Source organism: Planctomycetota bacterium (assembly GCA_039182125.1).
Lineage (GTDB): Bacteria > Planctomycetota > Phycisphaerae > Tepidisphaerales > Tepidisphaeraceae > JBCDCH01.
Map to the genome: position 1 here is coordinate 1 of JBCDCH010000015.1, position 57,202 is coordinate 57,202.

54 protein-coding genes (1 of these 54 cut by a window edge) are annotated in these 57,202 nt (G+C 65.1%); 25 read left to right on the forward strand and 29 right to left on the reverse strand.

Features of this window, described 5'->3' with window-relative positions:
* Nucleotides 1–150: 150 nt before the first annotated feature.
* Entirely contained in the window at nt 151–504 is a 354-nt protein-coding gene (locus tag AAGD32_05645; protein ID MEM8873726.1) for a M67 family metallopeptidase, read from the reverse strand.
* A gap of 23 nt (nt 505–527) precedes the next feature.
* Between AAGD32_05645 and AAGD32_05650 the strand changes: the two genes are divergently transcribed.
* Complete coding sequence (locus AAGD32_05650; GenBank protein ID MEM8873727.1) at nt 528–908, forward strand: hypothetical protein; 381 nt, start codon at nt 528–530, stop codon at nt 906–908.
* 64 nt (nt 909–972) lie between these two features.
* Nucleotides 973–2,469, forward strand: a complete 1,497-nt coding sequence (locus AAGD32_05655) for a sulfatase (protein MEM8873728.1) — start codon at nt 973–975, stop codon at nt 2,467–2,469.
* An 84-nt stretch (nt 2,470–2,553) separates the two neighbouring features.
* Here AAGD32_05655 and AAGD32_05660 read toward each other — a convergent pair whose 3' ends face one another.
* On the reverse strand, nt 2,554–3,552 hold the full coding sequence (locus AAGD32_05660) for a ThiF family adenylyltransferase (GenBank protein ID MEM8873729.1): 999 nt from the start codon (nt 3,550–3,552) through the stop codon (nt 2,554–2,556).
* Nucleotides 3,553–3,572: 20 nt separating this feature from the next.
* Between AAGD32_05660 and AAGD32_05665 the strand changes: the two genes are divergently transcribed.
* The 5 genes from AAGD32_05665 to AAGD32_05685 are packed head-to-tail and all read left to right on the forward strand — an operon-like array spanning nt 3,573 to nt 5,613.
* Nucleotides 3,573–3,998 (forward strand): YlbF family regulator, encoded by a 426-nt coding sequence (locus AAGD32_05665; GenBank protein ID MEM8873730.1) that lies wholly within the window; start codon nt 3,573–3,575, stop codon nt 3,996–3,998.
* Between the two features lie 3 nt (nt 3,999–4,001).
* On the forward strand, nt 4,002–4,424 hold the full coding sequence (locus tag AAGD32_05670) for an EVE domain-containing protein (GenBank protein MEM8873731.1): 423 nt from the start codon (nt 4,002–4,004) through the stop codon (nt 4,422–4,424).
* A 13-nt stretch (nt 4,425–4,437) separates the two neighbouring features.
* On the forward strand, nt 4,438–5,058 hold the full coding sequence (locus tag AAGD32_05675; GenBank protein MEM8873732.1) for a PH domain-containing protein: 621 nt from the start codon (nt 4,438–4,440) through the stop codon (nt 5,056–5,058).
* 44 nt (nt 5,059–5,102) lie between these two features.
* Nucleotides 5,103–5,435: a hypothetical protein gene (locus AAGD32_05680; protein ID MEM8873733.1), complete on the forward strand. Its 333-nt coding sequence runs from the start codon at nt 5,103–5,105 to the stop codon at nt 5,433–5,435.
* Nucleotides 5,428–5,613 (forward strand): hypothetical protein, encoded by a 186-nt coding sequence (locus AAGD32_05685; protein ID MEM8873734.1) that lies wholly within the window; start codon nt 5,428–5,430, stop codon nt 5,611–5,613. The genes AAGD32_05680 and AAGD32_05685 overlap by 8 nt, the downstream gene beginning before the upstream one ends.
* 54 nt (nt 5,614–5,667) lie before the next feature.
* Here AAGD32_05685 and AAGD32_05690 read toward each other — a convergent pair whose 3' ends face one another.
* Nucleotides 5,668–6,465 carry a fumarylacetoacetate hydrolase family protein gene (locus AAGD32_05690; protein ID MEM8873735.1) on the reverse strand — a complete coding sequence of 266 codons (798 nt, stop codon included), beginning with the start codon at nt 6,463–6,465 and terminating at the stop codon, nt 5,668–5,670.
* Between the two features lie 67 nt (nt 6,466–6,532).
* Between AAGD32_05690 and dacB the strand changes: the two genes are divergently transcribed.
* Nucleotides 6,533–7,972: a D-alanyl-D-alanine carboxypeptidase/D-alanyl-D-alanine-endopeptidase gene (gene dacB, locus AAGD32_05695; GenBank protein ID MEM8873736.1), complete on the forward strand. Its 1,440-nt coding sequence runs from the start codon at nt 6,533–6,535 to the stop codon at nt 7,970–7,972.
* Nucleotides 7,973–8,095: 123 nt separating this feature from the next.
* On the opposite strand, the gene AAGD32_05700 is transcribed toward dacB, so the two are convergent.
* The 4 genes from AAGD32_05700 to AAGD32_05715 form a co-directional block, all read right to left on the reverse strand.
* Nucleotides 8,096–8,611 carry a hypothetical protein gene (locus tag AAGD32_05700; protein MEM8873737.1) on the reverse strand — a complete coding sequence of 172 codons (516 nt, stop codon included), beginning with the start codon at nt 8,609–8,611 and terminating at the stop codon, nt 8,096–8,098.
* Between the two features lie 113 nt (nt 8,612–8,724).
* Nucleotides 8,725–10,332 carry an SPFH domain-containing protein gene (locus tag AAGD32_05705; protein ID MEM8873738.1) on the reverse strand — a complete coding sequence of 536 codons (1,608 nt, stop codon included), beginning with the start codon at nt 10,330–10,332 and terminating at the stop codon, nt 8,725–8,727.
* Complete coding sequence (locus AAGD32_05710) at nt 10,329–10,916, reverse strand: NfeD family protein (GenBank protein ID MEM8873739.1); 588 nt, start codon at nt 10,914–10,916, stop codon at nt 10,329–10,331. Before AAGD32_05710 ends, AAGD32_05705 begins: the two co-directional genes overlap by 4 nt.
* 136 nt (nt 10,917–11,052) lie before the next feature.
* Nucleotides 11,053–11,514 (reverse strand): OsmC family protein, encoded by a 462-nt coding sequence (locus tag AAGD32_05715; protein ID MEM8873740.1) that lies wholly within the window; start codon nt 11,512–11,514, stop codon nt 11,053–11,055.
* Between the two features lie 1,174 nt (nt 11,515–12,688).
* Between AAGD32_05715 and AAGD32_05720 the strand changes: the two genes are divergently transcribed.
* The 3 genes from AAGD32_05720 (at nt 12,689) to thiS (ending at nt 19,565) form a co-directional block, all read left to right on the forward strand.
* On the forward strand, nt 12,689–15,667 hold the full coding sequence (locus AAGD32_05720) for a PKD domain-containing protein (GenBank protein MEM8873741.1): 2,979 nt from the start codon (nt 12,689–12,691) through the stop codon (nt 15,665–15,667).
* Between the two features lie 257 nt (nt 15,668–15,924).
* On the forward strand, nt 15,925–19,350 hold the full coding sequence (locus AAGD32_05725) for a PKD domain-containing protein (protein MEM8873742.1): 3,426 nt from the start codon (nt 15,925–15,927) through the stop codon (nt 19,348–19,350).
* A gap of 8 nt (nt 19,351–19,358) precedes the next feature.
* Nucleotides 19,359–19,565 carry a sulfur carrier protein ThiS gene (thiS, locus tag AAGD32_05730; GenBank protein MEM8873743.1) on the forward strand — a complete coding sequence of 69 codons (207 nt, stop codon included), beginning with the start codon at nt 19,359–19,361 and terminating at the stop codon, nt 19,563–19,565.
* On the opposite strand, the gene AAGD32_05735 is transcribed toward thiS, so the two are convergent.
* Nucleotides 19,562–20,389, reverse strand: a complete 828-nt coding sequence (locus tag AAGD32_05735; GenBank protein ID MEM8873744.1) for a phytanoyl-CoA dioxygenase family protein — start codon at nt 20,387–20,389, stop codon at nt 19,562–19,564. The genes thiS and AAGD32_05735 overlap by 4 nt on opposite strands.
* 49 nt (nt 20,390–20,438) lie before the next feature.
* Between AAGD32_05735 and AAGD32_05740 the strand changes: the two genes are divergently transcribed.
* The 3 genes from AAGD32_05740 (at nt 20,439) to AAGD32_05750 (ending at nt 23,755) form a co-directional block, all read left to right on the forward strand.
* Entirely contained in the window at nt 20,439–21,350 is a 912-nt protein-coding gene (locus tag AAGD32_05740) for a helix-turn-helix domain-containing protein (GenBank protein ID MEM8873745.1), read from the forward strand.
* Complete coding sequence (locus AAGD32_05745; GenBank protein MEM8873746.1) at nt 21,347–22,348, forward strand: Gfo/Idh/MocA family oxidoreductase; 1,002 nt, start codon at nt 21,347–21,349, stop codon at nt 22,346–22,348. Before AAGD32_05740 ends, AAGD32_05745 begins: the two co-directional genes overlap by 4 nt.
* 213 nt (nt 22,349–22,561) lie before the next feature.
* Nucleotides 22,562–23,755, forward strand: coding sequence for a helix-turn-helix domain-containing protein (locus AAGD32_05750; protein MEM8873747.1), 1,194 nt, complete (start codon nt 22,562–22,564; stop codon nt 23,753–23,755).
* Here the strand turns inward: AAGD32_05750 and AAGD32_05755 are convergent.
* The 4 genes from AAGD32_05755 to AAGD32_05770 are packed head-to-tail and all read right to left on the reverse strand — an operon-like array spanning nt 23,742 to nt 28,196.
* Nucleotides 23,742–24,305, reverse strand: a complete 564-nt coding sequence (locus tag AAGD32_05755; protein ID MEM8873748.1) for a phospholipase D family protein — start codon at nt 24,303–24,305, stop codon at nt 23,742–23,744. The two genes, AAGD32_05750 and AAGD32_05755, sit on opposite strands and share 14 nt — an antisense overlap.
* Nucleotides 24,306–24,352: 47 nt before the next feature.
* Nucleotides 24,353–27,130, reverse strand: a complete 2,778-nt coding sequence (locus AAGD32_05760; protein MEM8873749.1) for a serine/threonine-protein kinase — start codon at nt 27,128–27,130, stop codon at nt 24,353–24,355.
* Entirely contained in the window at nt 27,105–27,740 is a 636-nt protein-coding gene (locus tag AAGD32_05765; GenBank protein ID MEM8873750.1) for an ECF-type sigma factor, read from the reverse strand. Before AAGD32_05765 ends, AAGD32_05760 begins: the two co-directional genes overlap by 26 nt.
* Nucleotides 27,741–27,797: 57 nt before the next feature.
* A complete protein-coding gene (locus tag AAGD32_05770) occupies nt 27,798–28,196 on the reverse strand; it encodes an RNHCP domain-containing protein (protein MEM8873751.1) in 399 nt (132 codons plus the stop codon).
* A gap of 187 nt (nt 28,197–28,383) precedes the next feature.
* Between AAGD32_05770 and AAGD32_05775 the strand changes: the two genes are divergently transcribed.
* The 3 genes from AAGD32_05775 (at nt 28,384) to rsmG (ending at nt 30,798) form a co-directional block, all read left to right on the forward strand.
* Nucleotides 28,384–29,214 (forward strand): thiazole synthase, encoded by an 831-nt coding sequence (locus AAGD32_05775; GenBank protein ID MEM8873752.1) that lies wholly within the window; start codon nt 28,384–28,386, stop codon nt 29,212–29,214.
* Between the two features lie 138 nt (nt 29,215–29,352).
* The gene (locus AAGD32_05780) at nt 29,353–30,210 is read left to right on the forward strand and encodes a zinc-ribbon domain-containing protein (GenBank protein MEM8873753.1); all 858 of its coding nucleotides are present in this window, start codon (nt 29,353–29,355) and stop codon (nt 30,208–30,210) included.
* Between the two features lie 9 nt (nt 30,211–30,219).
* Nucleotides 30,220–30,798 carry a 16S rRNA (guanine(527)-N(7))-methyltransferase RsmG gene (rsmG, locus tag AAGD32_05785; protein ID MEM8873754.1) on the forward strand — a complete coding sequence of 193 codons (579 nt, stop codon included), beginning with the start codon at nt 30,220–30,222 and terminating at the stop codon, nt 30,796–30,798.
* Here rsmG and AAGD32_05790 read toward each other — a convergent pair.
* From AAGD32_05790 to AAGD32_05800, 3 genes are all read right to left on the reverse strand, one after another.
* The gene (locus tag AAGD32_05790) at nt 30,792–31,424 is read right to left on the reverse strand and encodes a LysE family translocator (protein ID MEM8873755.1); all 633 of its coding nucleotides are present in this window, start codon (nt 31,422–31,424) and stop codon (nt 30,792–30,794) included. The genes rsmG and AAGD32_05790 overlap by 7 nt on opposite strands.
* A 9-nt stretch (nt 31,425–31,433) precedes the next feature.
* The gene (locus AAGD32_05795; protein MEM8873756.1) at nt 31,434–31,871 is read right to left on the reverse strand and encodes a hypothetical protein; all 438 of its coding nucleotides are present in this window, start codon (nt 31,869–31,871) and stop codon (nt 31,434–31,436) included.
* 70 nt (nt 31,872–31,941) lie between these two features.
* Nucleotides 31,942–32,628 (reverse strand): ParA family protein, encoded by a 687-nt coding sequence (locus AAGD32_05800; GenBank protein MEM8873757.1) that lies wholly within the window; start codon nt 32,626–32,628, stop codon nt 31,942–31,944.
* Between the two features lie 235 nt (nt 32,629–32,863).
* Here AAGD32_05800 and AAGD32_05805 point away from each other — a divergent pair, with 235 nt between their 5' ends.
* On the forward strand, nt 32,864–33,511 hold the full coding sequence (locus AAGD32_05805) for an alpha/beta fold hydrolase (GenBank protein ID MEM8873758.1): 648 nt from the start codon (nt 32,864–32,866) through the stop codon (nt 33,509–33,511).
* On the opposite strand, the gene AAGD32_05810 is transcribed toward AAGD32_05805, so the two are convergent.
* The 5 genes from AAGD32_05810 to AAGD32_05830 all read right to left on the reverse strand — a co-directional run bounded on the left by AAGD32_05810 (nt 33,500) and on the right by AAGD32_05830 (nt 40,228).
* Complete coding sequence (locus AAGD32_05810; GenBank protein MEM8873759.1) at nt 33,500–35,659, reverse strand: alpha-L-rhamnosidase; 2,160 nt, start codon at nt 35,657–35,659, stop codon at nt 33,500–33,502. The two genes, AAGD32_05805 and AAGD32_05810, sit on opposite strands and share 12 nt — an antisense overlap.
* A gap of 29 nt (nt 35,660–35,688) precedes the next feature.
* Nucleotides 35,689–37,014, reverse strand: coding sequence for a metal ABC transporter permease (locus tag AAGD32_05815; GenBank protein ID MEM8873760.1), 1,326 nt, complete (start codon nt 37,012–37,014; stop codon nt 35,689–35,691).
* Entirely contained in the window at nt 37,011–38,345 is a 1,335-nt protein-coding gene (locus AAGD32_05820; protein ID MEM8873761.1) for an iron chelate uptake ABC transporter family permease subunit, read from the reverse strand. The genes AAGD32_05815 and AAGD32_05820 overlap by 4 nt, the downstream gene beginning before the upstream one ends.
* Nucleotides 38,346–38,475: 130 nt before the next feature.
* Nucleotides 38,476–39,279 (reverse strand): ABC transporter ATP-binding protein, encoded by an 804-nt coding sequence (locus tag AAGD32_05825; protein MEM8873762.1) that lies wholly within the window; start codon nt 39,277–39,279, stop codon nt 38,476–38,478.
* On the reverse strand, nt 39,269–40,228 hold the full coding sequence (locus AAGD32_05830; GenBank protein ID MEM8873763.1) for a zinc ABC transporter substrate-binding protein: 960 nt from the start codon (nt 40,226–40,228) through the stop codon (nt 39,269–39,271). Before AAGD32_05830 ends, AAGD32_05825 begins: the two co-directional genes overlap by 11 nt.
* A 68-nt stretch (nt 40,229–40,296) precedes the next feature.
* On the opposite strand from AAGD32_05830, the gene AAGD32_05835 reads away from it, so the two are divergent.
* On the forward strand, nt 40,297–40,968 hold the full coding sequence (locus AAGD32_05835; protein ID MEM8873764.1) for a metal-dependent transcriptional regulator: 672 nt from the start codon (nt 40,297–40,299) through the stop codon (nt 40,966–40,968).
* Between the two features lie 7 nt (nt 40,969–40,975).
* Here the strand turns inward: AAGD32_05835 and AAGD32_05840 are convergent, their stop codons facing one another.
* Genes AAGD32_05840 through AAGD32_05850 form a run of 3 tightly spaced genes read right to left on the reverse strand, consistent with a single transcriptional unit; the run spans nt 40,976 to nt 43,761 of the window.
* Nucleotides 40,976–41,785 carry a VOC family protein gene (locus AAGD32_05840; protein MEM8873765.1) on the reverse strand — a complete coding sequence of 270 codons (810 nt, stop codon included), beginning with the start codon at nt 41,783–41,785 and terminating at the stop codon, nt 40,976–40,978.
* A 4-nt stretch (nt 41,786–41,789) separates the two neighbouring features.
* Nucleotides 41,790–42,695, reverse strand: coding sequence for a heme o synthase (cyoE, locus tag AAGD32_05845; protein MEM8873766.1), 906 nt, complete (start codon nt 42,693–42,695; stop codon nt 41,790–41,792).
* Nucleotides 42,696–42,705: 10 nt separating this feature from the next.
* On the reverse strand, nt 42,706–43,761 hold the full coding sequence (locus AAGD32_05850) for a COX15/CtaA family protein (GenBank protein ID MEM8873767.1): 1,056 nt from the start codon (nt 43,759–43,761) through the stop codon (nt 42,706–42,708).
* Between the two features lie 177 nt (nt 43,762–43,938).
* Here AAGD32_05850 and AAGD32_05855 point away from each other — a divergent pair, with 177 nt between their 5' ends.
* The 5 genes from AAGD32_05855 to AAGD32_05875 all read left to right on the forward strand — a co-directional run bounded on the left by AAGD32_05855 (nt 43,939) and on the right by AAGD32_05875 (nt 51,466).
* Nucleotides 43,939–44,862, forward strand: coding sequence for an AraC family transcriptional regulator (locus AAGD32_05855; GenBank protein ID MEM8873768.1), 924 nt, complete (start codon nt 43,939–43,941; stop codon nt 44,860–44,862).
* A gap of 128 nt (nt 44,863–44,990) precedes the next feature.
* Nucleotides 44,991–48,305, forward strand: coding sequence for a transcription-repair coupling factor (gene mfd, locus AAGD32_05860; protein MEM8873769.1), 3,315 nt, complete (start codon nt 44,991–44,993; stop codon nt 48,303–48,305).
* 41 nt (nt 48,306–48,346) lie between these two features.
* Nucleotides 48,347–50,233 carry a pyruvate kinase gene (locus AAGD32_05865; GenBank protein ID MEM8873770.1) on the forward strand — a complete coding sequence of 629 codons (1,887 nt, stop codon included), beginning with the start codon at nt 48,347–48,349 and terminating at the stop codon, nt 50,231–50,233.
* 166 nt (nt 50,234–50,399) lie between these two features.
* Nucleotides 50,400–50,996: an MBL fold metallo-hydrolase gene (locus AAGD32_05870; protein ID MEM8873771.1), complete on the forward strand. Its 597-nt coding sequence runs from the start codon at nt 50,400–50,402 to the stop codon at nt 50,994–50,996.
* On the forward strand, nt 50,993–51,466 hold the full coding sequence (locus AAGD32_05875; GenBank protein MEM8873772.1) for a GNAT family N-acetyltransferase: 474 nt from the start codon (nt 50,993–50,995) through the stop codon (nt 51,464–51,466). The genes AAGD32_05870 and AAGD32_05875 overlap by 4 nt, the downstream gene beginning before the upstream one ends.
* 3 nt (nt 51,467–51,469) lie before the next feature.
* On the opposite strand, the gene AAGD32_05880 is transcribed toward AAGD32_05875, so the two are convergent.
* The 6 genes from AAGD32_05880 to def form a co-directional block, all read right to left on the reverse strand.
* Nucleotides 51,470–52,471 carry an NAD(P)/FAD-dependent oxidoreductase gene (locus AAGD32_05880; protein MEM8873773.1) on the reverse strand — a complete coding sequence of 334 codons (1,002 nt, stop codon included), beginning with the start codon at nt 52,469–52,471 and terminating at the stop codon, nt 51,470–51,472.
* Entirely contained in the window at nt 52,468–53,409 is a 942-nt protein-coding gene (locus AAGD32_05885; protein MEM8873774.1) for a hypothetical protein, read from the reverse strand. Before AAGD32_05885 ends, AAGD32_05880 begins: the two co-directional genes overlap by 4 nt.
* 144 nt (nt 53,410–53,553) lie before the next feature.
* Nucleotides 53,554–53,724, reverse strand: a complete 171-nt coding sequence (locus AAGD32_05890; GenBank protein ID MEM8873775.1) for a hypothetical protein — start codon at nt 53,722–53,724, stop codon at nt 53,554–53,556.
* Between the two features lie 63 nt (nt 53,725–53,787).
* Nucleotides 53,788–55,047, reverse strand: a complete 1,260-nt coding sequence (locus AAGD32_05895) for a transcription antitermination factor NusB (GenBank protein ID MEM8873776.1) — start codon at nt 55,045–55,047, stop codon at nt 53,788–53,790.
* 74 nt (nt 55,048–55,121) lie between these two features.
* Entirely contained in the window at nt 55,122–56,006 is an 885-nt protein-coding gene (gene fmt, locus AAGD32_05900) for a methionyl-tRNA formyltransferase (protein ID MEM8873777.1), read from the reverse strand.
* The gene (gene def / locus AAGD32_05905) at nt 56,003–56,581 is read right to left on the reverse strand and encodes a peptide deformylase (GenBank protein ID MEM8873778.1); all 579 of its coding nucleotides are present in this window, start codon (nt 56,579–56,581) and stop codon (nt 56,003–56,005) included. The genes fmt and def overlap by 4 nt, the downstream gene beginning before the upstream one ends.
* A 105-nt stretch (nt 56,582–56,686) precedes the next feature.
* On the opposite strand from def, the gene AAGD32_05910 reads away from it, so the two are divergent.
* Nucleotides 56,687–57,202 carry the beginning of a hypothetical protein gene (locus tag AAGD32_05910; protein ID MEM8873779.1) on the forward strand. 918 nt of this gene lie beyond the right edge of the window, so 516 of the gene's 1,434 nt are visible here — the first part of the coding sequence; its start codon is at nt 56,687–56,689; its stop codon lies off the right edge, out of view.

A 57,202-nucleotide genomic window follows, 5' to 3' on the forward strand; every position in this document is an offset into this window, starting at 1 on the left:
AATCGTTGGGGCTTGGGTTATCCGCTGTTGGGCTGTGCGCGTTGGCGAGTTCGTGTAAATCACCTGAGCCGGGTTGCTCCGCAACGCTGGTGCCTCGCTGTTCGATGACGTGTCTCACCCCGCTACCCCAGCTTTGCGGAGCAACGCGGCTCAGGTGATTTCCACGAACTCGCCATCGCGCAGTGCCCAACTGCGGATAACCCATGCCCCATCGATTCGACCGATTATCGAGTACACATACCCCGGCCACGCCGCGGCGAGGTCCGTCGCACTGGGCACTGGCTCGGCGTCGGGGTGGCTGTGGTAGATGCCGACGATGCGATGTGCGCGATCAAGCCGCAGCATCATCAAGGGATCAATCGCAAAGCGATGGTGCTTCTCTTCCGCAACGTTTTCACATGCGATCGCCGTGCCTTCGGCGAGCAGGACGCCGCAGCATTCGTGCGGATCGGCCGCCTCGGCTTCGGCGACGAGTCGGGCGCGGGTTTCGTGGGGCAGTTGCACGGAGTGGACGTTATCATGCCTGGATGCCGCCGGTGATCGAGCCGCAATCCCGACCGACTTTGCGGAAGCTGCGTGAACGGCGTGAGGCGTTGGTGCGACAGCAGTTGGCCGAACATGATCCGAGCGGGCGACATCCGTACGCATTCTGCAGCCGATGTGGTCGTGTGTTGCTGGCACCACAAACGACCAAGTTATGTGATCAGTGCGGGGCGGACGTGCCGGAACCAAGCCGGGAGACCATCGCCGACTCGATGCTCGACGAGCCACCGATGTTCAGTTGGGGCTGGTACCAACCCGAGCCGCCGACCGGGCTCGAACGCCTTGGTCGAATGCTGTGGACGGCCGCGCTTGTGGCCGCTGTGCTAGCCACCATTGCTTACTCGCTCAGCAGGCAGATCACCTAATCCAAGATTCACGGCTTCAGCGGTGAGCTTTACCTCGCACGTCACTTCCGCTGCAATGCGTCGCATGCGCATCCTGCACCTCGACATCGACGCACTGCGTCCGGATCATCTCGGCTGCTACGGATACCACCGCGACACGTCGCCGACGATCGACACGATTGCGAAAGATGCCGTGCGGTTCGAGGAGGTTTATTGCAGTGACGCGCCGTGCCTGCCGAGCAGGACGGCGCTTTACAGCGGACGCTTCGGCTTCGATACCGGGGTGACCGACCACGGTCACACGCACGGCCAACCTCGCCTCGAGCCCCGACGCAACGCCCGCGATCTGTTCACCATCGACGGCCTGCCCGGCCGACTCGCTCGCGCCGGCTACCGCACCGTGCTGATCTCAGGTTTCCACGCCCGGCACTCGGCCCACTGGTTCGCGGCCGGCTTTACGGAAACCATCGACACGCGCAAGGGCGGCATGGAGATCGTGTCCGACGTCCAACCCCATGCTGAGTCATGGCTCCGCGAACACGCCGACGAGGAGGATTGGTACCTGCATGTGAACTACTGGGATGTCCACACGCCCTACCGCACGCCGATGGACTACGGGCACCCGTTCGAGAACGAACCGTTACCGGGCTACGTCGATGATGCGCTGATCGAGCGTTGGAAAAACAAGGTCGGGCCGCACAGCCCTAAGGACGTGGGCCGGATGTTCGACGATGTCACCGGCGACCACCCGCGTGACGTCGGTCGGTGTGACACCATGGACGGGGCCCGCAAGGCCATCGATGGCTACGACACCGCCATCCGCTACGTCGACGACGCGATCGCCAAGCTCATGGCCATCCTCGACGACCTGGGCGTCGCCGACGACACCGCGATCGTCATCACCGCCGACCACGGCGAAAACATGGGCGAGCTCGGCATCTGGGGCGAGCACGCGACCGCTGATGCCGCGACGTGTCACATCCCGCTGATCGTGAAGTGGCCGGGCAAGAAGCCCGGAGTTCACGCGGGTTTACAGTATCACCTGGACTGGTCGGCGACGGTGCTGGATCTGCTCGGCATGGAGCCGAGCGGGTCGGCCGATGGCAAATCCTTCGCCGGCGTGTTCGACGGCGAGGACCCCCCCGGTCGCGAGGCACTTGTCTTCTCCCAAGGCTCGCACACTTGCCAGCGCAGCGTCCGTTGGAACGACGGCAACCGAAAGTGGCTGCACATTCAGTCGTACCACGACGGCTACCACCTGTTCCCCGACGACATGCTCTTCGACTTGGCCGACGATCCGTATGAACAGTCGGACATCGCCGTCCATCACGCGGATGTCGTGGACCGTGCGAAAGCCGTCGCGTCCGAATGGGTCGAAGCGCGACAGAAGAAGCTCATGGCCCGTGGCGTCGAGCCGACCGACCCGCTGGTCACCACCGTTGCCGAGGGCGGACCGTTCTATTGCCGCAACTGGTGGATCACCAAGGGTGACGCGTTGCCGTACTACCTGGATCGGTTGGAAAAGACCGGACGTGCCGAAGGCGCGGCGAAGCTACGGGAGAAGTACACCAGTCGTGCATGAAAGCCCACGCCTTCAGGCGTGGGTCGGTATGCGGTACCTCGCGCCGACCCACGGCTAAAGCCGTGGGCTTTCTCAAACTTCTTCCTATCCGCCGACGAGTCGCGCATATACCGACCGCGCTTCGCTTTCGTCGCGCGCCGGGGTGACCAACATCCGTCCGTCGGGAAACAGCGCGACCTGCTTGCCGTCGAACTCCAGCCGCAGGAGCCGCGGCGTACCTTTGACCTTGCCCAGCTTGGCGAATCGTTCGATGAACGCATCAAGATCGAGGTCGGCATTACCCCGCACCTGCATCGTGTCGCGGCCGCAGAGGCTGACCGTGTCGGACGGATGGGCATCGAGGAACTCGAACGACCGCGCGCCGCAACACGGACAGCCGTCGCGCTTGAGAGCCGACGCGTCGGAGCAACGCGTGTTCCCTTGCCATAGATCGAATCGGAACAGGGTCGGCTTCGCCTGGCCGAGAAGTAGCTGAAGCACCATGCCCGCCTGCCACGCGGCCGTCACGGTCGCCGCCGGTCCGAGCACGCCGGCCGTGTCGCAGGTCGGCAGCTCCCCCGCCGCCGGTGGCTGTGGGAACACGCACCGCAAGCAGGGCCCGCCCACCGGCATGGCCAGCGCTCGCCCTTCGGTCCCGACACAGCCGCCGTACACCATCGGCCGACCGTTCTTCACCGCGACGTCGTTGAGCAGGTACCGCGTCGCCGCGTTGTCGGTGCCGTCGCAGATGACGTCGGCGTCCTTGAGCAGGCGCTCGACATTGCCCGGGTGCAGGTCATTGGGCCGGACGTGAAGGGTAACGTCCGGATCGATCGCCGTGAGCCGCGTCGCCGCCGCCTCGGCTTTCGCACTGCCGACGTCGGCCGTGGCGAACAACACCTGTCGCTGAAGATTCGTTTCCTCGACCAGGTCCCGGTCGATCAGCGTGAGCGTCCCGACCCCCGCCCGACAAAGCTGCTCGGCGATCGTCCCGCCCAACGCCCCAAGCCCAACGATCGCAACGTGCACCCGGCGGAGCTTGTGCTGGCCGTCTTCGCCGATCTGCGGCAAGAGTGTCTGGCGATGGTGTCGATCGTGGCCCACGGGTAGGTCTAGGATGGCCCATGCCCGCAGACGAGCAAGAGATCATGGACCTGGCGAAAAAACTCGGCGACCTCGTCGCGGAGCACCCCGCCATCAAGAAGATGGCCGATGCCCAGAAATCGGTCGCCGAGGACGCCGAGGCGGGCAAGATGCTCGGGGAGTTCGAGCAGAAGATCGCCGTGGTCAGCCGCAATGAGCAGATGGGTCAGCCGGTCACGCCCCAAGAGCGGGCCGAGCTCGAGTCGCTGCAGCAAAAGATCGCGAGCAACCTGAAGGTGCAAAACCTCGACGCCGCCCAGGTCGATTTCACCGCCCTGCTCCGCAAGGTCAGCCAAGCCTGGCAGCAGCCCATCGCCGCCAAGCAGCAAGAGGGCATGCCACAGCAAGGCCAAGGCGGCGCGGGCGGACCTGATCTCGGTGCGTTCGCCGGCGGGATCGGCGGGTAAGCCATGGCCTACTTCCTCTGCAAATCCGAGCCTGACGACTACAGCTACGGCGACCTTGAGTCCGACGGTTCGACCGTCTGGGACGGCGTCGGCAACAACCTCGCGCTCAAGCACATGCGGACCGTCAAGAAAGGCGACACCGCGCTGATTTATCACACCGGCAAGGACAAGCACATTGCCGGCCTTGCGAAGATCACCACCGACGCTTACGAAGACCCCAACAACGAGAAACGCGTTGTCTTCGACGTGGCCAAGAAGCAGAAGCTCAAACACCCGGTCACCCTCGCGGAGATCAAGGAGGAGGCCAGCGATACCAGGAGCGTCTTCGCCGACTACGGCCTCGTGAAGAACTCGCGGCTTTCCGTCATCCCGACCTCGAAGGCCCAGTTCGATCGGATCATGGAGCTTTCCAAGCAAGCGCGGTAAAACAGAACCCAGCATGCCTGACGAACGCCCAGACCAGCGGACCGAATTCGACGAGGGATACGACGCGCCGAAGAAAGCGCCGATCAAGGATCGCAACCCGCTCACCGAGCATCTGCCCCACGAGACCCCCGACGACGCCGAAGAGGTGTACTACGAAGGCTCGCCCAAACTCCGGGGTGAGTGGACCCTCATGCTCGGCTGGATCGCCACCGGCCTTGTGCTCGTCGCGATCGGTGTCGGCGTGGTGTACTGGACCGAGTACGCGCTTACCGGTTGGCTCATCGGCATCGTGATGCTCGGGCTCGCGGTCGGCTGCGTGTTCTTCCCAGGCCTGTGGGTCCGTCGCCACTACTACCGCATCACCAACTACCGCATCGACTTCGAGCACGGCCTGCTGTCCAAGAACATCGAGACGCTCGAACTCTGGCACGTCAACGACATACGCTACCACCAGTCGCTGCTCGACCGCATCTTCGGCGTTGGCACCATCGCCATCAGTTCCGACGACCGCTCCACTCCCGAGCTCATGCTCCGCAGCCTCAAGGACCCGCGGCCGCTCTTCGACCTGCTTAAGCAACGCGTCATCTCCATCAAACGCCAGCGCGGCGTGATCAAGATGGACATGGGCGGATAAAAGTGAAAGCGTGACGCCGGCACGGGTTTCGCTTCCGTCGCTGCATGCCTTCCGAAAAGGAAAACCGACAGCAGGCGCCCGACACGGCCCGGTCGTATGAACGTGCCGACCCGGCCGAGGAAAAAGGCCAGGGCGAGATGGGTGAAGTCCGCAACACGCCGATTGCCAACCCGGCTGACGTGCAAGGGTCGGTCCAAAACGGCCGTATTCGCATGCCGATGACGGCGGACGACATCGTCGATGCGTCCGCCACCGCCGACCCAGCTGCTCCGTCCGGCAAGACCGACGCACAGCCGCGCAACGCGATCCCCGCCGCCGGCACCCAGCCGGGCAAGAACGCGAAGTACATCGAGCCGGAGGTCGAGAACCATGCCTGAAGAACGACCAAAAACGCCCGAGGAACACGACCCGTCCAAGCCGATCGCGGAGCAACCGGATCACTCGATGAAAGACGAGGAGCCGCTTGGGTGGGATCAAGCGCCGCTGAGCAAACCCGAGTGGCAACGCCACCCGCGCCCGAACATGCCCGGCGGCGTGCCGAAGCAAGGCGAGTGAGCCACCGAGCCAACGTTCAGCGGCGCAACGAAGTCGCACCGCTTCACAGTGGGCTTACCTCACCGTGTTGACCAAGCGTCCTATGCCCTCGACTTCCACCGCCACCTCATCGCCGGCTTTGAGCCACACCTGCGGGTCACGGGCCATGCCCACCCCCGGCGGCGTGCCGGTCAGCAGCACGCTTCCCTGTCGCAACGTCATCGTGCCGCTCAAGCTCTCGATCAACGCGGGCACGTCGAAAATCATGTCCGATGTGTTGCCGTCTTGCATGACTTCGCCGTTGAGCGTGCAGCGGATGCCCAAGGCGTTGGGATTCTCGATCTCGTCCTTGGTGCAAATCTGCGGGCCCAACGGGCAGAAGCCGTCGAAGGACTTGCCCCGCGCGAACTGCCCGCCACCCAGTTTCTTGTCCTTCTGCCAGTCCCGCGCCGAGACGTCGTTGGCGGCGGTGTAACCGAAGACGTAGTCCAGCGCGTCGTCCGCGGACACGTCCTTGCAATCCTTGCCGATCACGACCGCGAGCTCGGCCTCGTAGTCGACCATGTGCGTCCGCCGCGGCATCGGGATCACGCCGCCGGGGTTGTTCAGCGTGTTGCTCGACTTGATGAACAGCATCGGATTCTCCGGCGGCGTGCTGCCAGTCTCGGCCGCGTGGGCCTGGTAGTTCAAACCGATGCACAGGATGTCGGTCGGCACGATCGGCGCGAGCAGTTGCTCGACCGGGAGGATGTCGTCAGTGATCGAGTAGTCGCCGAAGATGTCCCCGACAACGACACGTGCGGCGGTGAGCTGCGGGTCGTGGGCGATGCCATGACAGATGTCCTTGCCGCAGCGAAAACGTACGAGATGCATGGGGTGATGTTACACGTCGGGCGGGGAAAAACTTGTCGGCGGATTGTCGTCGCCGCATGATGTCGCCATGCGTCACGCCACCGCGATCTTGGTGCTGCTGCTGGGCCTGTCGGGCTGTTCGTACTTCTGGGGCGGTCCGTCGTCGCTGGCCGAGCCGAGCGTCCGGTCGCTGGCACTGGCCGAGGAGCTCGACGAGATCCTTACCCGTCATGACACGAACGCGATCGTCGCCGCCCGGGTGGTGCGCGTCGGTGACGGAGCGGAGCTGTACGCCCGCAATGCCGACGTCCCGATGATCCCCGCGAGCAACATGAAGCTCCTGGTCAGCGCGGCCGCACTCGATCACTTCGGCGCGGATCACACCTTCGACACGCATCTCTACCGCAGCGGCGACGACCTGATTCTCGTCGGCACCGGCGACCCAGCCTTGGGCGATCCGACCATCGCGCGGTGGAACGGCGTGGATCATCTCCATGCCGTGCACGACTTCGTCGACTCGGTCAAAGAAGCGGGCATGACCGAGGTCGCGACCCTGTTCTACGACGACACCGCGCTGCCGGAGCCGCGCGTCGCCGCTTCGTGGGACACCGAGGATTTGGTGTACTGGTACGCCGCCCCGGTGAGCGGATTGAACTTCAACGACAACTGCATCGACGTCACCGCCCGCCCGGCCGACACCAACGACACGCCCGCGGTGCTCGACGTCGTTCCGCCCACCACCGACGCCGTCCACATCGTCAACCTGACCACGACCACCAACACCAGCGGTGTTGGCGTGAGCATCGAAAAGACGCAAAACGCCAGTGTTTATGCGGTCGTCGGCGACGTGCATGAAGCACGCGACTTCAAGAGTCGGCCGGTCTCCGATCCCGGTTACTTCACCGCCGATGTCCTGCGAACGATGTTCGAAGACGCCGGCGTTACCGTCGGCGAAGTTCGCTCACTCGATCGCGAAGGCAGCGGCGTCATCCTCGCGACCGCATCCTCCGCCATGCCCGACGTGTTGCGACGCGTGAACAACAACAGCCAAAACCTCTTCGCCGAGGCGTTGAGCAAACTGCTGGGCGATGCGACCGGGCACGGACCGACCTGGGAAGGTAGCCATGCCGCGATCGTGGCGTTTCTGGAGGACGCCGGTATCGACTCGACCGGCTTTGCGGCGATCGATGGCTCGGGGCTTTCCCGCAACAACCGTGTCACCGTGCGCCAACTCTCCGAGCTCATGCGTCACATGGTCGACCACCCGGACGCCGACACGTTTTCCGATTCGCTGTCGATCGGCGGCGGCCGTGGCACCCTCGCCCGACGGTTTTCTGAAACCGACGACACCATCCGCGGCAAGACCGGTTTCATCGGCGGGGTCCGCGCGCTCACCGTTTATGCCGATGCCGACAACGGCGAGTCGTACATCGTCAGCATCCTCTACAACCAAATCTCCGGCAGCGTTCGACCTTTCGAGAAGCTACAGGACGAAGCCGTGCTGACGGTGCTCGAGAAAATGCCGTAAGGCGATTCATTTTGGCATGTGAGCTACGCATCACACTAACCCGCGAAGACCGGATGCACCTGACGCGGATCGTGCAAAATTCGTTGGCCAACGCCGTCAACCGACAACCGAGCGCCGCGTCAGTCAGTCCTCGTCGTCGACTTCCCAGGGCGCTGCGCCAAAGCCGCGTATTTTGCACTGGGCGCTGAGCTGGCCGACGTGATGCTGCAAGTGCCGCAGCGCGTACACCATCCAGGCGACACGGCTCTGGCCCTCGCCCGCGGTCTCGGCCTTGCCGCCACGGAGCCCATCGTCACCGTTCTCGACCAGATAGGTGTCAACCAACGTGGCGACGCGCTCGATTTCAGCCAACGTCGCCGCCCGGTCTGGCAGTGCATCGATCGGGCTGTCCCAGTAGCGCAAACCGCCGGGCTCCCAATCGGTGGCGTCGCGGTCCTTCGACACGTAGAACTCCGCGGTAAGCAGGATGTGCATCGAGATACGGGCGGGCACCTCAGTCCACGTCGGCTCACCCTCGCCCCATGCCGTGTCGTCTAGCCGAGCGACCGCGTCGGCGAACATGCGGAACGCCTCTTTAAACTCGGTCCGTAGTGCCTGTGTCACCGCATCGTGCGGCGGTTCGGTGAAAGTGCTTTCCATGGTTGAACTCCCATGGTGAAAGGTGAGCACAACTCTGGATGATGAGAACAGATGACTGCTTTAACTTAACCGAAAAGGGCTGGCACAATCCGCGACAAAGCGCGCAAGCGGACTCAGGACTGCGGGGCCGCCGACTCGGGCTTGGCGTCTGCGTGGGCCCTTGGAGACGACGCGTCCGGCTTCACCTTGCCAAGCACCTCCGGCAGGTCGATGCCGGCCTGCTCGGCGAGTTCGTGCATCGGCGGGAGGCTGCCGATGAGGCCCTTCATGAAGTTGGCCGTCGAACCATCGCCGCCGGCGTTGGCGCCGCCGTCCCAGACGGTGATCTTGTCGATCTTGAGGTTCTGGATCGCCTTGACCTGCTCGGCGACGAGCTCGGGGAGTTTTTCGATGATGAGCAGGGCCGGGGCGACATCCTTGCGATCGCCGCAGGACTCGAGCAGCGATTGGTAGCCGGCCGCCTTGGCGTCGAGGACCTTTCGCAGACCCTCGGCCTCGGCGTCGTACTTGGCCAACGTCGCGTCGGCCTGACCCTTGGCGACGCGGCGGATCTTCTCCGCTTCCGCTTCGGCGTTGATCTCGACCTGACGCTGTTCGATGATCTCTTTGGCGATCACTTCCTTTTCCATTCGCGCCAGCTCCTGCTCCTTGTCGGCGAGCAGGACTTCCTGGGCGGCTTTCGCGAGGGCCACGTCACCGCGACGGCGGGCTTCGGCTTTCGCCTCGGCGAGGGTCGCTTCCGATGCAGCAACGTTCGCCCGGCTCTTGTTCTCACCGTCGACCGCTTGCGCTTCGAGTTCGGCAACGCGGACACGTTCCTGTTGCTCGGCCTGCTTCTCACCCTGCGTCGCCAGCGCGTTCTGCTCAGCAACGGCGATGGCCTGCTCGCGCTTGGCCTGCACCTCACCGCTAATGCCCTCGGCTTCGAGGGCGGCGACGCGGATACGTTGGTCACGCTCGGCCTGCTTCTGACCCATGACCGACTCGGCGACCTGGGCGGCGACGCTCACCTCACGCTCGCGGTCCGCGCCGGCGGTGCCGATCGCACCTTCACGGTCGGCTTGGGCGGTGTCGATCTTCGCCTGGTTGATCGCCTCGGCCGCAGCCTTCTTACCGAGTGCCTCGATGTAGCCGGACTCATCCGTGATGTCACGGATGTTCACGTTGATCATGTACAATCCGATCTTGTTCAGCTCGAAGTTGACGTTCTTGTTCACCAGATCGAGGAACTTCTCGCGGTCCTGGTTGATCTCCTCGATGGTGAGCGTGGCGATGACCAGACGCATCTGGCCGAGAATGATGTCGCGGGCCTGGCTGGCGACGTCGGCTTCCATGAGACCCAGCAAACGCTCCGCGGCGTTCTGCATGATGGCCGGCTCGGTGGAAATGCCGACGGTGAACGTGCTGGGCACGGCGACGCGAATGTTCTTCTTGCTCAGCGCGCTGGAAAGTTCAATCTCGATCGTCAGCGGTTCCAGCGACATGAACGCGTAGTCCTGGAACAACGGGACGACGAACGCCGCCCCGGCGTGGACACACTTGGCCTTGCTCGCGCCGCCGGCTTTACCGTAAATCACGAGGATGCGGTTGGGCGGGCAACGCTTGTACCGGCTGGCGAAGATGACAAAACCGGCCACGATGACGGCCAGCGCCAATGCCGAGAGGATCACGACGCCGGTGCCGTCAGGGATTACGGATGTGGACGAAAGCAGGTGGTTCATAGCGGTTCCACGATGAGTGTGTTGGCGTCACGGGCTTCGGTGACACGGACGTCGGCGAAAGAATCGATGGCCGGCCCGACCGAGACGGCGTCGACCAGGACGCTGCGGCCCTGGACATCGACGCGGACCTTGCCGCTGCCTTTGCCGTGCTCCGGGATGGTCATGTAAACGGTGCCGACCTTACCGACGGCATCGGTCGGGTCGTACTTCACGTCATGGGTTGCGCGCTTGAGAAAGAACATCAACCCTGCGGCGGCAAAGAGGAACGCGGTGCCGATGGCCACGGCGACGATGGCCGCGATGGTCGGTGAGAGCCCCCACTCGAGCCGGGCGATCAGCCCGCCCCAGCCGGTGCCCATCAGAAACGCGGTGACCGAGAGCACCGAGAGCAGCCCGAATCCATCCCCGTCGACGTCGGCGTCGAAGTCCGCATCACCGTCGATGCCAAACAGCAACGACGCGCCCATCCGCAGCAGAAAGACGATCGTCCCCAACAACGCGAAGGCGGCATAGATCACTGCGTCGAACCCGAACCGATCGAGAAGGTCGTTCCAGTCGAAAAGTAGTTGGAGAAACTCGGGCATCGGCGCAGTCCTTTCCGGACATTCACAAGGATGCACGGGCGGAAATCGAAAGCAATGTTTGGATCGTTAGAGACCGGCGGTTGTTTGTAACGCCGACAGCGACAACGCGCGCAACATCGCCGGAGCTTTGTCGGTTTCACGCACTGACGTACTCGACGACGACTTCGGTGTCGGGGTGGAGCGAGCGATGGACCGGGCAGGCATGGGCGGCACGATCGAGCTTGGCTTTCTGATCGTCGTCGAGGCCGGGCGGAAGCGTGATGGTCATCGTCAGTTTGCCGACACGGCGTGGCGAGGCGGTCATCGTCTTGGTGACGGTCGCGGTGGTCTCGCCGAGTTCGTAGCCGTCGCGGCGGGCGACGATGGCCATGGTGGTCAGCACACAACTGGCCAGCGACGTCGCCAGCAGATCGGTCGGTGAGAATGTCCGGCCCAGGCCTTCGTTGTCCTTGGGCGCGTCGGTGATCAACTCACCGCCGCTGGGCCCATGAGTCGCGGAGCAGGAGAGGTCGCCGGTGTAACGGACGGTCATCTGGACATCAACCATGGCGGTGGTGTAGCGGACGGCCCGGCAACGGGCAACCGGCGGAGTTCGCACGATGATGCCTGTGGATAACTCGAATTTCTCGAGGTTTTCGTTGAAACGCGGCCAAGCGGGCGGCGTTTATTGGACGAGCGGCACTACACGCCGTTCAGACCGCACGGCAAAGGCCAACCCGCGATACCCGCCCAACCGGCAGACATCGCACCGCCTTGAACCGGCCGGGCCGTGGCAGAATGGAAAATCTGTATGGATCGCAACGTCCCAGAATATCGGCCATTTGAAAGCGCTAACGCGTTCTTTGGTTGCAATGCGTATTGAATGAACCTATTTATTGGCCCATCACGGTCCCGACCGGGCCGTGTCAGAGGCTGTCCTCGGCTGACACGAGATCATCGGCGACCGGAATGCGTCATCGAGATTTGAGTGTGAAGCACGGGCGGCCGATGAGTGAGACGGTGGGGCGGATTGCTCGACCCAGCGGGTGTGACCACCCGTGAGTGAGATGCCCACCACGGAAGTTTTGACCGGCCGACCTTGTGGCTTAAGTGGCCGTTGGCCTGACGAGACTCGTCGATATCACTGGAGAAAATCGCCGAAAATGAATGAACTCGGGGTACCGACCGGACGCGACGTTGATCGTGGGTGACAACCCGCATCCGACCTATCCCAACGAAAGCCGATCGAACCGCAACTGACCGGAACCACCGTTGCCCCGCGTAACGACCTATCAGCACAGCAGACCCGCTTTGAACCGGGACTACGGATCAATCGCACCTACCGAGCGTGGTCACTGGATGTAGCCGTCTCCGGGCGTTGCATTCGGCGTCCGACCCCGCCCGGCCTGTTTGCCAAGAGCGTTGCAAGCCGTCACACGACACAGGCCTCCCGGCCTGCTCACCGTGACTCCAAGCGTTTGCCCCGCTTTGCCCACAACCGAACGCCCATCGACCATGCCGTATCGCGTCGAGACCGTGTTCGATTCCGAGGAACCTTTCGTTTCGTCCAGTTGGGCGACCGGTTCCGAGGGACATGCGGCGTCGTTGCATAACGACTTCGCGGCAGACAACCCACTCACTGAAGCCCTGGCTCACCGCTGTTGTTCGCGTCGGGCCAACAACCGAACCCGTCGGCCCCAGGCCGGCCACCCGAAATCGGGACATGCCCCTTCCCCAACGTGGGTCGGGCTCATCCCGGTGACATGGATGACCTCAGACGAGGATTTCGACTCATGAGTAGCACGAAGCGACGCCGTTCGAACAAGTCCCGGAAGAAAGCCACCAAGAACCGTGCCAACCCGCGCCTCTCGGCCGCCGCGTTGGAGACACTCGAATCCCGCAAGCTGCTCAGCGGCAATGTGGACGTCAAGATCAACTTCCAGCCCAACTGGGCACCGGTCCCGTCCGGCTACGAAGTCGACAGCGGCAAGACCTACGGCAACCGCGGCAATGGTTACACCTACGGCTGGAATGCCGACCTTCAGGGCCAAGGCCGGGATCGCAACGCCAACAGCCGGCAGTACCTCGACACGCTGATCGACACCGGCAACGCCAACCAGTACCAACGCTGGGAAATGGCCGTGCCCAACGGCACCTACTTCGTCAAGCTCGTCGCTGGTGATTCCAAGTACACCGGCTCGCTGATCGACTACGACATTGAGGGCAAGGACTTCGCTTACGGCCGGACCCGCAGCGGTCTGAATCACATCGTCGGCCAGTCCAACACCGTCGAGGTCACCGACGGTAAGCTGAGCCTCACCGCCGGTAGCGACCTGCAGGCAGGCCGGGTCAACTTCATCGAAGTCCGACAGCTCTCCGGTGGCACTTCCGCCCCGACCCCGCCATCGGGCGGCAACAACGACGGTGGTTCGTCCGGAAGCGATGCCCCCAACGGCGAAGGCCGCGTCGAGCTTCTCGGCAACATCCTGCGGCTTACCGGCGTCGACGGTGCCAACAACGACATCCGCATCCAGGACACAGGCGGTAACGGCTTCAACGCCATCATCAACGGCCAGACCCGCAGCTACTCCGAAAGCTCGATCGGCCGCATCGAGATCTTCGGCGGCGACGGAGACGACAACCTCACGGTCTCGACCGGCATCAACATTCCGGTTCGCATTTTCGGCAACGATGGCAACGACACCATCGCCGGCGGCGAACGTAACGACACGCTCTTCGGTGGTGCCGGCAACGACGACATCACCGGGCGCGGCGGTAACGAACTCATCCACGGCGACGCCGGGGCCGACCTCATCCGCGCCGGCAACGGCGACGACCGGATCGTCGGCTACGGTGAGAACGACTCGATCTACGGCGAGAACGGCAACGACTGGATCGACGCCGGCCAAGGCAACGACTTCGCCGACGGTGGCGCGGGATCGGACCAGATTTTCGGTGCCGAGTCCGGCCCCGGTGACGCCGGCGGCTCCACGCCACCCCCGACACCGCCCGCCCCCTCCGGCGGCAACGATGGCGGCGGTAACAACGGCGGCGGCAACAGCGGCGGCGATGCACCCGTGACACCCAGCGCCCCCTCCGATGGCGTCAAGCCGACCGCGCGCATCAACATCTCCGACACCAACATCAACGTCGGCCAGACCGTCTTCGTTGACGCACTGAACTCCACCCTCCGCGCCGGCACACCGCTGACCGCCCGCTACGAGTGGGACTTCGGCGACAGCAACGGCAAGTACAACAACCTCGTCGGGTTCAACGCCGCCCACGTTTACGACCGGGTCGGTACCTACACGCTCACACTCACCGTCTACAACGAAGACGGCGGCAACCACCAGGTCCAGCAGACCATCCGCGTAGAAAACGCCGGCCGGCAGGTCATTTATGTCGCCCCTTGGGGTAACGACAACAACTCCGGCACGGTCGAACGCCCGATCCGCTCGGCCGAGGAAGTTCGCCGACGACTCGAGTCACGCCGCGACAACGTCGAAGTGCTCTTCGCCCGCGGCCAGACGTTCCAGGTCTACAACACGATCTTCACCTACGGCACCAACATCCGTTTCGGTTCGTACGGCAGCGGTTCCGAGCCGCGCTTGCGCTGGGATGGTCAGGGCGGCCTAGGTATCTCGATCATCCGTGGCGATTCGTCGAGCCGACAGGTCACCATCGACGGCCTCGCCTTCGACTCCCGGTGGACCAACCCCAACGAGCGGTTCAACCTGCCTAAGGCGTTCATGCCCGGCGGCAAGGACGCGACCATCAAGAACAGCGTGTTCTACAACGTCGAAGACGCGGTCAACGGCAACCAGCGCCCCGATGGCGTCCTGGTCCAGGACAACCGGGAAGCCAACAACCGTTCGATCCGCGCTTATCTGGTCTGGGCCGAAGGCGAGGACTACACGATTCTGGGCAACCAGATGTCCGACTCGGTGTTCGAGCACGTCATCCGCGTCGGTGGTGCCGACCGGATCAACGTGTCCTACAACGACTTCGATAACCCCGGCAAGTCGGTCCTCAACATCCAGAAGGGCGAGTACATCTACGTCCACAAGAACATCCTGCGAGACACCGTGTCGATCGGTCCGCTCGATGGCAGTGACGGCATTGCGTCGGACCGCTGGCGCTGGACCGTCATCGACTCCAACGAGTTCAAGGGCAACATCCTCCAGATCAAGCACGGCGCCGAACGCACCCTCGTGCGGAACAACATCTTCCGTATCGACAACGGCCCGGCGATCGAGATCCACGAGTACGACAACAACTTCAACCGTGGCGTGGAGGATCTGACCATCGTCCACAACACCGGCATCAACAACGGTGACCGCGGTCAGTTCATCTACCACATCGGCCCCGCCAACGGCGTCAAGGTTCTCAACAACCTCTACGTCGCCCCGGGTATCACCGTCGGCCCCTACGCGTCGGCCAACATTCACTCCCGCGAAGCCTCCCTCAACAGCTTCGACTACTTCCGCAACAACGTCTGGGAGCGGATGCCCGGCATCAGCTTCACTCAGGGCGGCCAGATCATCGCCGGCTACCACGGCTCGCAATCGGCTTACCTCGACGCCACCGAATGGAACGCCAGGTCGATCACGTCCGGTGAGGTCTTCGCGGATGTCTCGCTTGACAGCCAGGCACGACCCGCCAGCGGCAGCGCCGCCGATAACTCCGCTCGCTACTTCGGCGGCGTGTACACCGACTTCTACGGCAACTGGCGTAACACCCAAAGCCGTGACGCAGGTGCGGTGGAGAACTAAACCCCACAACTCACCCCAACCCCGAAAGCCCATGCCGCAAGGTGTGGGTTTTCGTTTGCGCGGTTATCGGACAACCGCCAGCGTGATCGGTCCCACAGACACCGGCCGTTATTGCCGATCTCCACGGTAGATGTGTGCTTGGCACGCACGTCATACCGTCGTTGTGAGCCGTAGGGCTTGCCCGGTTTGACCCGAGGATTCGTGAATGCGACGTCTAACCACGTCCCACTCATGCTCCCGCCGAACTTGGAGATTGTATGAACAGCCAGCCTGCTCAGAACGCGTCGTCCGAAGCCTCCGCGCCCGCACCGATCCCGGTCGCGGTGCCCAAGGCGTCCTTCTCCGTGGGCGTCGATCCGATCAAGTTCGCCGCCGCCGAAGCCGCCAAGCCCGTGCTCGGCGGGATCAACTGGGAAGAGCGTCGCAGTGGCAACGAACGCCGCGCCGGTGCCGACCGTCGCGTCGCACAACTGCCGTTCGAAGGCCCGGATCGTCGCAAGGGACGCCGTCGTAGTGGCCTGGACCGGCGCTGCATCGAGGGCGGTTTCGCCGCGCTCGAGAGTCTGGAAAATCGCAAGCTGATGAGCGCGTCGCCGATGACGTCGTTCGCCGACGGCACCCTCTCGGTCAACGGTATCGCCGGCCACGAGAACGTTCTCCGCGTCGAGCTCAGCGAAAACGGAAGCCACGTTCGCGGCATCGCCAACGGCGAGGCCGGCCCGTGGCACAAGGTCACCGACGTCCGCCACATCGTCATCACCGGCAGCGAACTGGACGACCGCATCCGCGTCGATGAGAACGTTTACATCCCCGTCCACGTCGAGGCCGGCGCGGGCAACGACGACATCCGCACCAGTCACGGCAACGACCGCATTATCGCCGGCACCGGCAACGATCGTGTCGACGGCGGCGCGGGCTCCGACGTCATCGAAGGCCAGGACGGCGACGATTCGCTCTCGGGCAGTGCCGGCGACGACCGCATCTTCGGCGGACGCGGCAACGACCGGCTCAACGGCGACGAGGGCGACGACCGACTCGACGCCGGCGGCGGGCGCGATGTGCTCTTCGGCCACTCCGGCCGCGATCATCTCATCGGCGACTCCGACGACTACCTCGCCGGCGGCAGTGGCAACGACCACATCGACCGCTTCTCCGGCTACATCGACGACATCACCACGTCCGTCGACGCCAAGGCCAAGATCACCCGGTTCGCCCTCGTCGACGCGGAAACCAACACCATCATCCAGGGCTACTCCAACCTCGGCCCCGGCAGCATCATCGACCTCGACAACCTGCCGACCGACAAGATCAACATCCGCGCTTACGCCGACGGACCCAACGGCGAGACCTTCACCGGCTCGGTCCGCTTCGCCCTCGACGGTAGCGACATTCGCACCGAAAACGCACGGCCCTACGCCCTGTTCGGCGACATCGCCGGCAACTACACCACCTGGACGCCGCAAACACGCACCTACACGATCACCGCCACGCCGTACACACTCGACAACGCCAGCGGGGCCGCCGGAATGGCACGCACGCTCCAGCTGCAGTTCATTCGCAGCAGCACGGCCGACGCACCGACCGACAACAACACCGCTCACGCCCACGCGCCGCAGGTGCAGAGCTTCACGCTCTTCGACACCACCACCGGGCAAGCCGTTCCCGGCTTCGAGAACATCGCGCCCGGCTCGCGCATCGAGCTCGGGTCCGACATGATGAACAACGGCACCTACTCGATCCGTGCCAACGTCAACGGCGTTGCCACCGAGAGCGTGCAGTTCCGCAACAACGGCACCGTCGTGCGCACCGAGAACAGCGCGCCCTACGCCCTGCGCGGCGATGTAAATGCGTGGTACCCCACTGTCGGGCAGCATGTGATCCAGGCCCAGCCGTTCGCTGGCGACGATGCGACCGGCCAGGCCGGCTCGCTCGCATCCGTCCGCGTCGAAGTCGTCTACGTCCCGGCGAGCGACAATCCCACACCCGCGACCCCGCCCGCCCCGGCACCGACCACCCCGCCGCCGGCACCCGCGCCAACCAACCCGAACAACGGCGACGCGCCGACCGCGCGGATCGACATGCTCTCGACCACCATCCGGGCCGGCGAAGCCGTGTTCGTGCACGGACTCTCCTCCACGATCCGCACGGGTGATCTCGAGCAGGCCAACTTCCGCTGGAACTTCGGCGACGCCGGGTCGGACTACAACGAGATGGGCGGCTTCAACGCGGCCCACACCTACGACACGCCCGGCACCTACACCATCCGACTGCAAGTCATCGACGAGAACGGCAACTCCGCGAGCCGGAGCGTGACGGTCACCGTCGAACCTTCCAACTATGAGCGCACCGTCTACGTCAGCGCTTACGGCAACGACAACAACGACGGCTCCACCACCGGCACCGCCGTCCGCACGGCCAAGCGTGCCTTCCAGCTCGCACAAGCCAACGGCGGCGACACTGAAATCCTCTTCCGCCGCGGCCAACGCTTCGACTTCACCGAGAAGATGGTCGTCGACGACGCCCACGTTCGCGTCGGTGCCTGGGGCAGCGGCGACAAGCCGACGATGTACTGGACCGGCCCGCAGAACAATGGCATCTTCTTCGAGTTGCAGGAAGGCGCGAACGACGCCGTCATCGAGGGCCTGCGGTTCGACAGCCGCTGGCAGGCCGACGACGGTCAACGCTTCGGCCTGCCCACCGCGGTGCGGCCGTTCTCCGACCGCGTGGTCATTCGCGGCAACGAGTTCCTCAACCTTCAGCACGCCGTTCTCGGAAACGCCAAGCCCGACGGCTTGCTGATCCAGGACAACACCGCGCCCAGCGAGTCGGGCGTTCGCGGCTACTTCTTCTGGGCCGAAGGCACCGACCTCAACGTCATCGGCAACTACGCCGCCAACAGCGTCCGCGAACACATCGTCCGCGTCGGCGGCGCGTCACGCATCAACATCTCCAACAACGACTTCCACAACCTCGATCGCACTGATCAGGTCCACGCCGACACCGCCAAGAGCACGCTCGCCATTCAACTCGGCAGCTTCGCGTGGATCGAGGACAACACCCTCCGCGCCACGCCGAGCCTCGGCCCGCTCGACGGCTCCGACGGCAACGCGCCCGACCGTTGGGAGTACGCCGTCTTCCGCGACAACACCGTTCTCGACATGCCGCTGCAGGTCAAAGACGGCGCCGAGCACATCCACATCGCCGGCAACGTGTTCGACATGGACGACACCCACGCGATCAACATCAAGGGTTACGACAGCAACTTCCGCCGCGCGCCGGTCGACATCTCCATCGAGGGCAACATCGCACTCAACGACGGCGAAACTGGCAATTTCATCCGCATCGGAACCAACGCCGTCGACATCCAGCTCATCGGCAACCAGTACCTCGCACCCAACCTCATCCTCGGCCAGTTCCAAACCGCCTACGTCTTCGTCTGGGACAACAACGCCAGTCCGCTCACCGAGGTCCGCGACAACGTCTGGCCCGTCCCGGACGACGTCATCAACTGGGCCCAAGGCGGCGCGTTCTTCGTCGGCAACAGCGTTACGCAGTCGGCTTACCTCACGCCCGAAGAGTGGATTGCGACCGTCGGCTCGACCGGCGATGTCTACGAGGACGAAGTCTTTGCCGACATCCGCCACCTCGTCGACGTGCCGTACGAGAACCTGCTGGCGGCGTAGACTCCCGCGTGGACGAAACGATCACCGTCAATGGCGAAGAGGCCGGCATGCCGCAACCGCGGACCATCGCCGGTCTCCTTGCCGCGCTGAATCTTGATCCCGACAAGGTCGCCGTCGAACGCAACCGCAAACTCGTCCGCGGCTCCACCTACGACACCGTCGAACTCCAACCCGGCGACGATATCGAGATCGTCACCTTCGTCGGCGGCGGCTAGCCGACTCGCCCCACGACCGGGAACACATCGTCAGCAAATCGACCCCCAATGGTCATGTCGAGCGGGTCGGTCACCACATGCTTCTCGCCGGTATAAGTTTGGTCTTCCGGCATGTAAATCACCACGAAAGCTTCGCGGACGTCGTCGCTCTGGTTCGCCCCGGCGTAGTGGAAGGTGCAGCCGTTATGGAAGGTGCAGCTGCCGGCCTTGAGCGGGAGGATCTTGCCTTTGACGCCCTTGTACTGAGGGGCCTGGTCGATCAGGTCAGACGCGTTGTGTTCGCTGTCGAGGTCGACGGGTTTGAGCGGGCCGGCGTTCTGCGTGCCGGGGAGCATGGTCATGCAGCCGTTGTGCGGCGTCGCGTCCTTGAGCGCGATCCAGATCGAGGTGCTGTGTTGTCGATCGGCGTGCGGCCAGTACGGCGCGTCCTGGTGCCAGGGCGTCGGGTTGCCCGGGTCCTGGTGCGGCTCCTTGAACAACGCCTGGTCGTGCCAGATCCGCATGGTGCGTCCTTCGAGGCGCGCGGCGATGTCGCCGAGACGTCGGCTCAGGGCGTAGCGTGCGACCTCTGGATGCCGGGCCCAAAGGTTGACCTTCTGATTGAAGATCTTGGCGTACACGCCACCCGCGTTGGTCGGACCGTCCTTCGACTCCTCGGCGACCGCCTCGGCCACCGCGTCCCTCATCGCTTGGAGGTCCGCACCCGTGACGACATCATCGAGTTGAATGAACCCGTCGCGCTGGTATTGCTCGATTTGGGCGGCGGTCAACGGATACGGCTCGGTCAGGGCGTCTTCGATACGCTCAATGGTCACATTGCTCATGGGCGTGATACTGGCATCCGCGGCCGATTGTCGCTAGAACCGGGTTGTCGTGTCTTTGAACGAATCTGATCTATCCCCGGCACACCGCATCGGCCAAGCCCAGGTGCTGCTCTCGGCGACGCAGCCCGTGCGGGTGCAGCGGGTCGAGGTCACCCAAGCGGTGGCATCACACGACCACGACTACGTCGAAGTCTGCGTCGTCCTGGGCGGATCGGCGGTGCATCGCACGACCACGGGCCATTCGGTGTTGTCGGTCGGCGATGCGGTGGTCGTGCCGCCGGGCGCGGTACATGCCTTCGACGCACCGGCCGGCCTGCGCGTCGCCAACCTCTACCACCTCAGCGAATGGCTCCTCGCCGACGTGCGTGCCCTCTGGGAAGCACCGGCGCTGTCGGCTTTGTTCGTCGCGCCCGTGGTCTTCGCCAACCGACGCCCGCCCCGCGCGCTGCAATGGCCGCTCGAACGTTCGTCGTTCGCGGCCGTCAAGCGGGAACTGACCGACCTCGAGGTCGAACTGGCGCGACCAACCCCGCTACCACTAATGCTGCGGGCAACGCTGACGAAACTGCTGCTGCGCTTGGCGCGGAGTTTCAAGGCGCAGTCCGGACCGGAGCAGCGGGTGGACTTGCCGGCGGAGGTGGCGTGGACGGTCGACGCGGCCGAACGTGCGATCGCCTCGGGGCAGCCGCTGCGGATCGAAGCGGTGGCCGAGGCGGTCGGGTGTTCGCCCGAGCACCTGAGCCGACAGTTTCGCGCCGCGATCGGCGAGCCGCCGACACGGTACTTTCAACGCCGGCGCGTACAGGCCGCGGCCGCCCTGCTGCTTCGCGCCGACCAAAGCGTGACCGACATCGCCCACGAGCTCGGCTTCGCCGACACGGCGCACCTGACGCGGCAGTTCAAGACCCACGCCAGCCTGACTCCCACCGACTACCGCAAGCGTTACACTGCCGGCGTATGACACTGCGCATCGGAGTTGTCGGGCTGGGCATGATGGGCCAAACGCACCTGGACGTGTACGCCCAGCGCGATGACGCCGAGGTCGTCGCCGTGGGCGATCGCAGTCCGCATCGGCTCGCGGGTTCGTCCAAGGCCGGCGGCAACATCGAGGGGCAGGCCGAGGGTGGCTTCGACCTCGCGCGGGTCGAGAAGTTCACCGATGCGGCGGACATGCTGGCGCTGGTCGACATCGTTGACGTGTGCGTGCCGACGCCGTTCCACCTGGAGGTGGCGAGGCTCGCGCTGGACGCCGACAAGCATGTGCTGATCGAGAAGCCGGTGTGTCGGACGTCGGAGCAGGCAGCGTCGTTGGCAGCCATCGCCGACGCTGCGTCGGGCAAGAGCATGGTCGCGATGTGCATGCGGTTCTGGCCGGGGTGGACGGACCTGAAGGCCGCGGTCGAGGACGGTCGGTACGGCGCGCTCAAGTCAGCGAGTTTCACCCGCATCGCCGCCCATCCCGGCGGCGCGTTCTACGAAGACGCCAAGGCCAGCGGCGCGGCCATTCTCGACCTGCACCTTCACGACACCGACTTCGTTCGCCACTTGCTCGGCGATCCGGCGGCGGTCCGAAGTGTCGGCACGTCGTTGATCACCGACGGCATCGACCATGTCGTCTCACACTACGACTACCCCGGCATGTCCGTCGTCGCCGAGGGCGGGTGGGCGATGAGCGCCGGCTTCCCGTTCACGATGCGGTTCGTGGCGAACTTCGAGCGGGCGACGCTGGATTTTGACCTTGCCCGGGAGACGCCGCTGATGCGGGCGATGGACGGGAAGTATGAGCCGGTCGAGTTGGCCGAGGGGATGGGGTACGCCCACGAGATCGGGCACTTTCTCGACTGCGTCCGCGAAGGCCGGCAGCCGTCGGTGAGCATCGCCGACGCCGGGCGGAGCGTGGCTCTGGTCGAGGCCGAGGAGCAGAGCGTGCGCAGCGGCGAAGCGGTGACGGTTTGCTGATCGACCGAACGCCCACGGCTTCAGCCGTGGGTCGACTCGCGGTTCCGTAGCCCGCTGCGGACCCACGGCTGAAGCCGTGGGCGTTCCGTGGTAGATGGTGATTCTCGACCCCCAAGATTTGGTGGAAGTTGCGCGCTAGGCTCTTCGCGCCACGGCAGCGCGCTGTTAGGGTGTCGGGGTGAAGGGATCGGTTGTTCAGCCTGCGGTCCCGATTTGTCAGCACGCACGGAGGCGTCCATGGCCCAGCGCCGAAGCTCCGATCGCAGCAAGCGATCGTCCGGTTCACCGAACAAACCCAAGAGCAGCCCGAAGCGCGCGCCAAGCCAACAAGAAGAATTCCAAGTCCGCACCGACCGCCCGATCAAGAGCGTGAAGCTCGCGGCCGGGAAGGTGCCGCCGTGGTTTCGCATCTTCAAGGCCGTCGTGCTCAACGGCTTGGTCCGGGAAATGACCACCGCCGACTGCAAGGTGCTGCTGTGTCTCGGGGCGTTCCAGTCCGAGCGGAATCCGTGGACCGTCTACCCGGCGGTCCGTACGATTGCCGAGATGACCGGGCTCAAGGAGCGGGCGGTCTATAACGCGGTCAACCGCCTCATCGAACTGGGCATCATCAAGCGTGAGTCCGGCGGTGGCCGAACCGCCAACCGCTACACGCTCCTGCCCCTCGCCATCGACCGCGACCGCAACAAGCGCTCGCAGCAGATCGAGTACAACAACGCTGAGGAACTGACCGAGGAGATCGAGATCGCAGGGGTGCATCGAGACGCACCCCTGCACGACGATGCAGCGGTGCATGATGATGCACATGTGCCTGACGCTGCACCCCTGCCCCGCGCGCAGCGATCATCCAGCCCTGCACGGGCGCGCAGCAGATATAGAAGAACAGATAAAGAACCAAGCAATAGAAGCGAGGAAGCTGCTGCTGCGGAGGCTGCGCTGTTGGCCCGCGGGGTGACGGAGCCGACGCTCAGCAAGCTGCTCGACGAACACGATCCGGAAACGATCGTGCGCAAGTGCGTCGACTTCGACGTCCGCAACCGCCAGCCGGGCAAGGCCAAGGAACCCGGCTGGCTGGTAAAGTCGATCGTCGTCGGCTACGGCTTGCACCCGGCAACGCAGAAAGCGATCGATCGCGAAAAGAAAGCCGCGGCCAAGCGGGTACGCGATGCCGAGCTCGCCGCCGAGGCCGACGAAGAGGCTGAGCGTCAAGCAGCGGTCGACGCCTGGGTCGAGGAGCAACTTGAGCAGGCCGACGACGAAGAGTGGGACGCCTGGCACGCCGCAGTGCTGGAGCGATATCCCGTCGTCGCCCGCAACCTCCGCCGAAGCGACCCGCGCACCAGTCCCAAGCTCCGCGGCCTCATCGCCGGCATGCTCGCGGGCATGTACGACCTCATGGCTGACTGACGTCGTCGCGCTTGTCCTCGAACGGTCGGCTGATCGCGAGCATCCGATCAAAGTCCGCCTGGTACTCCCGAGCCACGTCCGGCCGATGCAGCACCAGCAGGTTCTCCGCGTTCCGCTCCTCGGCCCGCCGGCTGAAGTTGAAGCTGCCGGTGATGACGACCTCACCGTCGATGATCATGTACTTCGAATGCTGCACGCCGTCGGCCACGCGAATGTGGACCGGGATGCCGGCGTTGCTGAGAAAACTGCCGCTGCTGTAGCGATGACTTTCCTGGTTGCGGTTGAGGATGACGCGGGTCCGCACGCCACGTCGATGGGCATCACGTACGGCGGCGGCGATCGGTGCCGACGTGAAGCTGTACGCGGCGATGTCGAGGCTGCGCTGGGCCTGTCCGACCGCCGAGACGATCGCATCGGTCGCGCCACCTTCGGGCGAGAAGTACACGTCGATGTCATTTCTCGCGACGGTTGCGGTGGAAGGCTGCGGCGGTGCCGAACTGTCGCAACCGACAAGCATCGCGAGCAACGCAAGGAGTCCGATCAGACGCATGGCGTGTGCAACGGTACCACAGTCTTCGCCGGAGCAAGACGCGTTGGTCAGCCCAGGTCACGTTGCACTTCGCGCCACATGTTGGCCTCGTCGGGCTTGCCCCACTTCTCGTAAAGCTCGACGAGGTAGCCGGCCGTTTTGATCTGTTGATCGACGCCGAGCAGTTGTTGGCATCCTTCGAACGCGAGCCGAAGTTCCGCTTCCGCATCGGCGAACTTCTCGGCCGCGGTCAGCACGCGGCCGAGGTTTCGCCGGGCCAGCGGTATGTTCGCTTCGGCACCGACCAACACGAGCCCGTCGATGAACGGCCGCAACAACGCCTCGGCTTCCGCGAGCCGACCGAGTTCGAGGTCGATCATGGCCAGGTTGTTCATCGTGATCAGCGTGTTGATGTTGTCCGGACCGACCGTACGTCGCTGGATGTCGAGGATGGCCTTGAGTTGTTCGCGGGCGGCTTCGTTCTGGCCGGCGTTGCCAAGTCCGGTCGCGTAGTTGGCCCGGGCGATGAGCGTGTTGGGATGTTCCGGTCCCAGCTCTTCGGCAATCGCGTCTAGGGCAAGGCGGTATTGCTCGAGCGCTTCATCGTGCCGTTCGAGTTTGGAAAGCGCGGTGCCGAGTGAGTTGCGAACCATCTGGAGGTCCGACAGCCCGCCGTTGATCATGTCGGCCAGCAGTTCCTCGAGCACCGCGACACCGCCCGGCACGTCGCCGGCCTCGACGAGCAGTTCACCCAACCCACGGCGGGCCGCGATACTCGTCGGATGCAGCGGGCCAAGTTGCTCGCTGAGCGCGGGTACGACTTCGCTCAGCAGCTTCGACGCGGCGATCGGATCGGTCGGCTGGATCGACTGGGCGTAGTTGACCTCGGCCATGAGCGTTTCGGGATGGTTGGGCCCGAGCCGATTGCGGCGATGTTCGACGCTGATGCGATTGATCTCGATCGACTTCTCGATCTCGCCGGCGTACGACAGCGCGATGGCGTAGTTGTTCGCCATCGTGTCGAAGTTTTCCGGGTCGTCGCTTTGCCTGGCCCGCTCGAACATGTCGGCGTAGAGGATCAGACCGTCGTCGTAGTTGCCGATGGTAACCAACAGGTTCGCACGGGACTCGTCGAACATGATGGCCCCCTTGCTCATCGGATCGAGCCGCTCGACGGCGTCGGCGTGTGCATCCAGCAACGCGCCGCCCTTCTCGACTTCGCCGGCGTTGATGAGCATCCCGGCATGTTCGGACACGACCGCGATAACCGTTTCGTCCTCCGGCCCATAGGCGTCGAGCAGCAGTTCGGTGTGGCGGACATACTGCGCGTCGGCATCGTTGATGTAGCCGAGTGCGCTGTAAGTCTGTGCGAGCGCGAGTCGCAGTGTCGCTTCGGCCGGCGGATTGTTGGCGAACTCCACGGCGATGCGTGGCTCGGCGGCGCGGATCATTTCCTGCACCGTCACATCTCGGCCCATTTCTCCGGGGTCGGCCGCGACAAGCATGCTTCGCAGGAACTCGCTGGTCTGGATAGACTGCTGCGCGGCCACCTCGACCTGGGCCCGGGCGTTCGCTTCGCGCAGGAATGCGACGGTTGACACAACGGTGCCCGCCAGCAGTGCGACGGCGACTGCTGCTCCCGCGGTGACCGGGATCCAGTTACGGCGGACAAACTTACGGGTCAGGTACATCCGCGTCGGCGGGCGCGCGGTGATCGGCTCGTGGCGGAGCGTTCGTCGCAGGTCATCGGCCAACGCCTCGGCTGATGGGTAACGACGCGCCGGCTCCGGGTCCAACGCCGTTTGCAGGATGGTCCGCAGGTCGCCATCGACGCCGTCGGGGCTGGGAATACTCGGATCGGACAGACGCCGCAGCACCTCGGTGAGCGGCAGGCCGTCGGTGTCGACCGGGCGTTTGCCGGTGAGCAGTTCGTGGAGCATGACGCCGATGGCGAAGACGTCGGCGCGGGTGTCGATCTTGTCGGCCTGACCGCGTGCCTGCTCGGGAGCCATGTAGCCGAGTGTGCCGAGCAAGACGCCGGTGGTCGTGTGCAGCGTTTGCACGCGATCTTTCTTGGCTGCGGTGGCGTCGACTTCTTCGAGCACGCGGGCAATACCGAAGTCGAGCACCTTGGGCGTGCCGTAGTTCCTGTCGTCGGCGACCAGCACGTTGCCCGGCTTGAGATCGCGGTGGACGATGGCTTTCTGGTGGGCCGCGTGAACCGCGTCGGCGATGTCGGCGATCAGGCGAATGCGTTGCTCGGTGTCGAGCTTGCGTTCTCGGGCGAAGTGCGTGACCGGCAGGCCGTCGACGTACTCCATCGCGATGTACGGCAGGCCGCGCTTGCCGGGCAGGTCGATGTCGTAATGGATGTTGGCTTCGAAGATGCGTGCGACGAACGGGTGTTCGATCCGGCCCAGCGCGTCAACCTCGCGGCGAAAACGCAGCAGCGCGTCATGGCCGAGTGCGTGCGGGCGGAAGACCTTGAGCGCGACGGGCCGACCGACGTCGTCCTGCTTGGCCAGGTACACCGACGCCATCGCGCCTTCGCCGAGCAGGCGCTGGAGTTGGAACTGCCCGATGCGGCGTCCGTCGAGCGCGGCGGTGTCGGGGCCGGAGAGGCCGATGAACGCGTCGGTCTGCGCGTTCAGCATGGATGCGTCTTCACCGACGGCATCGATCAAATCAACGGCCTGTGCGAACAGGTCGGGGTCATCGCCGATGGCGTCTTCGAGCAAGCGCAACCGTTCGGTCGCCGGGCGTTCCAGCGCGTCGGCGACGACGTCCTTCAGGCGATCCCAGCCGTCGGCCCCGCTTCGTTCATCGATCGTCTCCGGCTGTGCCATGGATGGGTTCCTGTCTGCCATCAAGACGTTTGGCGAGCCAGGCGCGGGCGAAGGCCCAGTCGCGTTTGACCGTGCGGGACGAGCCGCCGATGGCGGCGGCGGTTTCCTCCACGCTGAGCCCGCCGAAGTACCGAAGTTTCACGACCTCGGCCATCCGCTCGTCCTTCTGCTCGAGTTCGGAAAGCGCGTCGTTGAGTTCGAGCATCGCGACCGCTTCGTCGTTTGCCCCGTTGTTCCCGAGCACCGCACCGGCGTCGACGACGCCGTCGAGGTCGACCCGCTTGCGCCCGCCGCCCCGCTTGTGCGTGGCGTACCGACGGGCACGCTCGATCAGGATCCGCCGCATCGCTTCGGCGGCAGCGCCGAAGAAATGACGCGGGTTCTCCCAGGTGACCTCCGGGTTCTTCATGAGCCGTAGGTACACCTCGTGGACCAACGCCGTGGTTTGTAGCGTGAGTCCCGCCTTCTCATGCGTCATCCGGCTGTGCGCGAGGTCACGCAATTCGGAATAAACGTGCCCGAAAAAATCTGGCGTCGATCCGCCCGCACCGTCCGCCCGCACCGCAGCGCTGTCGGCCGATTCCCCATTGGTTTGTACGTCGTTTGCCATGGGCATCCGCAAGTTTGGCATGAATCGCAGCAAAAGGAAGCGAAATCACCCTTCGCATCAAGGTTCTCCGCCCTCCGGGCCTATCGCATCGACCCCTCGCAGCGCGCCCAAGGCGTCGAGCGGGAATGCCGGCAGAGCCAGCGGACGCAACGCCAACTGAAGTAATGCCAGCTCGCTGTCATCGCCGGCGATGCGGTTGGTTTTCAAGTCACGGCAGCGGGTGCAACGGTGGACGATCGCCCACTCGCCGTCGGGGCGAACGGTGATCGCGATCGGTTCGGTGGGTGCCCGGCACGGGCTCGCCCGGTCGCCGGGCTTGTCGTCGAGGTGACGCGACCACAGGCACCACGGGCAATGATTGCGGTGCTGCGTGCCGGAGGCATGGTTGGAAATGAACTGTCGGCAGTGAATGCACTGGAAGCCGTCACGGCGACGGCCAGAACGAGAAGGTTTCACGGGAAGATCGCTCCACGGAGGGAGCATGACCAGACCAAACCAACACCGACCACGCCGCGTCATGCGGGCGGCACGTTCATCGAGAGACGGTCGGCGTGTTGGATTAGACCCAGGTCTGCATCATCGTGGGTTGTAACGCGGGTCGCCGTGTCGGTCAACGCTTTCCGCACAACCCTACCATGGCCGCATGACCGCCCCGCTGCGCATCGGAGACTTCACGATCGAGCGCGATGAGCATCGCCTGCTCGTCGGCACCGGCAAGTACCGCACCTACGACGAGATGCGTGACGCGCTGGCCGCGACGCAGTGCAAAATCGTGACCGTCGCCGTCCGCCGCGAGCGGCTCATCGACGCCGACGGCAAGTCGCTGCTCGATTACCTCGATCTGGACAAGTACACGATCCTCCCGAACACCGCCGGCTGCTTCACCGCCGAGGACGCCGTGCGGGTCGCGCTGCTCGGGCGGGATCTGCTGGAAAAGCAAGGCAACCCCGGGGCCGGCTGGGTCAAGCTCGAAGTGCTCGGCGACAAGAAGACCCTCCTGCCCGATCCCGTCGGCACCCTCGAAGCCACCGCCGAGCTGGTCAAGGAAGGGTTTCAGGTGCTCTGCTACACGAGCGACGATCCGATCAGCGCGCGACGCTTGAAGGACGCCGGCGCGGCCAGCGTCATGCCCGCCGGCTCGCCGATCGGCTCGGGCCAGGGCATCCTCAACCCGCTGAACATCTCGCTTTGCCTCGAGACGCTCAAGGAGGACGACCCGGACTATCCGGTCATCGTCGATGCCGGCGTCGGCACGGCCAGCGACGTCGCGGCATGCATGGAGCTCGGGGCCGACGGCGTGCTGCTCAACACCGCCATCGCCCACGCCGACGACGCGGTGCAGATGGCCCACGCGATGCGCCACGGCCTGCTCGCCGGTCGGCACGCTTACCTCGCCGGTCGTATCCCGAAAAAGCGCTACGCCACCGCCAGCAGCCCGATGGCGGGCGTGATTTCGTACATTCCCGGCGAATAGTTGCTAGACTGGTTCCGCATTCGCACGCGATTCCGCGACGGGGCGATGTTCGTCAGTGAATCAAGAAGCAACGGGCCCGTAGCGGTACGGGTGCAGTTCGGTCTACCAGTTATCGGAACTTCGGGGGAACGTTGACAGATGCCGGAACTCTACGAAATCACATGTCCCCACTGTGCCAAGGTCTACGAACTGCCACGCGAGAAGATCGCCAAGCACGCGGGCAGCAAAATCCAGTGCAAGACCTGCACGGGCGTGTTCCTGATGCCCGCCCTGCCAGAGGTTGCCTCGGCACCGGCGACGCGGCCGGACAGGGCGTTGGTCGGTGCCGGGACCGATGGCGGTGGCACTGATGCGTCCAGTTCGACTCAGACGCCTTGGCCGTTCGCCTTTGCGGCCGACGATGACGACGAGGAGATCCGCGATGTCGAAGTCGAAGCGTCCGACACACGGAAAGCGTCCAACTCCGACACGCATTTCGCCGAGGCCGCGCTCTCCGATACGTTTGTCGGCAATGCCACACTCGGCGACTCGGACCCGGACGAGACGATCGACGTGGAGCACGAGCCGACGCGGACCCAGCCGAAACCGCAGTCCCAACCGGTCGCCGATCGGATCAATGCGGTCGCGGGGAAACTGCCGGTGACCGCGCCGTTCCAGGAGGACGAGATCGCGGCCAACAAGATCAAAGCGGAAAAGGCACAACGCAAAGCCGTCGAAGAACAGATCGAGCGGCCGGTGAAGAAGAAGCACCGTCGTCCCGTGAGCCGGGAGGTGTTGCCGCCCGCCCCGCCAGTGCCTGCCGCCGAGCCCGCGATCGATCCGGACACGCTCGCGGCGGTGCAGGGTGACCTACGCAGTATCCGGCGTTGGCTTCAGTTCGCCGGCTGGCTGGTGATCCTCGGCTTACTCGCGGCGGTGGCCCTGCCGACGTTGACCTACTTCGGCATCATCGATTGGACCAAGCTGGCCGAGTTCTGGAATGGCAACGCGAGCTAAACTCGCCGCGTGCCGCCCCACCCGCTCTGGACCGAACTGGCCGATCTGACGCTGGCGCAGATCGAACTGCTCCACCGTCATCTTGATCTGCTGCTTGAGCACAACCAACGGCTCAATCTCACCGCCATCCGCGACCGCCAGCTCGGCGAGGTCCGCCACACCGCCGACGCACTCACACTGCTGCCGCATCTCGGTGACGCCAGTTCCATCGCCGACCTCGGCAGCGGTGGCGGGGTTCCGGGCGTCCCACTCGCCATCGCCCTACCCCACCGTCGGTTCACACTCATCGACTCGGTGGCGAAGAAAATGGACGCTTGCCGGGCGATGATCGACACGCTCGGGCTGAGCAACGTCGATGTCATCGCCGACCGGGCCGAGAACGTCGACCGAAAGTTCGATGCCGTGGTCGCCCGTGCTGTGGCCCCGATGAAGAAACTCGTCGCGTGGAGCAAGCCGTTGCTCAACGATGGCGGCGTGTTGCTCGCGCTCAAGGGACGAACCGGCCCCGAGGAAGCGGCACCGTTCAAGCAGGCGACCGTCCATCGTTCCCCTGTTGGCGATGGCGTCATCATCGAGCTTCGTCACTGAGCACGCTGCGGCGTCACGGCCGCCCACAAGCCCAGACCGATGTACACGCTGCCCGACACATACCGGCCGGCGGATTGCAGCGACTGGTTGCGGCGGAGAAAGCCGGCCGCGGACCCGGCGGCCAAAGCGTAACCCGCATCCGTGATCGCGGCGATCAGCACGAACAGCCCGCCCAGCGTCACCGTTGCGATCAACGCATTGTTCGTCGGCTCGACGAACTGCGGCAAGAACGATGTGAAGAACAAAGCCGTCTTCGGGTTGAGCAGCGCGACGATAAACCCCTGCCGCATCACCCGCCCCACGGGTGCGGCCGCGACGTTCGGCGTGTCGGCCCGCTCGGATCGTCGCATCGTTTGGATGCCGAGGTAGATCAGGTACGCCGCGCCGGCGAGCTTGACGACGGTGAACGCCGTGGACGAGACGGCGAAGATGGCCGAAAGTCCAAGGGCTGCACCGAGCGCGTTGCCGAAGTTCCCCAGCGCGACGCCGAACGTTGACGCAAGCCCGGCCCGGCGTCCTTGGGCCACGCTCCGCGTGACGATGTACAGGACGCCCGGGCCGGGCGTGACGGCCAGCACGAAGCTGGCGATCAGGAATGCGAGCAGCGACGCCGCCGTGATCGACATGCGGCGGGCTTACGCCGCTTCTTCGAGCATCTGCGTGAACGCGCGGATGCCGAGTTCGTTGATCGTGGTCGGCTCGCCGTTCTCACTGAGCTTGTTGCGCATGGCGAGCAGCGTTAGGTCGGCGGCCATCTCCTTGGGCACGCGGATGGTCAGGTGCTTGATGCCCTTGCCGGTGGAAACGTCGAAGTCTACGTTGCGGCTGACGTTGGCGGCGTTGGACTTCTTCGACTTCGCCTTGGCGGGTTTCTCGGCTTTGGGCTTGGGTGTTTCAGCCACTTCACGCTTCACCGGCTCGGGTTTGGGCTCCGGCTTGGCTTCAACTTTCGGCTCGGGTTTTGGCTCGGCCTTCACCGCCGGGTCCACGCCCAGGCGCTTGAGCGCATCGGGCGTCGCATCGGCACCGCGGCGCAGGCTGGCGAGCATCTTGTCGGCTGTCGTTTGTTTCACTTCGGGTCTCCAGTGGGTTGATTGTGTCAAAGGGTGCGTCGCGGCTCCGCCGCGCTGGGGCGCACCACACTCACGCCGCTTCCTTCAAACTCGCCAACGTCACGCCCGGCTCCGCCGGCGTCATGACCTCGGCGATCAGTTTCTCCATCTCCTCCGACGCCTGCTTGGCGGACTTGAGCCGTGACATCCGTGTCACGACCGTGTCTTCCGTGCAGGCTCGCGCGAATGCATCACGCAGGCCCAACGTTTGGCGGGCGACCGGGATCTCCAATCCCTTGAGCACCGCGATCACCGCCTTGCTCAACTCCGTTTGAGCGCGGACGCGGTTGATCACCAGACGCACCTCGGCGCGGGACACGCCGTCCTCCTCGCGGGCCGCCTGCACGAGGTCGAGCTGTTGCTTGGCCTGGAGCGTGGCACGCAGGTCGACGGTGCTGGGCGTGACGGGGATGAGGATCGAGTCGGCCATGTACATCAGCACGCGGGTCGTGTCGTTGAGCCGGGGGGGTGCGTCGCAGATGACCGCGTCGAACGTGCTGTCGAGCTGGGTCAGGGCGGCGTGGACCTCCTCGCCGTCGTCGGGCGAGAGCACCGGCATGTCCGGGGCGGCCCCGGCGAGCCAAAGCTTGGCCGACTGTTGCGGGTCGGCGTCGGCGAACGCGACCCGCTTGCCCTGGTCGGCGAGCCAGCACGCAAGGTGCACCGCGAGCGTCGTCTTGCCCGCTCCGCCCTTCTGGTTCACAACGGCGATGATCATGGAACTACCTATCGGCGATCCGCCGCCGAACACGCCAGCGAAAGTCGTCACAATCTTCCGCCCCGTCGAGCGGTCAAGCGGCGCGTAACGGCGTGTAGTCATGCAGTCAAACAGCCAAGTCGTTATGTGTGACTGCATGACGTCATGACTGCGCGCAGTCACGACGGCGGATTGTCACGGCGTAGGTCATTCGGGGTGGCGTGCGGGGTCGGCTTTGGTGCACAATGCAACCGTGATGGAGGATCCGCACGCAGACATCGAGGTGTTCACCGCCAACGCCGATCCGTCGAAAAGCAATGCACCGGTCCGGGCGGCGATCGTGGTACTCCACGGTCGAGGCGGCAGTGCACGCGACCTGCTCACCCTCACCCCCCAACTGCTCGACGGCCTCCCCGATGCACACGACGTTGCCGTGCTGGCACCGCAGGCTCACGACTACACGTGGTACCCGCACGGCTTCATGAAGCCCCGCGAGCAGAACGAGCCGTGGGCGACCTCGGCGTTGGCGGCGGTGGATCGGCTGCTCGCGAACTTGACGGTCGAGCGCACGGTGCTGCTCGGGTTTTCACAGGGGGCGTGCTTGGCGTGTGAGTACGCGGCGACCAGGCCGCGCCGGTACGCCGGGGTGGTCGCTTTCACCGGCGGGCTCATCGGCGAAACTCTTACGCCCTACACCGGCGATCTTGCGGGCACCCCGGTGCTACTCACCACCGGCGATCCGGATCCGCATGTGCCGTTTAACCGGGTGGAAGTGACCGCCGAGGTGCTGCGCGACCTGACCGCCGACATGCAAGTGGAGCGTTATCCCGGCAAGCCGCACAGCATCAGTCGCGACGAGCTGCGCCTCGCCGCGGAGTTGATCGGCAGTGTGCTACACCCGTGACACGCCATCGGGCAGTTCGACGACCACGTCACTGTCATCGACCTTCATCGCGATCTCGCCGCGCGGGTGCATCATGCGAACGTCGATGTTGACCACCTTCGGGTTGATCGAAACCTCCGCGAACCTCGGGGCGGCGGGGCGGACACCGGCGAGAGTCGTATGCACGTGGAGCAGCGGATGCGCGCTCCATGCGTGGCAGTCGCTACGGGTCGGCTCGGGCCGCTCGGCGGTCGTGCGTAGGCCCAGCTCGCGCATCGCCGGCCAAGGCGCGAGCCGATCCAGCACCTCGCCGCCGCGGCCCAGTGCATGCAACGCCTCGAACACGTAGTGCATGAAGTAGAACGTCCCACGGTGGATTTCGCGGTCGCTCGGATCGAGCAACCGTCCGGCCCGTTCGGACTTCTCGCGATCGGTCCGGCTGCTGAGGATCGCATAGCACTGGGCGTGTTCGGAGAAACTGTCGTGCTTGATCGTGTCGGCCCAGCCGCCGACGGATTCGTCCCAATAGGTCGCGTCGATGACGGCCGAGAGGGTGGCGGCGTGTCGGTCGAGCCGGTCGGCCAGGGCGTCTTCACCGACGAAGCGTTCGAGGTCCGCCGCAAGGCCGAGGATGTAGACGAGTTGCCACTGGTTGATACCGCTGAGCGAACCGCCGGCCGCGCCCGGTGGGTTGCCCGTCGGCCACGCACTCACCCAATCAACCCAGTTCCAACCACTCGGCCAATCGACGAGCCCGTCGTGCCGAAGGTTCGCGAGGAAGCGCTCGCACACCCCGCGCACCGTCGGCATGCACTCACGCACCAGCGCCGGCTCGTCACGCCACATCAGAAAGTCGTGCAGCATCCCGATGTAGAACAACGAAAACTGCGGGATGACTTGCTCGTCCCGATCGGGAAACCGCGCGCGGACCAACCCGTCCGGTGTGACCGATCGCGCGAACATCCGCAGCGCATGTCGGGCCAAGCGATCGTCGCCGGTGCACGCGTAGCTGACCAAGGCTTGAATACGCGTGTCGCCGACGTACTGCATCTGCTCGTAGTGCGGGCAGTCCATGTACGTCTCGTGGGCGCACATCTGCAGTGCGCGGAAGCACATCGGAAACGTCGCGTCGATGTCCGGGCGGACGGTTTGCGTGCTGCGCAGCTCGAGCGGGTAGCGCGTTTCAATGATGCCGAGCGACTCGATCGTGGCCGGGGCGTCGGCGGTTTCGATCACGACGCACCGATACCGACCGGCACTCCACCAGAGCGTCTGGTGCGTGACCGACTCTGCGCCGAGGCGCAGCGCCTGCCAACGGCCGCGAAACTGCATGCCGGTGACATTGTCGCGATGACGCTTGGCTTGGTCGGTGGGATTGATGAGCGCTTCCTGCCAGCCGATGTCGACGCGGGCTCCGAGCCCGGTGGCGATGGTGCGGTCGTAGCCGCAGACGTAGTCGCCGAGGTCGAGAAGCAAGCGAACGCGAGAGTGGGGCGGGACGGTCATCGGTACGGCGTCATCGATCAACGCCTGCCACCTCGCGGTCTCGTCGGAAGACTCGAACGGCTCGTCGTCGGCCCGGTCGTCGACGTGTCGGACGATCTGCCGCGTCCACGGCACTTGCAGCATCGGCGGCAACGGGTCCGGCACAAGCGTCGGCGCTCCCCGCTCACCCCAACGGCCCAGCGGCGCTCCCGCCTCCGCCCAAGCCTCGACCGGTTTCCACGGCCCGTCCGCCGTCGTCGCGTCGAACCGCTCCAACCCGCCGGGGAACGTGACCGAGTACGGTGCCGACATCGGCGAGAACGTGTAACCGTTGAGCCGACGCGCCTGCCAGTCGGCGCTGCCCGTGTCACAGCCGTCAGCCTGCAAAACGAAACCATGCCGAAACGTCTGCTGCGCCTGTGGCGCGACCTCGTCTCGCAGCGACCAAACGATCGCCCGCAGTGCATGCACCTCTCGACCAACACGCACCGTGTTGTACGACCAGCGATCGACCGTCCCACGCGTCGGCCCTCGCGCGATCTCGACGTCGTCGGCGAACAGGACGAAACGCTGATCGGCCGAGACGTGCAGCGTGTCGATGTGCCGGTCGCAATCGAGCCGATACTCGACCACCACGTCCGGCTCGGCATCGGGAAGCGCGATCCACTTGGCGGTCCAGTGCATCCGATAATGTAGGGCAGGCACTGCCTGCCCTACGACGAAGCACCTTGCTCGCGCGGAATCTTGCGGCCGTGCGGATCGACGGCCGGCGTGCCGACCTCGGCGTCGAGCTCCGCCTGCAACTCCGCATCGATCGCGTGTTCGAGACGCTCGGCGGAGTAATGCACATGGCCCGGCGGCAGGTCGGCGTTCTGCTCGAGGTACGTCTCCCACAATCGATGCGAGCGGATCAGGTCCGCCGCCTGCGAGCGGCCGTTCTTGGTCAGGGCAAGCTCATCGGTGGCGAGCAGTCCGTCGCGTCGGAGTCGGCCGTAGACCAGTCGGCTCGTGAGCGGGCCCATCGGTTCCATCGGGATCTCACGGGACTGCTCATCGCCGCGGTACAGGCGGGTCAGCACATCCTCCCGCGCGATGCGCAGCGAGAGGGCGGTGCGGTGGTAGAGCTTGGACACCAACCCGCGGCGCGGCCCGAAGAGTACCGCCGCGGCGAAGAACACACCCGTCGCCACGGCCATCATCGCCGCCGACGAGACGCTCTTGTACCCGAACGCCGCGGGGATCCACATCGCCGAGAGATGGCCCAGCGCCGCCGCCCCGATCGCGACGAGCACGGCGATGGCGATGAGCCGGGGCAGCCGGTCGGTGAGCATGCTCGCCGCGGCGGCCGGGACGATCAGCACCGCGACGACGAGGATGTTTCCGACCGCCTCGAACGACGCGACGGCCGTGGCTGCGACCAGCGTCATTAGCGCGTAGTGCATCAGTCCGCTGCGAAAGCCGAGCGTGTCGGCCAGCGCCGGGTCGAAGCTCGTGAGCTTGAGTTCCTTGTAAAACACTAACACGAAGGCGGTGTTGAGCACGAGCATGATCCCCAGCGGCAATGCGGCCCGGGGCACGTCGATCCCCAGCAGTGGCACCGTCGAGAGCGGCGTGAACTCCAGCAGCCCGTAGAGCACGCAGCCCGGGTCGAGGTCCACCGCGTCCGCCGCCTGCACGATCATCACCAGGCCGATCGCGAACAGCGCGGTGAACACCACGCCGATGCTCGCACCCTCGTCGACCTTGCCTGCGCCGCGCACCCACTCGACGAGCAACGCCGTGAGAACACCCGCCGCCGCGGCACCGATGAACATCGTCAGGCTCGATCGCTCGCCGCTGATGAGAAACGCCGCGGCCAACCCCGGCAAAATCGCATGGCTGATCGCGTCGCCCATCATGCTCATCCGCCGCAGCACGAGGAACACACCGACCAACGTGCAAGATACCGCGCACATCGCCCCGACCGCGATGGTCCAGCCGTCGATGTGGAGGTCGAAGGCGGCGAGGGGGAGAGCGACGGAGGGGAAAAGTGCAGTCATCTCTGCACCTCCGTCGCTTCTGCAATCTCGTGTGGGCTCGCCAGCCGATCGTTCGCTTCGACCAGCCGTTCGAGTTCGGCGATCATGTCCGCGTCGAGGACGTGTTCGATCATGTCGGCGTCACGGTCGACGTGGCTCGGGGCGATGTCGGCGAAGTTGATCAGGTAAGTTTCCCACAAACGGTGATTGCGGACGAACCGTTCGGCGTCGCGTTGGCCGCGGTCGGTGAGGCGCATGTGGCCGTTGTCGAAAACGACCTGCCCGGCGCGCTCGGCCCAGCGGGCGCTGGCCCGCAGTCGGCCCAGGTTCCAACTCCGTCGCGGCTGCAGGTCGGTGAGCGCGATCGGCTCGCCAAGGGGTCGGCCTTCGAGGACTTCAAACGCCGCGCGGAGCAGGTGCTGCTTGGCGACGTTGCGTTTGAGTTCACGCTGACGCAGCATTCTCGGCACGACACCGTGCCGGAAGCCGAGCAGCATGCTCACCCCGAAGACCACGGCTGCGGCAATCACAATCATCGCGCCAGAGGGCAGGCGGGGCAGGGCGGCCGACGCGATCGTGCCGATGAGCGCGCTCACGCCGCCGATGATCGCGGCGATGACGGCCATCGCCCCGAGCCGATCGGTCCAGAATCGCGCCGCTGCCGCGGGGATGATCAGCAGCGCGATCACGAGGATCAGCCCGACGGCCTGCAGCCCGGCGACGGTCACGCCCGTCACCAGCGCCATCATCAGCACGTCCAGCCCGACGACGGGCCAGCCGGTCGACTTGGCGAATGCGGGGTCGAAGCACAGCAGCTTGAACTCCTTGAACAGCAGTCCGCACACGACCAGCGAAACGATGCCGACCCCGGCGATGATCGCCACGTCGGCCGGAACCATGCTCGCGGTTTTGCCGTAGATGAACGACTCGAGCCCGGCGGCACTGCCGGTGCCGAGCTGTTGCACGATGCTCAGCAGCGCGATCCCCGCCCCGAAGAACACCGAAAGCACCACGCCCAGCGCGGTGTCCTGCTTGAGCGGTGTGTGGGCGGTGAGCACGAGGATGACGCCGACGCCGAGCACGCCGGTGATGGTCGCGCCCAGCAACAGGATTGGCAGCGATTTGGCCCCGACCCCCATCGCCGTCGCTAGCAGGAACGCCATGGCGATCCCCGGCAATGTCGCATGCGCCAACGCGTCGCCCATGAGCGCCCGTTTGCGTAGCAACGTGAACGATCCGACCACCCCTGACGCGATGCCGAGCAACACCGTGCCGAGCACGACGATCCGCGTGTTGTGATCCTGCAGCGTGAGGACACGCAGCCAGGCGTCGAAGGTGGCGAGGGTCAGCACGGCGCACCTCGCCTTCTTGTCATCCCGAGCGCAACCGAGGGGTCTAGCCTCGAAAGCCAGCCGGCTGAATAGAACGCTCGGCCTCCGCGGCCAGATCCCTCGGCTGCGCTCGGGATGACGGAAGGGTCACTCATGGCGTCTTCGTGATCCGCTGCATCGCCTCGGCGGCCTCGGCGAGGAGCGTTAGCTTGCCGCCGTAGGTCTTCTGCAGGTTCTCGTTCGTGAATGTCTCATCGACCGGCCCGTGGGCGACGATCCGCATGTTCATCAGGATGACGTGGTCGAAGTACTGCTGCACCGTCTGCAGGTCGTGGTGTACGACCAGCACGGTCTTCCCGGCAGCGCGCAGGTCCTGGAGGATGGCGACGATCGCACGCTCCGTTGCCGCGTCGACGGCGGCGAAGGGTTCGTCCATCAGGTACAGGTCGGCCTCCTGCACCAAGGCACGGGCGAGGAAGGTGCGTTGCTGCTGACCGCCGGAGAGTTGGCTGATCTGCCGGTCGGCGAGGTCGGCGATGCCGACGCGGTCGAGGGCTTCACGGGCGGCGGCGCGGTGCTTGCGCGTCACCGGTATCACCCAACCGATCCGCCCGTACCGGCCCATCGTCACCACGTCCAACGCGCTGACCGGAAAGTCCCAATCGACGCTCTCGCGCTGCGGCACGTAGGCGACACGCTTGCGCACTTTCGCGTACGGCTGGCCGAAGATGCGCACCTTCCCCGACGCCCGCGGCACCAGGTCGATCGCGGCCTTGATCAGCGTCGACTTGCCGGCGCCGTTGGGGCCGACAATGCCGATGAGCTTGCCGTCGGGCACGTCGAGGTCCACGTCCCAGAGCACCGGCTTGCGGTCGTAGGCGACGGTCATGTCGTGGATCGACAGGGCCGCGTCGGGGCTGTGCTCGCTGCCGAGCGGCTTGCCGTTAGTCACCATTCTGGCTGAGCTTTCCGTTCAAACCTTCTGCGGGCGCTTCGCCGCCGAGGGCGCGGGTGACGGTCGTGATGTTGTGGTCGAGCATGCCGACGTAGGTGCCCTCGTAAGTGCTGGCTGAGCCCATCGCGTCGCTGAAAAGCGAGCCGCCGATGACGACATCGTGGCCGCGCGACTTCGCGCCGTTGATCAACGCTTCGATGCTCTTCTGTGGCACGCTCGTTTCGACGAACACCGCCTGAATCTGTTGCTCGACGATCAGGTCGACCAACGCGTTGACCTGCTGCAAGCCGGCCTCGGATTCGGTCGAAAGACCCTGAACGCCGCGGACTTCCAAGTCGAACGCTCGCCCGAAGTACTGGAACGCGTCGTGCGACGTGATCATGATCCGCCGGTCGGTGGGGATGGTCGCGAGGGTGCGCGTCCCATACTCGCCGAGCGCGGCGACCTCGGCGCGGTAGGCCTCGGCGTTCGCGCGGTAGGCGTCGGTGTTGCTAGCGTCGTGGGCGATGAGCGTGGCTTCGACCGCGTCGATCGCCGCAGTCCAGAGCTGCGGGTCCATCCAGATGTGCGGGTCGTCGCCGAGGAGCCGATCTTCGGACACCACTTCCGCGACGGCGATGGTCGGCTTGTCGCCGGCCGCCTGCTCGAGCAGCTCGGCCATCTTCCCTTCGAGCAGCAGGCCGTTGTAGAAAACGACGTCGGCGTTCTTGAGTGCCTTAGCGTCGTCGGAGGTCGCCCGGTACAGGTGTGGGTCGGTGCCCTCGCCCATGAGCACGGTGACATGGGCGTGTTCGCCGGCGACGTTGCGGGCGATGTCGCCGACCATGCCGACGGTCGCGACGATCGTGTACTTGCCGTCATCGCTCGCCTGCTCGTCGCCGTTGCAGCCGATCATGCCCGCAAGAAACACGACCAGTCCCAGCACCTTCCAAACCCACGGTTGATTCATATATGGTTCTCCAAACTTTGACTAATCAAAGTAGACATCGCCGGCGATCAAGTCAAGATGTTGTCGGCATGGCCTCGACGACCGTGGAGGATTATCTCAAGCAGGTGTACCTCGCCGAGCGGGAGGGCGGGGGCGGTCCGCTGGTCGCGATGGGGGTGCTTGCGTCGGCGGTGGGCGTGACGCCGGGGACGGCGACGACGATGGTGAAGTCGCTGGCCGAGGCGGGGCTGTTGAACTACGAGCCGCGGGAAGGCGTGAAGCTCACCACCGCCGGGGCGAAACTCGCCCGGGGCGTCCTGCGGCGGCACCGGCTGGTCGAGCAGTTCTTGGTCGAGGTGCTCGGTTACGACTGGTCGGAGGTCCACGACGAGGCCGAGGTTCTCGAACACGCCGTTAGCGAAAAACTCCTCGAACGCATCGACAAGCTGCTGGGCCGGCCCGAAACCGACCCGCACGGCGACCCGATCCCCAAGCCCACCGACGGCCGACGACCTGAACGGTCGAAGCCGGTCGAGACCTTGGCCGACTGCTTGATCGATCAACCGTTGGTCGTGGCGCGGGTGCTGGACCAGTCGGCGGAGTTTCTGCGATTTCTCGAGCGAAGCGGGCTGACTCCGGGCGTCGGGCTGGAAGTTACCGAGCGGGAGGCCGAGGCCGAGGCGGTCGTGGTGAAGGTCGGCCGCAAACGCATCACGCTCGGCACCGCCGCCGCGGCGAAAGTGCAGGTCGATTCGCCGTAGGCCCCACCTACGGCAGCGTTTTGCCGTTGGGCAGTGTGATTGTTGGGAGCACCGCTTCGATCTTTTCCCGTTGCGGCTCATACATCGTGGGGAGCTTGAGCGTCGTGCCCGGCTCGTCCTCGTCGACGCCGAAGCCGGGGCCGTCGGTGGCGATCTCGAAGAGCACACCGCCCGGCTCGCGGAAGTAGATCGACGTGAAGTAGTCGCGGTCCATGACGGGCGAGACGTTCACACCGTGGCCGAGAAGGTGATCACGCCAATGCCGTTGTGTCTCGGGATTCTCGGTGCGGAAGGCGATGTGATGGATGACGCCGGCACCGAGCCGACCGGGAACTCGACCATAGTCCGTGATAGATATCGTCTGGTCGTCGCTGAGGAAGTAGCAGGTTCCGTTTGAATCGCCTTCGTTGTCGGTTAGGCCAAGTTGTTCGGTCGCAAATGCGTTGCTCGCGTCGACATTTGCCGACTGCAAGTCTGCGTGCAACAACCGCGCGGGTCTCGCTACTGAGGCGTCAACTGCAATGCCATCGATGTCACGTTCTGTCGTTGTCTGAGGCGTTGACAGTTTGAACCCAGTTGGCTGCCCCTTGCCGACCACGCCGGACTTGGCGCGGGGCCAAGCGAAGAATGTCACGATGCTCCCGGGCGAGCCAGTCTCGTCGCCGTAGTAGAAGTGGTAGCTGCCGGGGTCGTCGAAGTTGACGGTGACCTTCACCAGCGTGAGGCCGAGGGTTTGCGTGTAGAAGTCGAGGTTGGCCTGGGCGTCACCGGTGATGGCGGTGATGTGGTGCAGGCCTAGCAGGGGGGGAGGCTTCATGGTTTCATTCCACCGACGCGAGCATCAACAGCAGCATGATCGGCAGGTAGACGATGCTCGTGAGAAACAGCACGCGCGCTTCGCGGCGTTGGGGGGAGGCCGCGACGTTGAAGCCGGCCGCGAGCATCACGCCGCCAAGCAGCGCTGCGGGTGCGAGGTAGATGCCGACCGTCTGCCCGAGGAACCACGGCAACAGCCCGGCGACGAGCAACACGACGGACCAAACGATGATCGACCGCACCGTGCGTTTCAGTACGGGTCCGTCGACAACGGGCAACATCTTCATGCCCGCCGCTGCGTAGTCACGCCGGTACATGATCGCCAGTCCCCAGAAGTGGGGCATCTGCCAAGCGAAGAGCAAAGCGAAGACCGACAGCGCGTGGAGGTTGATCGCACTCGTCGCGGCGGTGACGCCCATGACCGGCGGCACTGCCCCTGGAATCGCACCGACCAGCGTACACCACGTCGTCCGCGTTTTGAGCGGCGTGTAGATCAGGACGTACAGCAAAACCGTCGCCAACGCGAGGCCGGCGGTGAGGATGTTCACCAATAACGCGAGATACACGGTGCCGCCGATGCCGAGCAACAGCCCGCCGAGCAACGCTTCGCGTGGTGCGATTTCGCCGTTGGGCAGGGGGCGACGCTTGGTGCGTGGCATGAGTGCGTCGATATCCCGTTCCCAGAGTTGGTTGAGCACGGACGCCGACGCCGCGGTCGCGGCGGTGCCGATGAGCAAGTGCAACGCCACTAGCCAGTCGGTGCCGCCGGCGAAGTAGAACCCGGCCGCCGCGGTGATGAGCACCAGCAGGTTGAGCCGTGGCTTGGTCAGCGCGCTCCACGACGCCGCCCGGGTTCGCCGGCGTGGCGTCTCGTCGCTGATCGGAATGGCGGCGGTGTCCAAGAGGGTCATGGTAGTGCGTTCAGGCGGGGGCGGGGGTTGAGGTCAACGGCACATTCTCGCGAACGTCGACCGTCCGATACACCCGCCACATACCCAGGGCCGCAACGGTGGTGACCGCGAGGAGGATGGCACCGATGGCTTGGTGGGTCGTGGCGATGTCGGCGGGTTTTCGGTAGACGACGGTGAGGATGCCGAGCGTGAGTTGGAGCAACACCAGCACGCCGATGACGCCGCCGATTTTATGCCCGTGGCGCAGTGCGACGATGGCGAAGGCGACCAGCACACCCGCCGTGAGATACGCCCCGATCCGGTGTGCGAAGTGAACGCCGACGTGGTGGGCGGTCGTGGGGGGCAGGTCCATCTCAGCCCGCTGCGCGTTGGCCGCGGCTAGGGCATCGTCTCCCATCGGCGGGAGGACCCGTCCGTAGTGCAACGGCCAGTCCGGGATTGCCAAACCTGCCCCGGCCCCGGTGACGTGGTTGCGTTCGGTGTCGTGTCGCATGGCCGCCCCGAGCAGGAGTTGGAGCACGACCAACGCGACGCCCGCCGTGCCGAGACGGACGAGCCATGTGCCGTCGGTTTTTCGTTGTGCCGTCCACCACCAACGGCCGGTCATCAACACCATCACGGCGGTGAGTGCAAAGACGATCTGGCCGAAGACGCCGTGGATGAACGAAAGCAGTACGGAGTTTTCGGTGACACGGAAGCCGCCCATGAGTCCCTGGACGATGATCGTCAGCAAGAGAACGGTCGCGAGGATGGCAAGGATTCGGGTGCCGCGCCACCAAGCCAACGCACAAAGAACGATCGCCGTCAGCCCGACGACGGTGCCGAGCAGACGGTGGGTGTGTTCCTGAAAAACGCCTGACTCGTACGATCCGGCCCCGAGCCATTGCCCCCAGGGCAAGGCGAACATGTTGTACCCGAAGCTGTTGGGCCAGTCCGGCACCGCCATCCCCGCGCCTGTCGAGGTGACCAACCCGCCGATTGAGATCAACGGCAGGGCACAAAGAAGTGTGGTCCAAGCGAGGATGTGCAACGAGCGCGGCGGTTTCGTGGCAGAGTTCGCGTCCATCGGTCGATTCTAGCCGCCGGGTCGCCCTTGCTTTTCATCTCTGTCGCGACATCGTCTTCAGGTGGCCGGAGGAAAGATCGGGTAAATGTGATCCGGCTCGCGGTCGTTGGAACTTGCAATAACAGCACATTCGTGCCACGCTTTGTCCGTGTGTGACCCTGTTCGTGAGGAGGCCTGATGGCGGATACGTTCAACAAACCCAGCCGGGCGCGGGGGCATCGGTCCTACCGCATGGAGGATTTCGGTTGGTTCCGTGTCGCCGAGCGGGTGCCGGGGTTGCCGGTGCCGTACTACGTCGGTCGTGGCATCGCCACCAACGCCAGCTACAACGTCGTCGATGTTCCCCAGCTCGACATGCCGGGCCATGTCGTGCTCAAAGTTGCACTTTCGGCCGGCGGGGCGTGGAGCCCGGAACTGGCCGGCCCGCGCCGACCCCTCCGCCCCGGCGATGCGACCTTCCGGCTTGTCCAGGATGGCGACGGCTTCTGGGAGGGCTACCACCCCAGCCATCGCGGCGAATACCACTTCCTCGGCTTCATCTTCCGCGGCGAGGCCGCCCTTGCCTCGGCGCTCGGCATCATGGAAACCTACGGCCACGTTTTTTCGATCGGCACCGAGTCGCTCATCGTCAAACGTTTGCTCAAGCTCGCCGACCGGGACGATCACGTCGTCGACGTCTCCGCCGGTCAGGCGGCCCGGCTCGTCAGCGATGTCCTGCTCACGCTTGTCGATGTCTCCGAGAAGGCCGAGCGCGACGGCGGGGTTAACGATCTGGCCGAGGCGGTCGAGGTGATGATCCGCGATGATCTGCGCCGTTCGTGGACGGTGGCCGAGTTGGCCGAGCGGAACGACGTGAGCCGCGAACACCTCACTCGCATTTTCACCCGCCGGTTCGGCGTTCCGCCGCATCGCTACCTCGTCGAGATGCGCGTCCAGGAAGCCCGCAAACGCCTGCGCACCACCGACGATCCGATCAAACAGATCATGCTCGATCTCGGCTTCGCCAGTCACGCGGCGTTTGTCAGAGTGTTCCGCCGCTACACACACATGTCGCCGACGGAGTACCGGGACGCGATCCAGCACAGCGACAGCCATAAGTAAAACCCGAATGACGAGTTCCCGAATGACGAATGAATGACCAATGACGAAATCCGAACCTTCGTCATTCGGCCTTCGGATTTCATTCGTCATTCGGGAACTCGTCATTCGTCATTTCCTACCGTCTGACAATGCCGACTGTGCCCCCCTCCGCCGTCCGTCGTCTGATGGTCGCTGATGCGCTGATCGAAGTCGCCGAGGCCGTGGAGGCGGGGTTGGACGTGGCGGCGAGCGGGTTGTGGGGTAGCAGCACTGCAGCAGTGGTGGCGGCGCTGCGGAACCGGAAGGTACCGACGCTGGTGATCTGTGGGCACGGGGACGAGGCGGACGATCTTGCCGACGACGTGGCGTTGTTCACGAACGACGCCCGGCCGGACGTGCTGCCGGCGTTGTCGATGTCCGGGTCGCTGGGTAGTGCGTCGGAAGAACTTGTCGCCGACCGGTTGCAGACGGTGATGCGTTGGCAGAGCGGCAAGGGCACCTGTGCCATCGCCCCGATCCCGGCGATCATGCAGCAGGTCCCCGACGCGACGACCCTCAAGCACCTGCACTTCCGTGTCGCCGACGGGATGGAGCTTGAGATCGAGAAGCTGATCGTCTGGCTCGCCGACCACGGCTACAACCGCCTCGACGCCGTCGAAGTCCCCGGCGACTTCGCCGTCCGCGGCGGCATCGTCGACCTCTACCTCCCGGGCGAACAACGTTTGCCCAACGGCGACGAGGTCATCGGCCTGCCGGTGCGTGTCGACTTCTTCGGTGACCAAATCGACAAGGTCACCACCTTCGATCTCGACTCGCTCGGCTCCGGCGAAAAGCTCAACAGCATCGAACTCGTTGACCTCAAGGGCGACCTCTCGCAGAGCGGTGACGGCTGCAGCTTCTTGAAGTACCTGCCCAAGGACGCGGCGGTAGTGCTGGTCGATCCGTTGGAGATCGCCGAGCAGGGCAAGAGCTACCTCGATCGCCTGCCGGATCAGCGCGGCGTGTATCCGCTCAAGGCCGTCCTCGACAACGCACAGCCGTACCGCATCGTCCAACTCTCGCCGTTCGAGCAGAAAGACAACCCCGTCACGCTCGTCGGCCACCTTGACCCGAAGCGCGTGAAGTTGCCGGTGCGGTCGCTGACCCGTTTCGAGACCCACGCCAAGGCGGCGCTGTCAGAGTTGAAGGACCTCGCCGAGACGAACGACGTCGCGGTGTTCTGTTCCAACGAAGCCGAACGCAAACGCTTCATCGAACTTCTCGACCTCGAGCACAAAGGGCTGAGCAAGAAGATCGACACGCCGCTGGGCTACCTGCACCGCGGGTTCATTTTCGGGGAAGAACTGCGGGATTCGGGTGAGATGCCGCTCGCGCTGCTCGGGCATCACGAGCTGTTCAACCGCTTCGAGAAACGCCGCCGGGTGAAGAAGGTCGCGGCCGGCAAGGCGGTCGATTCGTTCCTCGATCTCAACGTCGGTGACTACGTTGTCCACGTCGCCCACGGCATTGCCAAGTTCACCGGCATGACCACCATGGACCGCGACGGCAAGACCGAGGAATACCTCACCCTCCGCTTCGCCGAGGACGGCCAGCTGTACGTCCCCGCGAGTCGCATCAGCCTGATCCAGAAGTACGTCGGCGGTCCGGGCGGGCATCCGAACCTCTCCAAGCTCGGCAGCGGGTCGTGGGAGAAGCAGAAGGACAAGGTCGCCGAGGCGGTCATGGACATGGCGTCGGACCTGCTGGAGGTGCAGGCGGCGCGGGCGGCGGAAGCCGGGACGGCCTTCCCGCCGGACACCGAATGGCAGCGCGAGTTCGAGGCCGAGTTCCCCTACGACGAGACCGACGACCAGCTCACCGCGGCCGACGAGATCAAGCAGGACATGACGTTGCCGCGCCCGATGGACCGGCTGCTCTGCGGCGACGTCGGTTACGGCAAGACCGAACTGTCGATGCGGGCGGCGTTCAAGGCCGTCGAGTTCGGCCGGCAGGTCGCGGTGCTCGTGCCCACCACCGTCCTCGCCGAGCAGCACGAACGATCCTTCCGCGAACGCTTCGCCGACTACCCCTTCGCGATCGAATCCATCTCGCGCTACAAGACCAAGGCAGAAGCCAACGACGTGCTCAAACGCCTGAAGAAGGGCGAGGTCGACATCATCATCGGCACCCACCGGTTGCTCTCCAAGGACGTCGAGTTTGCCGACCTCGGCCTTGTCGTCGTCGACGAGGAGCAACGCTTCGGCGTCACGCACAAGGAACGCCTCAAGCAGATGCGCAGCCAGGTCGACGTGCTGACCATGTCCGCCACGCCGATCCCGCGAACGCTGCACATGTCGATGGTCGGCGTGCGCGACATCTCCTCGCTCACCACCGCCCCGCGCGACCGACGCTCCATCGTCACCGAAGTCCTCGCCTACGACGAAGAACGGATCAAGCTCGCCATCCAGCGCGAACTGCAACGCGAGGGCCAGGTGTTTTTCCTGCACAACCGCGTGACCGACATCGAGACGATCACCGCGAAGGTCAAGGCGTTGGTGCCGGACGCGCGGGTGATCTACGGCCACGGACAGATGGCCGACGGCGAGTTGGAGAAAGTGATGACCTCGTTCATCCGCCACGAGGCCGACGTGCTGGTGGCGACGACGATCATCGAGTCCGGCCTCGACATCCCCAACGCCAACACGATCATCATCAACCACGCCGATCGCTTCGGCTTGAGCGAGTTGCACCAGCTGCGCGGCCGGGTTGGGCGGTACAAGCACCGGGCGTACTGCTACCTGCTGCTGCCGCCGGACCGGCCGGTGACCAACGTCGCGGCCAAGCGGCTCAAGGCGATCGAGGAGTACTCGCACCTCGGTGCCGGGTTCAAGATTGCCATGCGCGACCTCGAGCTGCGCGGTGCCGGCAACATCCTCGGTGCCGAGCAGTCGGGCCATATCGCGGCCGTCGGCTACGAGATGTACTGCCAGTTGCTCGAGGAAGCCGTCCGGCAACTCAAGGACGAACCGCGCCAAGCCAAGCCCGAAGCGACCATCGACATCGGCATCGGCAGCCACATCCCCAAGTCGTACATCGCCTCCGACAAGGCCCGCATGGACGTCTACAAACGCCTGTCCCGCTGCACGAGTTTGGCGATGCTCGACGAACTCAAGCAGGACGTCACCGACGCCAACGGCGAGATCCCGCGGCAGGTCGAAATCCTTTTCGCCCTCACCGAACTTCGTCTACTCGCCGCCATCCACGGCATCAGCTCGATCAACCGCAAGGAGCCCGACGTTATCCTCGCTGTCGCCGACGCGAAGAAAGCCAGCGCCGCCCTGACCGGCGCCCCCGGCACGCTCCGCCTCATCGACGACCGCACGGTGTACCTCCGCCCGCCCAAGGTCTTCATCGAGCCTGAGCCGCTGCTGCTGACGTTGCGGAATCTGTTGCGTAAAGCTTGGGAGAAGAATGTCGCAGCGTGAGCGGGGCGTGTTGATTCCGCCGTACGATCGGCGGATTTGTCATGCACAGCATCGCCACGAACCTGGACGTCCGTGACATCGCCGACCGCCTGATCGATCCGGTCGAGGCATTGCTGCGGCGCGCCGAGAAGGTCGAAGCCGACTACGCGCCGTTGCTGGCGAAGCTCGCCGAGCCACAGGCGTCCAGCGGCCGCAACCTCGCGCACTACCTCGCGGTTCGCCAGCTCGACATCCGCGAGTTGCAGTTCGATCTGCACCGCCTTGGCCTGAGTTCGCTGGGGCGGATGGAAACGCATGTGCTCAGCACGTTGCGGTCGGTGCTCCGGGCGTTGCGGAGTCTGTCGGGCGGTCCGCCGCTGCCGGAGTCAGTGCCGCCGGTCGACTTCGACGAAGGTCGACGCCGCTTGCGGGAAACCAGCAGTCTGCTCTTCGGCGAGACGGCCCCGGAGGACGAGACCCGGATCATGGTCACCGTTCCGAGCGACGCGGCCGACCGGTACGACCTTGTCCACGCGCTGGTCGAGGCGGGGATGAACGTGATGCGGATCAACTGCTCGAAGGACGACCCGCCGCGCTGGACGCGCATGATCGATCACCTGCGGCGGGCCGAGTCGGAGCTTGGCCGGCGGTGCAAGGTGATGATGGACCTGGCGGGGCCGAACCCGAGGACCGGGCCGTTGCGGGTGCAAGCCAAGAACCTTCGTTTCGAGCCGCCGGCCCACGCGGGTCAGGTCATCGACGCGGCGCGGGTCTGGATCAGCGCGAGCGGTGTCGTGCCGCAGGCGGCCGAGAGTGTCGTGCCGATCGCCGGCCTCGACTCGATCGCGGGCGACTTGCTCAGTGGTGACCGGGTGCGCCTGGCCGCGACGGATGGCAAGCCGGTGCATCTGCAGGTGACCGCGGTCGAGGACGACGGCGCGTGGGCCGACTGCTGGGAGGCCGCCTCGGTACCGGTCGGCTCGAACGTCGAACTCATGCGGCGCGGCCAGGTCCGCAAGACCGCGACCGTCGGCCACCTGCCCGACGGCTTGCGCGAGCAGACCTTCCGCGTTCAGCCGGGCGACGTCATCCTCCTCGATCGCCACTGCACGGCGGGCCACGGGCCCGAGCGCGATAACGCCGGCAACGTCACCTCGCCGGCCCGCATCGGTTGCACTTTGCCCACCATCTTCAATGACGTCCGTGTCTGCGATCGCGTGCTGTACGACGACGGCGAGATGGAAGCGGTCGTGCGGAAGGCGTCGGCCGATGAGCTTGAGCTGGAGGTCCGTCGCGCGCGTAAGGGGTCGGTCAAGATCCGCAGTGCCAAGGGATTGAACTTCCCCGACACGGACCTGAACCTGCCGCCGATGACCGAGAAGGATCTCAGTGATTTGGCGTTTGTCGCCGAGCATGCCGACGCGGTCGGGATGAGTTTCGTCCGCTACCCGCGCGACGTCGAAGCGCTCATCGAGCAACTGGATCGACTCGATGCGACCGACGTCGGCGTGGTGCTGAAAGTCGAGACCGAGAAGGCGTTTCGGCATCTGCCGGAGCTGCTCATGGTTGCGTTGCGTCGTCCGCCGGTGGGCGTGATGGTCGCGCGGGGGGACATGGGGCCGGAGTTCGGGTTCGACCGGATGTCGGAGGTGCAGGAGCAGATCCTCTGGCTCTGCGAGGCGGCGCACGTGCCGGTGATCTGGGCGACGCAGGTGCTGGAGAGTCTGGCCAAGAAGGGCCTGCCGACCCGCAGCGAAGTAACCGACGCCGCCATGAGCAGCCGGGCCGAGTGCGTCATGCTCAACAAGGGCGACTACATCGTCGATGCGGTGCGGTTCCTCCGCGACGTGCTGCGGCGGATGCAGGGTCACCAGGACAAGAAGTTTTCGATGCTCCGCCGGCTGAGCGTGTCGGGGTCGGCCGCGCCTGACGAGTTCGACGCCGTATGAGCGTTCGCGCTGCCGCCGTCGCGTGGTACACCATGCCGTGTAGTCCTATCAGCCACACAACCAGCTCCTTCTCGATGGCCTGATTCTGCTGCCGCAGTACGGCTGCATCTCCGGGCCGACGTTTCGGCCGTTCAACTCGTACGCGCTGGTCTTCGGCGACAAGGCCGTGCTCTTCGATGCGCCGCTGGCGCATGTGCTACCGGGTGTGCGGCGGTTGATCGAGGACGGCATCACGCCGGTCGCGTGCGTGCTATCGCATGCCGACGTGCCGGCGGTCGGTAATGCGGTGAAGCAGCTGCATGAGGAGTTCGAGCTGCCGATGCTGCTGCATCCGAGGGACCAGATGGATCAGCGCATCGCCGACCTGAAGATCGACTGGCAGGACCCGATGGGACACGAGGTATTGGCGGAGTTCCCGGTGGAGGTGTTGCACTGGCCGGGGCACTCGCCGGGGTCGGTGATGTTGTACATCCCGGAGTTCGGCGGGGTGTTGTTGGCGGGCGATTCGCTGGTTCGCCCGGGACCGATGCAACCGGACGGAGACCAACCGTTGGTGCGTCCGCCGAGCGATTGGGCGGACGATGCGAAAGTGCTGCAACATTGGCGGGACTTGTCGCTCGATCCGTTGCGGACGCTTGCGCCTTTGCACGGTGAGCCGCTGATCGACATCGACAATGCGTCGGCGTCGATCACGACGATGCTGGATGCCGGGCCGATGAAGTCGGCGGTCCGTCGGGTCGCACCGCCTACGGTGCGTGCATGATCCGCCCGGCCACGCCCGACGACTTCGACGCCATCGCCGCCCTGATCCGCGGGCTCGCCGAGTACGAGAAGGCCGCCGGTGACTGCGTGTTCGACGATGCGGAGCTGCGCGAAAACCTCTTCGGCGAGCGGCCGTATGCCGAGGTGCTCATCGCCGACGTCGACGGCGAAGCGGTGGGGCTGGCGCTGTTCTTCCACAACTTCAGCACCTGGCTCGGCAAGCCGGGGGTCTGGCTGGAGGAGCTGTACGTCAAGCCCGAGCATCGAGGGGCGGGCTACGGCAAGGCGCTGCTCACGGCCGTCGCGCAGGTCGCGGCCGAGCGTGCGTGTGGTCGGCTGGAGTGGGCGGTGCTGGACTGGAACACGCCGAGCATCGAGTTTTACAAAGCCCAAGGCGCGGTGCCGATGGACGAGTGGACGACGATGCGGGTCGACGGCGAAGCGCTGACGAGGTTGGCGTCGCGCGTGTGATGGCTACGCGGTTTTACCCATGAGCGCAAGCAACGGCGACTGCATGGGGGTTCGTTCGACACTGCAAGCGGCGGCAATCCGGGCGAGCGTCGGCCGCTGCAACACCAGCGCGGCGGCCCGGCACGCGATGCGTCGACGGTTCCAAAGCTGACGGTACCGCGCCCGCAGTTCGGCCGGCGAACGGTCGTTGAGAATGGTGTCGGCGGCGAGTTCGGCGCTACGCATGGCCAATCCCATTCCTTCGCCGCCGATCGGTTCGAGCGCGGCGGCGGCGTTGCCCACGGGCCATGTGTGGGCCGGCCAATCTCGCGCCACCGCGTACCGCGGCAACGGCGACGCGTGCCATTCGCCACGCTGCTCGGCATGCCGCATCGCCGAAGCGAGGGCCGGGTTCTCCGCTTCGAGTTGTCGGCGTAGCGCATCCCGATCGCCACGAACGGCCTTGAGCCGGTCAGCCGAAACGCCGAAGGAGAAGTTCCACACGCCGTCACCGACCGGTGCGAGCCCCCCATAGCAACCGCGACAACCGAACAGATGCACGGCGTCGTCGGACAGGTCGACGCCGGCGAAGTGGGCTTTGACCCCGAAGTCGCCCGTGGGCTTTCGGTCGGCCTTGCCGGTGGCAATGACGGTGTGGTCGAAGTCACCTTCAGGCGTGGCCGGCTGTCTGACCGTGACCCCGGCATCGACGGCGGCGTTACGCAGGGTCGTGTCGAGTTGACCCCGTGTGACGCCGAGCATCGGCCGGGGAAGCTGCCAGTTCATGCGTCGACCGCGGGCGGGTTGGACCACGCAGCGCTGGAGCGAGCATCCCGTGACGGGGAGCCCGAGCCGTCGAAGCACGTCTTGGCCGAGTGCGCTGACGCACTCGCCACAGACCTTTTCGCGCGGAAACGATTTCTTCTCGAAGAGCGTGACATCAGCCCCGCCGCGTGCGAGACACAGCGCGGCGATGCATCCGGCCGGACCGGCGCCCACGACGGTGACACGTACCGGTGTCTTCATACCGCGACCGGGCTCGACGCGCCGGCCCGGTCACGCAACTGCGGCATCCGGTCGCGCACCTCGTGGGCCATCTGCGTGTTGGGGAACTCGGCCATGATTTCCTCGCCGATGCTGATCGCCTGCGACCAGCGGTGTTCGTGGACGGCCGCGCCGAACTGTTCCTTGAGGTTCGCCAGTTTCTTCTTGAACAGGACGCGCGCCTTCTCCTGCAACTGCTCACCCTCGGCGGGGGTCAGGTAGTCGTCGAGCCGTTTGAGCAGGTCGATGGCCTTGTCGGTTTCTTCGTTGTCGACGGCCGTGTGCCATTGCGTGAGCATGCGCTCCTTGAGCAGCACGCGGCGTTGATCGATGTCGCGGTGCAAGGGCTTGACGGCCGGCTCGTCGGGGTAGAGGCGGGCGAGCCGATCGGCTTCTTCGTGAGCACCGGCCCAGTCTTCGTTCTCGGCCCGGCGGATGATCGTGTTGATCCCGTCGTCGATGTGACGCCGGAGCAGGTCGTTGCGACGGGCCATCACGTCCTCGCGGATCTGCGCCGCTTCCTGGGCGTAGCCGAACTCTTTCTCCATGTCGTCGGTCAGTCGCAGAGCGGCGTCCCAGTCCTGCTTGTCGATGTCCTCGCGGATGGCTTTGCGGAGTGCTTCACGATCGTTCTGGCGATAGGCGAGCGCTTTCGCACGGTCGGAGAGCAGTTGCTTCTCGCCGACCTCGTGGAGGGCGTGGTAGAGCCGATCGAGCATCTGGCGGACGGGTAGGAGCTGGTCGTCGATGCGCTTGGCCTGGCCGGTGGCGTGCTGGGCGAGCACGACACAGAGTTGCCAGCCGATGAGCGTGGCGATGACCGCGAGCGACCCGGCGGCGAGCATTTCGAAGCCGCGACTCTTGGCCGCGAGATAAACCCCGACGCCGAACAGCGCGACGGCGAGGATGAACGCGACCACAAAAACCGAATGGAAGGAAATGGAGCGCCGACTGTTCAAGGGTCACCTCGCCGTGGTTTGAGACCGACCGACGAAGCGTCGGCAGCTGCCGCATGATACGGACTGTCTCACCCAAGCGAAACCCGGAGCCTTTATCGCTGGGCCTCATTGGTGCATGATGCGTTGGGCGATCTCTTCACGGTGACGGCGGGCCAGGGCGGGGGCTTCCTGCACGAACTTCTGGTACATCGCCTGCCGGGCATGATGCCGCTCGCTGGCGATCAGACGCAGCATCACGAACGCAACAGCGACGACGGTGAGGACGGTGGGAAGCATGACCAACCTTCACATCGGCACGATCGCCGAGGAAAGTTAAAGAAACGTCCGATAAATCCGCGTTCAGTCGGGTCGCTCGAAGACCGCCACGAAGCCGCCGTCGCGGTAGGTCGGGCCCGTGCCGCCGGGGAGGTGGTGGACGCGTTCCACCTCGCGCAAGTCCGGATGGCTCGCCGCGAACGCGTCGGCGATGGCATCGTTCTCGTCCGGCCAGATGGAGCAAGTCGCATAAACCAACCGACCTCCGGACGCGAGGAACGGGGCAGTGTCCGCGAGGATGGCTTGTTGGAGTTCGACGACGCTGGCGATCTCGTCCTTGCTCTGGTGATACCGAGCTTCGGGACGCCGGGCCATGACGCCGGAGTTGCTGCACGGCGCGTCAATCAGGATGCGGTCGAACCGTCGATCACCCAGCGGTGAATCTCGCATGAACTCTAGCCGGACCGCGTCGATGCCTGGCAACGCTTTACGCAGGGTACGGACGCGTTTACCGCTGGCGTCGGTGGCGAGGATGTCGGCGTCGGTGGCTTGCTCGACGATTTGGCGGGTCTTGGTGCCAACGCCGCAGCAACGGTCGAGGATTCGCAAGCCGGGCCGGTCGAGCGCGAGATGGTCGACGGTCGCGGCACTGGTGGCATCCTGTACCTGGCCCACACCCGCGTCGGCGATGGTGGCGAAGTCCGCGACCTTGCCGCCGGTGACGACGACGATGCCGGGCTGCTCGTGGGGTTCCAGCGTCAGCGCTGGGCAGACCGCCGCGAGGTCGTCGAGTGTCTTCCCTTGCACAAGCCGGACAAGGATCGGCGGCTCACGGTTGTCGTGTTCGCAGCTCTCGATCGCTCCGTCACGGCCGACCGTGGCGATGAGCTTGTCGACGCAGTCGAGCGGATGGCTCAGTGCGATCTTGCAGTACTGCCGCACGCTCGACCGGTCGGGCAGGGGTACCTCGCCGTCACGAATCGCCGTGCGCAGCAAGGCGTTGACGAATCCCGACGCCCTGGGCACCTTCAGCGTGCGGCACTGCTCGACCGCAACGTTCACCAACGCATGGTCCGGCACGCGATCGAGCAACAGCAACTGGTAGAGCGCGACCCAGAGGATGAGCCGAACCTTGGCATCGACCTCGACGCGCTTGGTGTGGTGCTGCATCGTGTGTTCGAGCAGCCCGATGTTCTTGATGACGCCGGTGACGAGCGCGTCGCCGAGGGCGGCATCGCGCGGGTCCTTGGGCCGCACCGGCGACTTGGTCTTGAACGCCTGCTTCGGCAGGTACGGCAGGCCGCGTCCATCCAACGAAAGCACGGCATAGTCGCGGGGGTCCATGGGGAAAGTCGGAAGTGTGAAGCGGAAGGCGGAAGTGAAAGGCGAGTGCGAAGCTGCGTTGCCCCGCAACGCGGTTATGTGACGGTACCCGACCAGTCGCGGCCGTTGCGGTAGGCGTCGAGGGGCATGGGTTTCTTGCCACTGGGTTGCAGTTCGAGAACTTCGATGGCCCCGGTGCCGCAAGCGATGTGGCCGTTGTCGAGGATCGTGCCGGGCGTGCCGGTGCCGGCGGCAGGGCGACTGCGTAGGAGAGTGACGGATTCGCCGGCGATGTTCACGCGTACACCCGGCCACGGGCTCAGCCCGTTGATCTTGCGGCTGACGATCTTCGCGTCCTGCGTGAAGTCGAGCACCGCGTCCGCGCGGCTCAACTTCCCGGCGGGCGTGGCCAGCGTTTCGTCCTGTTCGATTTCTTCCGCGGTGCCGGACTCGAGTTCGTCGAGCACGTCGAGCATCAGCTCGACCCCGTCCTCGGCGAGCAGGTCGTGCAGGTCGCCGGTGGTGTGCGTGTCCTCGATCGGACGCTCGGACTGGCCCAGCACGGCCCCGGCGTCCATGCGTTCGGCGAGGCGGATGACGGAGTTTCCCGTGACCGTGTCGCCGGCCATGATCGCGTGGTGGATCGGTGCCGCCCCGCGCCAGCGTGGCAGCAGCGACGCGTGCAGGTTCACCGCCCCGAGCCGCGGCGCGTCGGTCACGTCCGGCCCGACCTTCTGCCCGAACGCGATCACCACCAACACGTCCGCGTCGACCATCGGCTCGCTGTTGATCGACATCGTCCGCACGATCGGCAGCCCGTGATCGTCGCACCATTGTCCGATCGGCGTCGGCGTGAGCTTCTTCCCTCGCCCGGCGGGCTTGTCCGGCTGCGTCAGCACCTGCACGATCTCGTGTCGGTCCGCGAGCGCACGCAACGTGGGCAAACCGAACGCCCCCGATCCGACGAAACGAATCTTCATTTGAAGCTCGCTTCCAGTTCCCTGAGCTTCCGGCGATTCGCCATCTTTTCGACCGGGCTCATCTTGTCCGTGATGAGGATGCCGTCGAGGTGGTCGGTCTCGTGTTGCCAGACGCGGGTGATGAAGCCGTCGGCGGTCTCGTTGATCTCATTGCCGTCGATGTCGCGGGCCTGGATACGCAGGGCCGTGGGGCGGGTGACGTTGACGTTGATCTCCGGCAGGCTCAGGCAGCCTTCCTTGAACGGCTCGTTCTCGCCGCCCGGCTCGCTGAGGACGGGGTTGATGTACACCCGGTCCGGCTCGTCAGGGTTTTCGGTCTTGAGCGAGGCGTTCATCACGAACAGCCGTTTGTTCACGCCAACCTGCGGCGCGGCCAGCCCGACGCCTTCGTGCTCCCGCATCAACTCGAACATCCGCTCGACCAGCGTCCGCAGCCGCGGGCCGAACTCGTCGTCGGCGACCGGTTCGGACACCTTCTTCAGGCGCGGGTCCGGGTAGAGAATAACGCGGACTTTCTCGGGATGTTCGGGCAGGGCGACGGGCATCGGTGGGTGCGGCGGGGCGTGGACTTGCACGGTAGAGGCGTTAATTGAATCCTCCACCGCGACGGTTTATCGTTGGTGTGCTGCGAGGCGCCGATGGTGTTTCGCGGTCGCCTTTCACCCTGACGAGGTTCCTAAGTGGCCGATACGCCGACCCCCACCAACGACGAACAGGCCCCCGAGGGTTACGCTGAGATTTCCCAGGCCGAGCAGCAGCGGGCCGAAAAGCTCGTCGCTTCCGCGGCCAAGGTCGCGGGCATGGGCAACTGGGACTACGCGATCGAGCTGTACATGGGCGCCCTCGCGGTCGATCCGGAGAACCTCGACATTCACAAGGCCCTGCGGTCGGTGTCGATGCAACGCAAGGCCAAGGGCGGCAAGCCCATGGGCATGTTCGAGAAGGGCAAGTACAAGGGCGGTAAGACCGACAAGGACAAGCTGCTCAACGCCGAACGGCTGCTCGCGTTCGACCCCGGCAACACCGACTACATGGCCACCATGCTCAAGGCCGCCGCCGATGGCGGCTACTACGGCACCGCCCTCTGGATCGGCCCCATCCTCCTGCGGGCCAACATCGACGGCAAACAGGATTTTTCTAAATTCATCTTGCTGAAGGACGTGTTCAGCAAGATCGGCAACTACAAGCTCGCCCTC

Excerpts from the sequence above, each read along its gene's own strand:
- dacB (MEM8873736.1), top strand. The coding sequence starts at position 6,533 with ATGCGTCACGCCACCGCGATCTTGGTGCTGCTGCTGGGCCTGTCGGGC.
- fmt (MEM8873777.1), bottom strand. The coding sequence starts at position 56,006 with ATGAAGATTCGTTTCGTCGGATCGGGGGCGTTCGGTTTGCCCACGTTG.
- AAGD32_05780 (MEM8873753.1), top strand. The coding sequence starts at position 29,353 with ATGCCGGAACTCTACGAAATCACATGTCCCCACTGTGCCAAGGTCTAC.
- AAGD32_05775 (MEM8873752.1), top strand. The coding sequence starts at position 28,384 with ATGACCGCCCCGCTGCGCATCGGAGACTTCACGATCGAGCGCGATGAG.
- AAGD32_05895 (MEM8873776.1), bottom strand. The coding sequence starts at position 55,047 with ATGGACCCCCGCGACTATGCCGTGCTTTCGTTGGATGGACGCGGCCTG.
- AAGD32_05830 (MEM8873763.1), bottom strand. The coding sequence starts at position 40,228 with ATGAATCAACCGTGGGTTTGGAAGGTGCTGGGACTGGTCGTGTTTCTT.
- AAGD32_05850 (MEM8873767.1), bottom strand. The coding sequence starts at position 43,761 with ATGGACGCGAACTCTGCCACGAAACCGCCGCGCTCGTTGCACATCCTC.
- AAGD32_05675 (MEM8873732.1), top strand. The coding sequence starts at position 4,438 with ATGCCTGACGAACGCCCAGACCAGCGGACCGAATTCGACGAGGGATAC.
- AAGD32_05690 (MEM8873735.1), bottom strand. The coding sequence starts at position 6,465 with ATGCATCTCGTACGTTTTCGCTGCGGCAAGGACATCTGTCATGGCATC.
- AAGD32_05725 (MEM8873742.1), top strand. The coding sequence starts at position 15,925 with ATGAACAGCCAGCCTGCTCAGAACGCGTCGTCCGAAGCCTCCGCGCCC.
- AAGD32_05765 (MEM8873750.1), bottom strand. The coding sequence starts at position 27,740 with ATGGCAAACGACGTACAAACCAATGGGGAATCGGCCGACAGCGCTGCG.
- AAGD32_05670 (MEM8873731.1), top strand. The coding sequence starts at position 4,002 with ATGGCCTACTTCCTCTGCAAATCCGAGCCTGACGACTACAGCTACGGC.
- AAGD32_05720 (MEM8873741.1), top strand. The coding sequence starts at position 12,689 with ATGAGTAGCACGAAGCGACGCCGTTCGAACAAGTCCCGGAAGAAAGCC.
- AAGD32_05700 (MEM8873737.1), bottom strand. The coding sequence starts at position 8,611 with ATGGAAAGCACTTTCACCGAACCGCCGCACGATGCGGTGACACAGGCA.
- AAGD32_05680 (MEM8873733.1), top strand. The coding sequence starts at position 5,103 with ATGCCTTCCGAAAAGGAAAACCGACAGCAGGCGCCCGACACGGCCCGG.
- AAGD32_05810 (MEM8873759.1), bottom strand. The coding sequence starts at position 35,659 with ATGCACTGGACCGCCAAGTGGATCGCGCTTCCCGATGCCGAGCCGGAC.
- AAGD32_05800 (MEM8873757.1), bottom strand. The coding sequence starts at position 32,628 with ATGATCATCGCCGTTGTGAACCAGAAGGGCGGAGCGGGCAAGACGACG.
- AAGD32_05805 (MEM8873758.1), top strand. The coding sequence starts at position 32,864 with ATGGAGGATCCGCACGCAGACATCGAGGTGTTCACCGCCAACGCCGAT.
- AAGD32_05655 (MEM8873728.1), top strand. The coding sequence starts at position 973 with ATGCGCATCCTGCACCTCGACATCGACGCACTGCGTCCGGATCATCTC.
- AAGD32_05760 (MEM8873749.1), bottom strand. The coding sequence starts at position 27,130 with ATGGCACAGCCGGAGACGATCGATGAACGAAGCGGGGCCGACGGCTGG.
- AAGD32_05755 (MEM8873748.1), bottom strand. The coding sequence starts at position 24,305 with ATGCGTCTGATCGGACTCCTTGCGTTGCTCGCGATGCTTGTCGGTTGC.
- AAGD32_05815 (MEM8873760.1), bottom strand. The coding sequence starts at position 37,014 with ATGACTGCACTTTTCCCCTCCGTCGCTCTCCCCCTCGCCGCCTTCGAC.
- AAGD32_05665 (MEM8873730.1), top strand. The coding sequence starts at position 3,573 with ATGCCCGCAGACGAGCAAGAGATCATGGACCTGGCGAAAAAACTCGGC.
- mfd (MEM8873769.1), top strand. The coding sequence starts at position 44,991 with ATGCCGACTGTGCCCCCCTCCGCCGTCCGTCGTCTGATGGTCGCTGAT.
- AAGD32_05710 (MEM8873739.1), bottom strand. The coding sequence starts at position 10,916 with ATGCCCGAGTTTCTCCAACTACTTTTCGACTGGAACGACCTTCTCGAT.
- AAGD32_05855 (MEM8873768.1), top strand. The coding sequence starts at position 43,939 with ATGGCGGATACGTTCAACAAACCCAGCCGGGCGCGGGGGCATCGGTCC.
- AAGD32_05865 (MEM8873770.1), top strand. The coding sequence starts at position 48,347 with ATGCACAGCATCGCCACGAACCTGGACGTCCGTGACATCGCCGACCGC.
- AAGD32_05840 (MEM8873765.1), bottom strand. The coding sequence starts at position 41,785 with ATGAAGCCTCCCCCCCTGCTAGGCCTGCACCACATCACCGCCATCACC.
- AAGD32_05835 (MEM8873764.1), top strand. The coding sequence starts at position 40,297 with ATGGCCTCGACGACCGTGGAGGATTATCTCAAGCAGGTGTACCTCGCC.
- AAGD32_05650 (MEM8873727.1), top strand. The coding sequence starts at position 528 with ATGCCGCCGGTGATCGAGCCGCAATCCCGACCGACTTTGCGGAAGCTG.
- AAGD32_05790 (MEM8873755.1), bottom strand. The coding sequence starts at position 31,424 with ATGTCGATCACGGCGGCGTCGCTGCTCGCATTCCTGATCGCCAGCTTC.
- AAGD32_05735 (MEM8873744.1), bottom strand. The coding sequence starts at position 20,389 with ATGAGCAATGTGACCATTGAGCGTATCGAAGACGCCCTGACCGAGCCG.
- AAGD32_05890 (MEM8873775.1), bottom strand. The coding sequence starts at position 53,724 with ATGCTTCCCACCGTCCTCACCGTCGTCGCTGTTGCGTTCGTGATGCTG.
- AAGD32_05875 (MEM8873772.1), top strand. The coding sequence starts at position 50,993 with ATGATCCGCCCGGCCACGCCCGACGACTTCGACGCCATCGCCGCCCTG.
- AAGD32_05880 (MEM8873773.1), bottom strand. The coding sequence starts at position 52,471 with ATGAAGACACCGGTACGTGTCACCGTCGTGGGCGCCGGTCCGGCCGGA.
- AAGD32_05685 (MEM8873734.1), top strand. The coding sequence starts at position 5,428 with ATGCCTGAAGAACGACCAAAAACGCCCGAGGAACACGACCCGTCCAAG.
- cyoE (MEM8873766.1), bottom strand. The coding sequence starts at position 42,695 with ATGACCCTCTTGGACACCGCCGCCATTCCGATCAGCGACGAGACGCCA.
- AAGD32_05745 (MEM8873746.1), top strand. The coding sequence starts at position 21,347 with ATGACACTGCGCATCGGAGTTGTCGGGCTGGGCATGATGGGCCAAACG.
- AAGD32_05705 (MEM8873738.1), bottom strand. The coding sequence starts at position 10,332 with ATGAACCACCTGCTTTCGTCCACATCCGTAATCCCTGACGGCACCGGC.
- AAGD32_05825 (MEM8873762.1), bottom strand. The coding sequence starts at position 39,279 with ATGGTGACTAACGGCAAGCCGCTCGGCAGCGAGCACAGCCCCGACGCG.